This window comes from Streptomyces sp. NPDC093221 (genome assembly GCF_044753885.1).
Taxonomy (GTDB): Bacteria; Actinomycetota; Actinomycetes; order Streptomycetales; family Streptomycetaceae; genus Actinacidiphila.
This window is the reverse complement of the sequence record NZ_JBIVOA010000002.1, coordinates 803,939-861,609: the sequence shown is the minus strand read 5'-3', so window position 1 is coordinate 861,609 and position 57,671 is coordinate 803,939. Positions and strand designations below refer to the sequence as shown.

Below are 57,671 nucleotides of genomic sequence, written 5' to 3'. Positions count from 1 at the left end.
GCGTGGTGCTGCCGAGGAAGGCCGCGCCCGCCAGGACGGCGAGTCCGCCGACGATCACCGGCCGCGGGCCGAACCGCTTGACCAGCGGGGAGCCCGCGCGGGCGGCGAACATCAGCCCGCCCATCATCGGCAGCAGCCGCAGACCGGTGCCGAACGCGTCGTAGCCCAGGGAGGTCTGGAGGTAGGACGGCAGGACGAAGAGCAGCCCGGTGAGGATGAAGGTGACCAGGGTGGCGGCGACCGCGTTCCACACGAAACCGCGCTGCCGCAGCAGGGTCAGGTCGAGCATCGGCCTGCTCACCCCGCGCTCGCGCAGCACCAGCCCGGCGATCAGCGCGACCCCGCCGAACAGCACCAGCAGCACCAGCGGGTCGCCCCAGCCCCGGTCGGGCGCCTCGATGATTCCGAAGACCAGGGCGCCGAGGCCCCCGGCGGCGAACACCGTGCTGGGGACGTCCACCCGGGGCGCGGCGGGGTCGCGGGTCTCGGGCAGCAGCGTCATGCAGGCGACGACGCTCAGGCCGACCAGCGGGATGTTGATCAGGAAGACCGAGCCCCACCAGAAGTGTTCGAGCAGCGTGCCGCCGATGATCGGGCCGAGCGGCATGCCGAGCGCCATCGCGGTGGACACGATCGCGACCGCCCGCGAGCGCTCCTGCCCGCTGAACATCGACGGCAGCACCGACAGCGCCAGCGGCATGATGAAGGCCCCGCCGACGCCCATCACCGTACGGGCGGCGATCACCGGTCCCGGGCTGTGCGCCAGCACGCCGAGCATCGATCCGGCCAGGAACACGACGAGGCCCGTGACCAGCATCCGGCGCCGTCCGAACCGGTCGCCCAGCAGGCCCGCCGGGAGCATCGCGGCGGCGAAGACGACGGTGTACGAGTCCACGATCCACTGCATGTCGCCGGTGTCGGCACCGATCTGCGCGGACATCGTCGGCAGCGCCACGTTGAGGATCGTCGTGTCGAAGCTGAGGACGAGGACGCTGGCGATGATCGCGAGCAGCGCCAGCCAGCGCCGCGGGTCCGCCTGCGGCGGGGCTTGCGCGTCCGCCGGGGACGGGGCCGGGGAGGAAGAGGTTGCCATGACGGCTCCTGAAGGTCTGTGTCAAATGAGAGTGACTCCTAAAAAAGAGTAGCTGTCAGATCGCCGCATGGGAACCCGTGCGGGCGGGCGCGTCCGCGGATGGGTGTCGACGTACGCGTACGCACCGGCGTACGCGCCCTCACTCACCCGCGGGCGCGCGCCGACGTGCGGGCGTACGAAAAAACCCGCCCCCGTGGGGACGGGCGCGGGTGGGTGAAGGGGCGGGCGGCTGCGGCCCGGCGGATTACGCGTGCTGGTAGGCGACCAGCGAGATGCCGACGTAGTGGACGATGAAGGCGACCAGCGTGAAGGAGTGGAAGACCTCGTGGAAGCCGAACCAACGCGGTGACGGATTCGGCCGCTTGAAGCCGTAGACGACGGCACCGCCGCTGTAGAGCAGGCCGCCGACGATGACGCAGACCATGACGGCCACGCCGCCGGTGCGCAGGAAGTCCGGCAGGAAGAAGACCGCGACCCAGCCGAGCGCGATGTAGCACGGGGTGTAGAGCCAGCGCGGGGCGCCGACCCAGAAGACGCGGAAGGCGATTCCGGCGAGCGCGCCCGCCCAGACGACCCACAGCAGCGCCTTCGAGGTGTCGCCCGGCAGCAGCAGGATCGCCAGCGGCGTGTACGTGCCCGCGATGATCAGGAAGATGTTCGCATGGTCAAGTCGTCGCAAAATCGCTTCGCCCCGAGGGCCCCAGTTGCCCCGGTGGTAGAGCGCGCTCACGCCGAACAGCGCGCACGCGGTCACGGTGAAGACGCCGCAGGCGATCCGTCCCCTGGTGCTCTGGGCGAAGGCGGTGAGCACGACTCCCGAGACGAGCACGGCGGGGAACATCCCCGCGTGCAACCACCCTCTGAGCTTGGGTTTCACGGGGATCGGCAAGTCGACGCCGTCGACGGTGGGGAGCACCTCTGAAGTGTCGTTGCCAAGGGCCATGCCGTCAATCCTACCTACGGTCGCGTAAGTTACCTGTTAGTAGATTCAAAGGTGGCGCGGGACACTCCCGGAGTGGTGATGCTCACTCGCGGCGCCCTGGACAGAATCATTTGACGGGGCCCACACTCATATGAGTGCGGTCGGTACCGGATGAGCACTCCACGAACGCGTCCGGGCCGCAGCCCCCAAGGGGCCGAGAACCAAACCCTCAATTTGTGACGCCGGTTCTGTGCGGACCCGGCGGGACGGAGCGATCGTGGCGCGCGGTATTGCGGCTCCCACCAACCATCAGGAACTGACCCGCTGGGTCGGCGAGATCGCCGAACTCACCCAGCCCGACGAGATCGTGTGGTGCGACGGCTCGGAGGCGGAGTACCACCGCCTGGCCGGAGAACTCGTCGCCAAGGGCACCTTCACCAAGCTCGACCCGACCCTGCGCCCCAACTCGTACTACGCGGCCTCCGACCCCTCGGACGTGGCGCGGGTCGAGGACCGGACCTTCATCTGCTCGGAGAACGAGGCGGACGCGGGCCCGACCAACCACTGGAAGGCCCCCGCCGAGATGCGGGAGATCTTCACCGGCGACAAGGGCGTCTTCCGCGGCTCGATGAAGGGCCGCACGATGTACGTCGTGCCCTTCTGCATGGGCCCGGTCGGCTCACCGCTGTCCGCCATCGGCGTGGAGATCACCGACTCCGCGTACGTCGCCGTCTCCATGCGCACGATGACCCGGATGGGTCAGGCCGTGCTGGACGAACTGGGCACCGACGGCTTCTTCGTCAAGGCCGTGCACACCCTGGGCGCCCCGCTCGAAGAGGGCCAGGCCGACGTGCCGTGGCCGTGCAACACCACCAAGTACATCTCGCACTTCCCGGAGAGCCGCGAGATCTGGTCCTACGGCTCCGGCTACGGCGGCAACGCCCTGCTCGGCAAGAAGTGCTACGCGCTGCGCATCGCCTCCGTCATGGCCCGCGACGAGGGCTGGCTCGCCGAGCACATGCTGATCCTCAAGCTCACCCCGCCCAAGGGGGGACCCGAGGCCGTCAAGTACGTCGCCGCCGCGTTCCCCTCGGCCTGCGGCAAGACCAACCTCGCGATGCTGGAGCCCACCGTCCCCGGCTGGACCGTCGAGACCATCGGCGACGACATCGCCTGGATGCGCTTCGGCGAGGACGGCCGCCTGTACGCCATCAACCCCGAGGCCGGTTTCTTCGGCGTGGCGCCCGGCACCGGAGAGCACACCAACTCCAACGCGATGAAGACGATGTACGGCAACTCCGTCTTCACCAATGTCGCCCTCACCGACGACGGCGACGTGTGGTGGGAGGGCATGACCGAGGAGCCGCCCGCGCACCTCACGGACTGGAAGGGCCAGGACTGGACGCCGCAGTCCGGCACGCCCGCCGCCCACCCCAACGCCCGCTTCACCGTCCCCGCCGCGCAGTGCCCGATCATCGCGCCCGAGTGGGAGGACCCGCGCGGCGTCCCGATCTCCGCGATCCTCTTCGGCGGACGCCGCGCCTCGGCCGTACCGCTGGTCACCGAGTCCTTCGACTGGCAGCACGGCGTCTTCCTCGGCGCCAACGTCGCCAGCGAGAAGACCGCCGCCGCCGAGGGCAAGGTCGGCGAACTGCGCCGCGACCCCTTCGCGATGCTGCCGTTCTGCGGCTACAACATGGGCGACTACTTCGGCCACTGGGTCTCGCTCGGCAAGACGCACGACGCCGCCAAGCTGCCGAAGATCTACTACGTCAACTGGTTCCGCAAGGACGCCGCCGGGCGCTTCGTCTGGCCGGGCTTCGGCGAGAACAGCCGGGTCCTGAAGTGGATCGTCGAACGCCTCAACGGCGAGGCCAAGGGCGTCGAGACCCCGATCGGCATCCTGCCGGCCCCCGGCGACCTCGACACCGAGGGGCTCGACATCTCCCAGGACGACCTCGACCTGCTGCTGTCCGTCGACCGCGAGGTCTGGAAAGAGGAAGCCGCCCTCATCCCCGCCCACCTCGAAACCTTCGGCACCCACACCCCGCGCGAGCTGTGGGACGAGTACGAGTCCCTGGTGGCGCGCCTGGGCTGACGTGGGGGGCGCGGATCGCCCGCGCCCCTTCGCGGTGACCTCCCGCGCTCCTTCGCCGTACCCCTCCCGGACGCCGTACCTCTTACGGCACCTGGCTGTAGCCGCCCAGGAAGTCGCCGATGCGGGTGACCGCGTCCGTCAGGTCCTCCTTGGCGGGGAGGGTGACGAGGCGGAAGTGGTCGGGGTCGGGCCAGTTGAAGCCGGTGCCCTGGACGACGAGGATGCGCTCGGCCCGCAGGAGGTCGAGGACCATCTGCTGGTCGTCCTTGATCTTGTGCACCTTGGGGTCGAGGCGCGGGAAGGCGTAGAGGGCGCCCTTGGGCTTCACGCAGGTGACGCCGGGGATGGCGGTCAGGGCCGCGTACGCCGCGTCGCGCTGCTCGGTCAGCCGGCCGCCGGGCAGGACGAGGTCCTTGATGGACTGGCGCCCGCCGAGGGCGGTGGCGATGGCGTGCTGCGCGGGCACATTCGCGCACAGCCGCATGTTCGCCAGGATCGTCAGACCCTCGATGTAGCTGGTCGCGTGGTCCTTGGGGCCGCAGACCGCGAGCCAGCCGCTGCGGAAGCCCGCCACCCGGTACGCCTTCGACAGACCGTTGAAGGTCAGGGTCATCAGGTCGGGGGCGATGGCGGCGAAGGGGGTGTGCGTCGCGTCGTCGTACAGGATCTTGTCGTAGATCTCGTCGGCGCAGACGATCAGCCGGTGCCTGCGGGCGATCTCGGCGATGCCGCGCAGCATCTCGTCGTCGTACACGGCGCCGGTCGGGTTGTTCGGGTTGATGATCACGATCGCCTTGGTGCGGTCGGTGATCTTCCGCTCGATGTCGGCGAGGTCCGGCTGCCATTCCGCCTGCTCGTCGCAGCGGTAGTGCACGGCCGTGCCGCCGGACAGCGAGACCGACGCCGTCCACAGCGGGTAGTCCGGCGCGGGCACCAGCACCTCGTCACCGTCGTCGAGCAGCGCCTGCATCGACATCTGGATCAGCTCCGACACCCCGTTGCCGAGGTAGACGTCCTCGACGTCCAGGTCGATGCCCTTGGTCTGGTAGTGCTGCATCACCGCGCGGCGCGCCGGGAGGATGCCCTTGGAGTTCACATACCCGTGCGCCGTCCCCAGCGACCTGAGCATGTCCTCCAGGATCTCCGGCGGGCACTCGAACCCGAACGGCGCCGGATTCCCGGTGTTCAGCTCCAGGATGCGGTGACCCGCCGCCTGAAGCCGCATGGCCTCTTCGAGGACCGGGCCCCGGATGTCGTAGCAGACGTTGGCGAGCTTCGTGGACTGGATCACCTGCATGCCGGTCACCTTACGGCCACGTCACGCGGACCGCTCGGTGTTTTCCGCCACGCACCGGCGGACCCGGGGGCGCGGCTGCCAGACTTGGACGGTGTCCTCCCCAGCGGCCGGACCGCCGCCCATGTCGCCGTACGCGACGCCGTACGCATTCCCGTACGGGTCCTCGTACCCGCCGGTGACCCCGCCCGCGTTCGCTCTGCTCAACGACGAACCCGTGGCCGACGAGACGCGCGACCTGCTCGGCGCCAACCGGGCCGCGGCGCAGCTCACCGGACTGCTGGTGGCCTCGCGCGACGCCACGCCCTTCACCCTCGCGGTGGACGCCGGATGGGGGATGGGCAAGAGCAGCCTGATGCGGCTGGTCGACGTACGGCTCCAGCGGTTCCCCGACGTGCACACCGTCTGGTACAACGCCTGGACCTCGACCGGCGGCGACGCCCTCGAAGGGCTCATCAAATCGGTGCTCAACCAGGTCGACCCCAGCATCCTGCGGCGCGCCCTGCGCCGGATCAGGGCGGGCGGCGCCCTGATGGGCCTGTTACGGGCGCTGACCGTCGTCGCCGCCGGGCCGCTCGGCGTGGCGGGCATGGTCGACGAGCTGTGGAAGCGCCTGTCGATCGACGCGGGCGCCCGCAACGGCATGCGGGACGCGCTGCGCGACATGGTCGGCGAGTGGACCGCGACGCGCGGCTCCGCGCCCGGCGGCAAACTCCTCGTCATCTTCATCGACGACCTCGACCGCTGCTCGGAGCAGACCTTCCTCGCCGTCTGCGAGGCCGTGAAGGTCTACCTCGACGTGCCGGGCCTCGCCTTCGTCATCGGCTGCGACCGCGCCGCGATCGGCCCCGGCGGACTGCTGCCCGATCTCTCGCCCGCCGGGGCCGCCTTCGTGGAGAAGATCTTCCAGACCAGCTACCGCATCCCCGCGCCCAGCGGCCGGGAGATCCAGGCGTACGTCCGCTCCTGCGCCGAACTGGCAGGTATCGACCACCTGTTGGACCCGCACCTGGTCGAACTCCTCGCCTACCGCGCCGCCCGCAACCCGCGCCGGGTCAAACGCCTGCTCAACGGCCTGCTGTTGGAGGCGAGCCTCAACCCGGTCTGGGCGGGCATCCGCCCCGAGGCCGTCATCCGCACCCTGCTGCTCCAGTACCTCTATCCCGACTTCCACCGCATGATGACGGCGCCCGCCGGGCCCGGGGACGACGCCGACGTGGTGCGCGAATTCCGCACCTACCGCCGGGTCCGCACCCGCCTGTGGTCCCCGGCGCCGCTCGCCGACCCCGACCGTCCGATGGTCGCCGACTTCCTGCGCGCCCACTCCCTGCCGCCGCTGCACGGGCACGAGGACCACGGCACGGTCCTCGCCGACCTCGAAGCCCAGCTCCCGGTCGGCTTCCCCGACCTGGCGGGCGACCCCGCCTTCGTCTCCCTGGTCGAGGACCTGGTGGCGCTGCCCGAGTCCGAACTGGTGCTGCGACGGCTGCGGCAGGGCACCGAGGACGGCGAGGCGGCGCCGTATCCGCCGCTGGCCGGTCCGTGGGAGAGCGCGCCGCAGCCCGCGGCCGGGCCGGAACCGGCCGGGGACCCGGTGGCGTCACCGGGGCCGAGCGGATCGTCGGTCGACTACGGCGATACGGGGGTCGGCACGCCGCCGTACCCGGGGCCCGTGCAGGGGTACGGGCAGGGGCCCGTGCAGGGGTACGTGCCGGGGTACGGCTACCCGCGCGGTGACGGGTCGCCGTACGAGCCGGATCCGCTGGAGCGGCCGCAGTCGGTGAGCCCCGCGCTCGACGACCCGGAACTGGCCGGATACGGCGCCGACGCACCGGCCTGGCACGCGCCGCAACAGGGTTCCGGCTACCCGGCCGGGACGCCGGAGCGTACGTTCGCGCTCGCGGTGGCGGCGGGCTTCGCGCGGGGCAGAGGCCGTGCCATCGCCCAGTTGCTGACGGTGAGCTCCGCCGTGCTCCCCGCCGACACGGAAGCCGAACTCGTCCAGATCTTCGCCGAACACCGCCCCGCCCTGCTGCTCTGCCACGCGGGCTTCGCGGACGAGCCCGCCAAGGGCTTCGCGCTGGTACGCGGTGTGAGGTCACGCGGCTACGCGGGTCCGGTGATCTTCTACTCCGGGCGGATCACGCCCAACGACCGGGCCGCCGCCGGGGCGTTGGAGGCGGTCATCACCGACGACCTGACCGCCGTACCGGCGATCGCCGAGACCCTCACCTCAGGGACTCTCGCCCCAGGGGGCCTCATCCCCGGGCCGTTCGCCGACCAGCCGTTCGCCGCGCCTCGGTCCGCCGCACCGAGCGTCCCGCCAGCACGTCCGTCCGACGGGCGTCCTCGATGACGAACCGGCCGTCGATCAGGACGTACGGGACACCGGTGGGCAGGGTGCGGGGGCGGTCGTACGTGGAACCGGCCGCGACGGTGGCCGGGTCGAACAGGACCAGGTCGGCGCGGTAGCCCTCGCGGACCAGGCCGCGATCGGGCAGCCGCAGCCGGGCGGCGGGCCTGCCGGTCAGATGGGCCACGCACTCCTCAAGGGGCAGCACCCCCAACTCCCTGACGTAGCGGCCCAGATACTCGGGGAAGGTGCCGTACGCGCGCGGGTGCGGCTTGTCGCCGCGCAGGATGCCGTCGGAGCCGCCGGTGTGCACGCGGTGCCGCATGATGGCCCGGACGTTCTCCTCGTGGCCGACGTGCTGGAGGATCGTGGTGGCGAGCCGGTCCTCCAGCAGGAGCCGCCGGGCGGTCGCGAAGTCCGCGATCCTGCGCCCGACATGGGCGGCCAGCGAGCGCTCGCGCACCCCGGCGACCTCGATCACCGACCAGTCGACGGGGACGCCGTGGCTGCCGTCGGCGCCGTCCACCTCCATCACCCGGCGGATGCGCGCCGCCGTCGCGTCGTCGCGCAGCCGGGCCAGCGTCGCCTCGGGGCCGCCCTCGGTGGCCCAACTGGGCAGCATCGCCACGAGGGTTGTGGAGCCGGGGAGGTAGGGGTAGCTGTCCAGCGAGATGTCCGCGCCTGCGGCCAGGGCCGCGTCCAGCAGCGCCAGCAGTTCGGGGGCGCGGCCCTCGTTCTCCGGGAAGTTCATCGTGGCGTGCGCCAAGTGCAGGGCGCAGCCCGCCTGTTCGGTGAGCGCCACCATCTCCTCGTACGCCCGCAGTGCGCCCGCCCCGTACGACCTGTGGTGCGGGCAGTAGTAGCCGTCGTACGCCGCCACCACCCGGCACAGCTCGGTCAGTTCGGCGTCCGACGCGTACATCCCCGGTGTGTACGTCAGCCCCGACGACAGGCCCACCGCGCCCTGGGCCAGGCCGTCGGCGACCAACTCCTTCATCCGTGCCAGCTCCGCCGCCGTGGCCGGGCGGTCCTCCCAGCCCAGCGCCAGCATCCGGACCGTGCCCTGCGGCACCAGATACGCGGCGTTGACCGCGATGCCCCGGTCCAGCCGGTCCAGGTACTCGCCGACGCTCCGCCAGTCGAACTCCACGTCCGAGCCGTCGCCGTTCCACCCCGCGATCTGGGCCCGCACCTGCGCCAACGTCCGGTCGTCGACCGGCGCGTACGACAGGCCGTCCTGGCCGAGGACTTCCAGCGTCACGCCCTGTGCCGCCTTCGCCTCGTGCGACGGGTCCCGCAGCAGCGCCAGGTCGCTGTGCGCGTGCATGTCGATGAACCCCGGCGCCAGCGCCAGACCCTCCGCGTCCACCACCCGTCTCGCCGTGAGCCGCCGCCCCCCGTCCTTCCGCCGGATCTCCCCGACCCGGCCCCCCGCCAGCCCCACGTCCGCCACATACGACGCCGCCCCCGTTCCGTCGATGACGCGAGCGTCGCGGAACACGAGATCCATGGCGGGGCCTTTCATGTCGTCACGGTTGCCACTCATCACCGCCGGGCCTGGTCCTCAATCGCCGGACGGGCTGGTCGGCTGGCGGGGGTTGCGTCGTCGGTCGCGGGTCGGGCTGTGTGTTGCTTCGCGCTGGTCGGCTGGCGGTGGGCTTCGTCCTCGGTCGCCGGACGGGCTGGTCCGGCGCTTCTGGCGCGCCCGCCCAACCGGCCGCCCGTGCCCAGGGTTCGGACCCGGCGGTCGTCCCGTCCGGACCCGAGCCGCCTTCCCGCCCATCCCGGCGGCCTCCGCCGAGCCCGTCCGGTGGGGGGCGAAGCCTGCGTCCGCGCCGCGCCGTCCGCGCCAGACGGTCCGGGCCGTCCGGGCCCAGCTTCCGGCGCGGGACGCGCCAACCCCCCCCTTTCAGCCCGTCCGGCGATTGAGGACATGGGGGGCGGGTGGGTTAGAAGAAGGTGCGGATGTAGGCGGGGACGGTGGCGTCGGGGGCGGTGACCGGGATGAGGGGCCACTTGTCGAAGGTGGTGCAGGGGTGGGAGAGGCCGAGGGCGACCCAGTCGCCGACGGCAAGGGGGTCGGAGGCGGGCACGGCCAGCCAGGTGTGCTGGTCGGACAGGGCGGTGACGGTGAGCCCGTCCGGCGCCGGACGCGGACCGGCGTCGGCGCCGCGAACCGTCCGGACGGACGGCAGCCCGAGATCGTACGGCGCGTCGCGCTTCCCGGCGTTGAGGAACGCCTGGGTGGGCGAGGGCCGGGAGACGACCTGGGCCCAGAGCCGGAAGGCCGGTTCGAGGGCGCCCTCGTCCGGGACCCGGTTGAACGGGGTGCGCCGCCGGTAGTGGTCGTCGTCGTGCGTGACGTACGCCCCGGAGCGCAGCAGCTTCAGGACCGGCCGGGACATCGCGGGCACGTCCGCGAAGACCTCCGCGACGAGGTCGAACCAGGCGGAGCCCCCGGCGCTGACCACGATCTGCTCGGCGTCCCCGAAGAGCCCGTCGGCGTCGAGGGCACCGGCGAGCGCGACCAGCCGCCGCAGCCAGGCACGTACCCGCCCGGGGTCGGCGTCCGGCACCTCGCCCTCGTACCCGGCGACGCCGGTCAGCCGCAGCGTGCCGGTCGCGGCGACGGCCGCCGCGACGGCCGCGCACTCGTCCTCGGTCCTGACACCGGTCCTGGCGCCCTCGCCGCCCGCGAGCTCGACCACGACGTCCAGCCGCCGCCGCGTCCCGGCGTCCCGCAGCGCCGCGTCCATCAGCTCGACACCGCGCACGGAGTCGACGTACGTGACGACGGTGAGGCCGGGGTCGGCGTCGAGCTGACCGCCGATCCAGCGCAGCGCCACCGGGTCGACGACCTCGTTGGCGATGAAGATCCGCGGCACCCCGAACGCCCGGCACACGCGCGCCTGGTGGGGTACGGCGACGGTGATCCCCCAGGCGCCGCGCGCGAGTTGGTCGGCGAAGAGCTGCGGGGCCATGGACGTCTTGCCGTGCGGGGCGAAGGACAGGCCGTGTTGGGCGGTGTACCGCTCCAGGAGGTCGAGGTTGTGCGCGAGGGCGGCCTGGGACAGGACGAGGACGGGCGTGGTGAAGCCGCCGTCGAAGAGGCCGCGGCGCTGGTCGGCCAGCTCGCCGACGGTCAGCCCCTCGGCGTCCGGCGGCAGCCCCTTGAAACGGTGGTCGACCCGCTCCTCGCGCAGCCCGGCCGCCAGCGCCGCCACCCGCTCGGCACCGGCACCGGCTCCGGCACCGGCTCCCGTGCCGACCCCGGCCCCGGCCCCGCCCGCGTGTCCGCCCACGTCCTCCGTCATCGAACCTCCCGAGTTGCAACATATGCAACGGCCGTTGCATACAGTGATGCAAGCTGTCTAACATCCCCGCGAGTGCCTGGTCAACGGTGCTCCTGCCCACCAGGCCACCGCCGCTCCCGCCGCGGCCCGCAGAAGTGAGTGACCGCCGTGACCGTACCGACGAGCCCGAGCGCCGCCCCCGGCGCCGCCGACTTCGACGTCGTCTGCCTCGGCGAGTCCATGGTCACCTTCGTCCCCTCCCGCCCCGGCCGCCTCGCCGACGTGCCCGCCTTCCACCGCGCGATCGGCGGCGCCGAGTCCAACGTGGCCTGCACCCTGGCCCGCACCGGCCACCGCGCCCGCTGGATCAGCCGCGTCGGCGCCGACGGCTTCGGCGACCACCTGGTGGAGACGATCGCCGCGGCCGGGGTCGACGTCAGCGCCGTACAGCGCGACCCGCACCGCCCCACCGGCGTGTACTTCCGTACGGCGGGTGAGCGCGCCGTCGGTACGGACGCCCCCGCCGACCGGGCCGAGGTCGTCTACTACCGGGCCGGTTCCGCCGCCTCCGCGCTCGCCCCCGACCTCGTCGCCCGCGCCGACGCGTGGAGCGGCCGGGTGCTGCACCTCACCGGCATCACCGCCGCGATCTCCGCGACCTGCGCGGAGCTGATGCGCGGCCTCACCCGCCGCGCGCCGGGACGCCCGCTGGTCTCCTTCGACGTCAACCACCGCCCGGCGCTGTGGCGCGACGCCGACCCCCGGCGCACGCTCGACCTCGCCCGCGGCTGCGACCTCGTCTTCGTCGGCGAGGACGAGGCGCAGGCCGCCTGGGGGCTGCCGGACGCGGCCGCGGTACGGGCCGCGCTGCCCGAGCCGCGGACGCTGGTGGTCAAGCAGGGCGAGGAGGGCGCGACCGTCTTCGACGGCGACGAACGCCGTCACGTCCCCGCCCTCGCGGTCGACGTCGTCGCGCACGTCGGCGCGGGCGACGCCTTCGCCGCCGGGTACCTGTCGGCGGCCCTGCGCGGCCTGCCCGTACGCGACCGCGTCAGGCACGGCCATGTGCTGGCCGCCGCCGCGCTGACCGAGCCGGGCGACCTCGGCACGCCGCCCGGCCGCGCCCGCGCCGACGCGCTGGTCGCCCTGGACGACGCGGCATGGGGGAGACTGCGGCTGGGCGCCGGGTGGACGGCGTCCGGAGATCGTGCGCCCACGACGACGGAGGAGGGACCGCGGTGAGCCAGACGGTCGACCGCGCGCTGAGTATCCTGCCCCTGCTGGCCGAGGGCCCGGCGGGGCTCGAACAGGTCGCCACCCGGCTCGACGTCCACAAGTCCACCGCGCTGCGGCTGCTGCGGACCCTGCACGAACACGGCCTGGTCTACCGGCAGCAGGACCAGCGCTACCGGCTCGGCGCCCGCCTGTTCGCCCTCGCCCAGCAGGCCATCGAGACCCTCGACATCCGCGGCATCGCCCACCCCCACCTCGCCGCGCTCAACGAACGCACCGGCCACACCGTGCACCTCGCGGTGTACGAGCAGGGCGAGGTCGTCTACATCGACAAGGTCGAGAGCCGCTATCCGGTACGGATGTACTCCCGGATCGGCCGCCCGGTCGCCATCACGGTCGCGGCCGTCGCCAAACTGCTCCTGGCCGACCTGCCCGAGCCCGAACGGCGCTCGGTGGCCGAGCAGTTGGAGTACCCCCGCTACACCGCGAAGTCCACGCCCGACGCCGCCGCGTTCCTCGCCGAACTGGCCCGCGTCCGCGAACAGGGCTGGGCCACCGACCTCGGCGGCCACGAGGAGTCCATCAACTGCGTCGGCGCGCCCCTGCGCGGTCCCGACGGCCGGGTCTGCGCCGCCATGTCGCTCTCGGCCCCCAATGTCGTCGTCCCCGCCGACGAACTGCTGCGCCTGCGACCGCTGTTGCTGCGGACGGCCGAGGCCGTCAGCCGCGACCTGTCGGGAAGCGCGCCCGCGCCCGCATCTGTACCCGTACCCGTATCCGTATCCGCGTCTGTACCCGCACCAGATTCAGTGAAGGACAACTCCGCATGAGCAACGGCCAGAAGACCGCGATCGTCCCGGCCACCCACACGGCGCCGCCCGCCAAGTTCTCGCACGGCGTCCGCAAGGGGAATCTCCTCCAGGTCGCCGGCCAGGTCGGCTTCCTCCCGGCCGTCGAGGGCCAGCCCCCGACGCCCGCGGGCCCCGGCCTGCGCGAGCAGACCCTCCAGACCCTCGCCAACGTCCAGGCCGTCCTCGAAGCGGGCGGTGCCACCTGGGAAGACGTCATCATGATCCGCGTCTACCTCACGGACACGGACCACTTCGCCGAACTCAACGCCATCTACAACGAGTTCTTCGCCTCCCTCGTCGAGCCCCCCGCCGCCCGCACCACCATCTACGTCGGCCTCCCCGCCGGCCTGCTGATCGAAATCGACGCCCTGGCCGTCCTGGGGTGACGGCTCCTCCCGCGCGGGAGGAGAGCTTTCGGGGCGCGGGGAACGCGTCGGGGGCGCCCCCTGTCCCGCGGGTGCGAGACAGGGGGCGCCCCCTTGGAGCGGACTCCGTGTTACGGCATGCCGTGCACGTGGGCCCCGACGCTGTTGGACCAGGCGTTGCCCGCCGAGGCGTCCCAGTTGGTGGACCAGGTCATGGCCCCGCGGATGGTGGGCCAGGTGGTGGACGGGTGGAAGGTCCCGCACCCGGTGCCCTTGGCGAGGCAGTCGAGCGCGTTGTTGACGACGGTCGGGCTGACGTAACCGGAGCCCGCGGCGCTGGTGGACGCCGGGGTGCCGATGCCGACCTGGGACGGGGAGAGCCCGGCCTGGATGGCGGTGCAGGCCAGGGTCGTGATGAAGTCCACCGTGCCCTGGCTGTAGACGCCGCCGTCGCAGCCGTTCATCGAACCGCTGTTGTAGTACTGGGTGTTGACGACGGTCAGGATGTCCTTGATCTTCAGCGCCGTGGCGAGGTAGTCACTGCCCGCCGAGAGCATGTCGATGGTCTGCGGCGCCATCGTGATGATGAGCGACGAGCCCGCCTTGGCGCTCAGCGCGCGCAGTGCCTGCGGCATGTAGGTGGTGTCGATGCCGTTCTCGAGGTCGATGTCGACGCCGTTGAAGCCGTACGTCTGCATCAGCGTGTAGACGCTGTTGGCGAAGTTGGTGGCCGAGGCGGAGTCACGGACCGAGATGGTGCCGTTCTGACCGCCGACGGAGATGATCACCTTCTTGCCCGCGGCCTGCTTGGCGGCGATGTCCGCCTTGAACTGCGCGGTGCTGTAGTTCAGCGCCGGGTCGAGGGTGAACGAGACCGCGCCGGGCGTGGTCGTCGCGTCCGCGAAGGCGACGGCGATGATGTCGTACTGGCTCTGCACCTGCGCGATGGTCTGCACGGTGGCGCCGTTGTTGAAGTTCTGCCAGTAGCCGGTGACCGCGTGCTTGGGGATGCTGCTGGTGGGCGGGCTGGTCGGCGGCGTGGTGGGAGGCGTCGTGGGCGGGGTGGTGGGAGGTGTCGTGGGGGGAGTGGTCGGCGGCGTCGTGGGAGGCGTCGTCGGCGGGGTGGTCGGCGGGGTCGTGCCCGTACCGCCGGGGCCCGACAGCGAGATGTCGTCCGCGAAGTACGCGGGCTGCGCGTACCAGCCGTGGGTGTAGATCGTCACGGACTTGGTGTTCGCGCCGGTGGTGAAGCTGACGCTGAGCTGCTGGTACGAGGAGGCCGACGGCGTCCAGGTGGACGGGTCGGTGCCGCCGGTGCCGGTCGCGCCCAGGTAGACGTACGATCCCTGCACCCAACCGCTGAGCGTGTACTGGGAGTTGGGCTGCACGCTGACGACCTGGGAACACTGGCCGGTGTCGCTGCTGGTCGGGGTGGCCTTGAGGGCGGCGGAGCCGGAGTGCACCGGGCTGGAGACGGTGCTGCCGCTGCCCGCGGTGCAGGTCCAGCCGGAAAGGCCGCTCTCGAAGCCGGGGTTGGCGGCGAGGTTGGTGGTCGCGGCGCTGGCGCTGCCCATGTCGACGAGCGCGACACCGGTGCCGATCACCGCGGCGGCGCTCAGCCCCGCGATACCTCGGCGGAAGAACGTCGAGCGGACGAGCTTTGATCTGTGCTGGGCATGGCTCGCTTGATTCGCGTGCGATGCACGTTCCACGACTGCCTCCTGGGGGCAAGGAGTTGGGGGGTAGTGGGAGTGCGGTGGCGCATGACATGACGTACGGACGTGAACGGGTGACCTGAAGTGCCGACGTGCGGAGCAATGTGAAGCGCATGCAGAAAACAGATGACAGGGAGAAAGTTGGTCCAGACCAATTCGGTTGTCAAGACCTCCGCCGGACACCTGTCGTTCACCACTTCCGATCCGCAACTTTCCGCACCCAAGCCGCTACACATCGATAAGCTGACGACCGCGAATCGCCAGGTACCGGCCACCACCGGGCGCAGGAGGGGAGGTTCCGCATGCCGAGCGTCATCACCGTCACCTCTGACGATCTCTCGCTCTCGCTGGAAGAGCAGTTGACGCGCACCACGACCGCGCTCGACACGTACGGGCACCTCATCGCCCTGGCACCGGCCGAACCGGCCGACCCCGCCAGGCGCCGGATGCACACCGTGCGGTCCGCCCTCGAAGCCGACCGGATAGCGATCGTCCCCAGCCCGCTGCCCCCGCTGGCCATCGCCCTGCTCGCCGAGCAACTGCGCCAGCTCTCCGGCACCGACCTCGGCCCCGGCGTCCTCGCGGGCGCCGCCCGGCTGCTCACGTACTACCTGCACTCCGGCGCGCTGCTCGGCTCCGTCGCCAAGCTCGACCGCGTCCCGGTCGGCGTCGGCGCCCACGTCAAGTCCCTCGTGCCGGGACGGCACTTCGCCGTCGTCGCGCACCCCGAGCCGTACCTGGCCGAGGCCGAACCGGGCACCGTACCGCCGGGACCCGGCTACCAGACACAGCTCGCCGTCGCGGGCAAGGGCGTCGACCCCGCCTGGGTCACCGGCCCGCTCGCCAGCGGCTGGCACGCCCAGCACCTGCGCGAAGTGCCGCTGCCGACCGACTCCCCACGCTGGTGGGGCACGTCCCGACTGGTCGAATTCACCGCCTACATCGCCGATGTGGGCATGCTCTACCAACTCGTCACCTCGGTACGGCGCGACACCTGCACCTGGTGCGGGCTCGAAGTCATCGGTGACCAGTGCTTGTTCTGCGCCACACGGCTGGGGGATCGTACGGCTCCGGCGAAGCACGCCGCCGCCCGGCCGGGGCGCGAGGTCGAGACACCGCGCCGCCCCCAACTCGAACCCCACAAGCGATAGGTCCGCCCGCACATGAACTCACGTCAGCGTCGTGGTGTCGTCCTCCTCGTGATCTCCGTGATCTGCGCGGTGGCCGCCTTCGCGGGAGTGCTCGCCGTCGTCAGCGACGCGCGGTCACAGGTCGGACCGAAGGTCACCGCGTACGAACTCAGCGCCGACGTACCGGCGTACCAGGCGCTGACCGCGTCCCAGGTGCACCGGATCCGGATACCGAAGCGCTGGCTGCCGGACACCGCCGTACGCGATCTCGGCCAGCTCCAGGGCAAGATCGCCGCCGTGCCGCTGCGCAAAGGCTCGCTGCTCCAGTCCGACATGGTCGCCGCCCGGCCCGAACTCCAGGCCGGACAGATGGAGATCGCCATCATGATCGACGCCGAGACCGGCGTGGCGGGCAAGATCACCCCCGGCGCCCGGGTCAACATCTTCGCCACCTTCCAAGGCCGCAAGGACACCGACCCCGACGTCTCGAAGATCATCGTGTCCGGCGCGCAGGTCATCGACGTCGGCGAGATCAAGGCCTTCGACAAGAGCGAGAACGCCCAGCGGCTGTCCACCGAAGGCGTGCCGATCACCTTCGCGCTCAACGCCGGGGACGCCCAACGCGTCGCCTACGCCGAGTCGTTCGCGGAACACGTACGCCTCGCCCTCGTCGCTCCAGGTGACAGCTCCGCACCCTCGCAGACCGACCGCACGTACACCCTTGGCGGCGACGGCGGCACCGGAGGCAAGCCGTGACCGTACGCATCCTCGCCGGAACCGCCGACCCCGACGCCGCGCGCGCCCTGCTCGGCCTGCTCGGCCAACTGCCCGGCGCGGAACCGGCACCCGCGCTCGGCGACTCCACGGCGCTGCTCGAAACCCTCACGCGCGCCGCCGAGGCCGGGATCGACGAACTGCCCGAGGTCGTCATCGTGCAGGAGGGCATCGGACCGATGCCCGCCCTCGACCTCATCCGCGACGTCGCCCTGCGCTTCCCCGCCATCGGCGTCGTCCTGCTCACCGCCGACCCCAGCCCCGCCGTGCTCGCCGCCGCCATGGACTCCGGCGCCCGAGGCGTCGTCGGATTCCCGCTCTCCTACGACGAGTTGGGCGCCCGCGTCGAAGCCGCCGCCACCTGGTCGGCCGGCGTCCGCAGACACCTCGGACCGCAGCGCGCCCTGCCCGCCGTCGCGGGCGGCACCCTCATCGCCGTCGCCGGGGCCAAGGGCGGCGTCGGCACCACCGTCACCGCCGTCCAACTCGCCCTCGCCGCCCACGCGTCGGGCCGCTCCACCGCCCTGGTCGACCTCGACCTCCAGGGCGGCGACATCGCGTCCTACCTCGACGTCCAGTTCCGCCGCTCCATCGCCGACCTCGCCGACATCGCGGACGTCTCCTCCCGGGTCCTGCACGACGCCATGTACGTCCACGAGTCCGGCCCCGCCCTGCTGCTCGCCCCCGCCGACGGCGAACGCGGCGAGGACGTCACCGACCGCTCGGCCCGCCTCGTCCTCGCCGCACTCCGGCAGCGCTACGAAGTCGTCGTCGTGGACTGCGGCACCCAGATGACCAGCGCCAACGCCGTCGCCGTCGAGGTCGCCGACGCCGCCGTCCTCGTGCTCACGCCCGACGTCATCGCCGTGCGCGCCGCCAAGCGCATGGTCCGCATGTGGGACCGGCTCCAGATCCGCAAGCCCCAGGACACCACCGCCGTCGTCAACCGCCACACCCGCGGCACCGAGATCCAGCCGTCGCTGATCGGCCGCATCACCGGCACCCGCATGGCGACCTCCGTCATCCCCGCCGGATTCCGCGAACTCCAGGCCGTCATCGACGCCGGCCGCCTCCAGGACCTCGACGCCCGCTCCACCGTCAAGGCCGGAATCTGGGCACTGGCAGGGGAGTTGGGCCTGGTCAGCGGCGCGACGCTGCCCGCCGCACGCGGGAAGAAGCAGCGCCGCGAGCGGTCCGAACGCGGCGACCGGGGCCAGGTCACCCTCGAAACCCTCGGCATGACGCCGATCATCCTCATCACCCTGCTGCTCATCTGGCAGGCGGTGCTGGCCGGTTACACCTTCACGCTCGCGGGCAACGCCGCCGATCAGGCGGCCCGGGCCGCGGCGGTGGGTTCCGACGCCTCCGCCGCCGCGAGCAGCGACCTTCCCAGCGCGTGGGGGCCAGGCGACACCTCGGTCAGCCGCGCGGACGGCACCGTCTCGGCGACCGTCACCCTCAAAATGCCCCTCCTCATCCCCGGCATCGGCGACTTCGTCCCCATCTCGGGCCACGCGAAGACGCTGGACGAAACGGCCAAGCGATGAAGCGCTCCCGCCGCCGGGCTCCCGCAGCCCGTACCTCCGCCGTGCGCGCGGTTCCCCGCGCCCCTTCGGGGCCCTCCCGGCGCGGGTTCGGGGGCGGCGCCCCCGAGAGGCACCGCGGGTCCGCCCGGGACCGGGGAGTGGCATCGCTCGAATACCTCGGAATGCTCCCGTTCCTGCTCCTGATCGCCCTCGCGGGCATCCAACTCGGCCTCGTCGCGTACTGCGGCGAACAGGCCGGCACAGCGGCCCGTACGGCGGCCAGGACCGCCGCGCAGGCGGGCCCGAACGGGGGAGAGGCGGCCGGCCAGCAGGCCGGCCAGGCGGCGGTGAGCGACTGGCTGACCGCGACGATCCGGTTCACGACGTCCGACACGACGACCGTGACCGCGCAGGCCACGGTGAAGGTCCCGTCCGTCCTGCCTGGCGTCAGCTTCTTCGACCCCGTGAAGCGCTCCGCCACCATGCCGAAGGAGGACACGACACGATGAGCCTCCGTGCCCGCCTCGCCGTCGAAGAGGCGACCCCGCAGACGCAGGAAGGCCACATGGTGGCCGTCTACCGCGCGAAACTGCTCCAGGAGATCGACCTCGCGGAGATGTCGGCGCTCGCGCCGGGCGAGCGCAGGGCCCGGCTGGAACGGGTGCTCGGCCACATCATCAGCCGCGAGGGCCCGGTGCTGTCCACGGCGGAACGCGCCGCGCTGATCCGCCGCGTGGTGGACGAGGCGCTCGGCCTCGGCATCCTGGAACCGCTGCTCGAAGACCCCACCGTCACCGAGATCATGGTCAACGGCCCCGACAAGATCTACGTCGAGCGCGGCGGCCGGGTCGAGGCGGTCGCCGCCCGCTTCTCGTCGGCGGAACAGCTCCTCCAGACCATCGAGCGGATCGTCTCCACGGTCAACCGCCGTGTGGACGAGTCGAATCCGATGGTCGACGCCCGGCTGCCGTCGGGCGAGCGCGTCAACGTCATCATCCCGCCGCTGTCGCTGACCGGACCCACGCTCACCATCCGCCGCTTCCCGCGCGCGTACACGCTCCAGGAGCTGATCGGCCTCGGGACGCTGGACGAGCACATGCTGTTGCTGCTCTCGTCGTTCGTGCGCGCGAAGTGCAACATCATCGTCAGCGGCGGTACGGGCTCGGGCAAGACCACGCTGCTCAACGCGCTGTCCGGGCTGATCCCCGACGGCGAGCGGATCATCACGGTCGAGGACGCGGCCGAACTCCAGCTCCAGCAGGAGCATGTGATCCGGCTGGAGTCGCGCCCGCCCAACGTCGAGGGCGAGGGCCGGATCACGATTCGCGACCTCGTACGCAACTCGCTGCGGATGCGCCCCGACCGGATCATCGTCGGTGAGGTCCGCGGCGGCGAGACCCTCGACATGCTCCAGGCGATGTCCACAGGACACGACGGCTCACTGGCCACCGTGCACGCCAACTCCGCCGAGGACGCGGTGCTCAGGCTCCAGACGCTCGCGTCGATGAGCGAGGTCAAGATCCCCTTCGAGGCGCTGCGCGACCAGATCAACAGCGCCGTGGACATCCTCGTCCAGCTCAACCGCCACATCGACGGCACCCGCAGGATCGGCGAGATCGCCGTCCTGTCCTCCCGCGGCCGTGACGTCTTCCGGCTCACCTCCGCCACCCGCTTCCGCGCGGAACCGCTCGGCGTCGACCGCATCGTCCGCGGCTGGTACGAACACCGGCCCGTCCCGCGCGAGATCGCCGAGCGGCTCTACCTGTCCGGCGAACACGTACCCGCCGCCTTCGGCATCGGCGCGAGCGAACTCGAACTCGACAGCAGGGAGGCGAAGTGAGCGCCGTTCCGGAAGAGTTGACGGCGGTCGCGGCCCCGCCCGGCAGCGGTCTCCCACACCTGGCAGCGAGCCCCGGATTCGCCTCGGGACCGTACCCGCTGCTCGTCCTCGGCGTCAGCGTGCTCGCCCTCGCACTGGCCGTGTGGGGCGGCCACGCCTGGCGCGGCGGCAGGGCCGACCGGGCCGCGCTCGTCGACCGGCTCGCCGGCGACTTCGGCGGCGGCCCCCGCGAATCGGCCTTCGCCGGACTCGACCGCCGCGTACGCCGCTACGCCTGGGGCCAGCGCCTCGCGGCCCGACTGGCGGCCACCGGAACAAACTTGACGCCAGGTCAGTTCACCGCGGCCGCGATCGGCGTCGTCCTCGTCGCGTGGGTGCTCGCCGCGGCGGTCCTCGCCCCCTTCTTCGGGCCGATCGCCGCACTCATCGCGGGCTGGTCCGCGTACAGCTTCCTGGAGTGGCGCCGCCGCGTCCGTACCGAGCGCTTCATCGCCCAACTCCCCGAGCTCGCACGCGTCCTGGCCAACGCCACCCAGGCCGGGCTCGCCCTGCGCACCGCCGTCTCCATGGCGGCGGAGGAGCTGGACGCGCCCGCGGGCGAGGAGCTGAAGCAGGTCGCGGACGCGATGGCGGTGGGCCACTCCATCGAGGACGCGCTGGCCGAGCTGCAACAGCGGCTGCCCAGCCGCGAGTTGGTCGTACTGGTCTCCACGCTGGTGCTCTCCAGCCGCGCGGGCGGCTCCGTCGTCGAGTCGCTGCGCAACCTCACGGTCACCCTGGAGGAGCGCAAGGAGACCCGGCGCGAGATCCGCACCCAGATGTCCCAGGTCACCGTCACCGCCTACGCGGTCCCGGTCATCGGCATCGGCTCCCTGCTGCTCCTCAACCAGATCATGCCGGGCTCGCTCAGCGCCATGACCGGCTCCACCGTCGGCCGGATCTGCGTCCTGGTCGCCCTGGGCCTGTACGTGGTCGGCTTCGCGCTGATCCGCCGGATGTCGAGGATCGACGTATGACCGCGACCGTGCACACCTCACGCGGCAACCGGCCGGTGACCGGAGGGAATTCCCGATGCTCCTGATCGGCCTCGTCCTGGCGGCGGTCGTCGCCGCGGGCGTCGTCGGCGTCGTCCACGCCGTCGCACTCCTGCGCGCCGACGTGAAGCTCCCCGACGACCTGGCCCTCGCGCTGGAAGTCGGCAGGACCCGGACGACCCGTACCGGCAACGCCATCGACCGGATCGGCATCCGCTGGGCGCCGATGGTGATGCGGATGATGGGCCCGGCCCGGATCGCCAAAATGCGCGCCCGGATCGACCACGCGGGCCACCCGCACGGCCTCACCGTCGAGCGCTACGCCGCCCGCCGCGCCGTCTACGGCGGCCTCGGCGGCTTCGCGGCCCTGCTGCTGCTCGTCCAAGGGCACTGGATCCTCGCCCTGTTGCTCGCCGCGTACGCCTGGTGGTGGGCCGACCTCGGCATCTGGCTGGCCGTCCGCCGCCGCCGCGACGACATCGAACGTACCCTCCCCGACTTCCTCGACGTCCTCGCCGTCGTCGTCAGCGCGGGCCTCGGCTTCCGCCAGGCCCTGGAGCGCGTCAACGCCGTGTACCAGGGCCCCTGGTCGGACGAGATCCGGGTCGCCCTGCGTCAGATGGACGTCGGCGTCAGCCGCCGCGACGCCTTCGACCAGCTCCGCAGGCGCAACCGCAGCGACCAGGTCGGCCAGTTCGTCACCGCCCTCCAGCAGGGCGAGGAACTGGGCGCCCCGATCGCCCGCACCCTCCTCCAGATCGCCAACGACATGCGCCGCACCGAGGCCCAGAACGCCCGCCGCCGCGCCGCCCGCATGGTCCCGCGCGCCACCGGCGTCATCACCACCATCCTCGTCCCGGCGACCATGATCCTGCTGATCACCGGCACGATCATGGGCTCCCACATCCAGTTCGGCGACACCTTCGGCAGCGGCGGATGACGGGGCGGGTGACGGTTCGTACGCCGGGTCGGGTGATGGGGCGGCCGCCGGGTCGGGTGATGGGGCGGGTGTCGGCGCGGACGACCGGGCGGATGAAGGTCGTGGCCGCCGGACGCGGCGGGCGCGTGACCGGTGACGATGAGCGGAGATGGCGGCCGATGACCGGAGATGAGCGGTTGATGACCTGGCGATTACCGTGATCCGCTGGCCACACAGTGTGATCAACCGGCATGCTGTAAGCGCCAATTGGCGCAGAACGGGCTGCGGATGTCCGAGGTTCGGGTGTACCTTTGCATTCGCAACCATATTTGCACCTGCAATCAGAACCGATCCGCTGCGGACGGCAACACGACCAGCGAGAGGCGGTGCGCCGTGGACACCTACCCCGACAGGTGGAACGCGGCCGTCGCACGCATCCGTCAGGTGACGAAGAATGGGGCGAACGATGATGAACAGGTGGGTAGTCCGGCGCTACACGGACACCGAGATCTGGCTGCGCGACCGCACGGACAGACTCGCGGCCCGGATCGCCGACCGGTCGGCGGACGGGTCGGCCGACAGGGGTCAGACGTCGTTCGAGTATCTCGGGATCGCGGTGGTGATCGCGGTGATCATCGGAGTGCTGGCGGGGACGACGGACATCGGCACGAAGATCAAGGACAGCATCAACTCGATGATCGACAAGATCACCGCCGGAAACGGCAAGTAGGCCGGTTCGGGGATGACCGCGGTCAGACCCTCGGTATCTACATCGTGTCCATGGCCGCGCTGTTCTTCCTGGCCTTCGCGTACTTCGCGGTCGGCCAGGCCGCGGTCGTCCGCAACTCCGCCCAGACCGCGGCGGATTCGGCGGCGCTGGCCGCCGCTCGCGCGGACCGTGATGCCGCGTCCGCCGACTTCCTCGCCGCACTGACCTCGGGCGACCTCGTCCAACTGGGCAAACTGCTGGCGAATTTGGGGTCGCACGACGCGGAGGCGTGCGCTGCCGCGTCCTCGTACGCCGGGCAGAACGACGCCGCCGTGGACGCTCCGGACGGCTGCGGCCGGGCCTCCGGCGTACCGCTCGGATACACCGTCTCCGTCACGACCCTGGGCACGGTCGGCACCTCGGTGGTCGACGGCACCGAGACCAAGCACGCCAAGGCCACCGCCACCGCGGTGGTCGAACCGCGCTGCGGACTTGGCGACAAGGACGGCAACGCGATCGGATTCATTTGCAACGGCGACCATGTGACGGTCGATCCGACGGCGGGCGGCTTCGTGCTGGACCTGTCGACCTTCTACACCGTCCACTTGAGCAAGTGACGGCGGCCGAGCGATGAGGGAACGGGGAACGATGCGATACGGGCACAGGGCGACGATTGCGGTGGCGTTCGCCGCCGGTGCCGCCATCACGCTGGCGGGTTGCGGTGGCGGAGGCGGCGGCGGTGACAAGGCGGACAACAAGCCGTCCACCTCCGCGAGCGCGTCGAAGAACCCTGGATCGAGCGGCGGTGACACCGCCGCGCCGAGCGCCACCGCGACCCAGATCCTCGCCCAGATCAAGGGCGAGAGGGACATCGAGGTCACCATCAACTCGGCCGTGCGGGACTCCGGCGGATTCGTCACGGTCCAGGGGGTTGTCACCAACAACGGCACGAACATCTTCAACGCGGACAACTGGGTCGGCAACGAGACCGCGTTGTCCTCGTCCGGCGCGTCCGTCGCGGGCGCGGTCCTCGTCGACGAAGCCGGAAAGAAGCGCTACTACGTACTGCGCGACACGGACGGCAAGTGCCTGTGCACGATGAAGCTGCTGAGTGTCCAGCCCAAGGAATCCCGCCCCTTCTTCGCCCAGTTCCCCGCCCCGCCGGAAGCCACCACCCAAGTGTCGTTCGAGCTGCCGACGATGCCGCCCGCGAAGATCACGCTCTCGGAGGGGTGAGGACGATGAAGCGCAACGCGTCGCCGCCCGGGGCGGCATCCCGCGCCGGAGGGCAGCGGGCCGCCCTGTCCGCGGGTGTGGTGATCGTGCTGGTGCTGGCCGCCGGGACGGTGGCCGGGGGGACCGCGGCCGTGGCCGACACGAATCCGCCGCCCACGGCCGGTGACAGCACGCCGACGGCCCCCGTGCGGATCGACCCGACGTCGCCAGGACTCAGGCTGCCGGAGGGCTCGACGCTGGCGCCGGCGAAGGTGCTGGACATCGTGTCCGTGACGGACGAGTCGTCGACGAAGGCGAGCCAGCCGGAGCAGCGGCAGGAGACGTCGAACTCGACGGTCACCTACGCGCTCCAGTCGGAGGTGCTGTTCAAGAAGGACAGCGCCGTGCTGTCGCCCACGGCGACCTCGCGGATCCAGGCCATCGCGGACGACATCACCGCACGCCATGTGACGTCACCCATCCGGGTGTTCGGGTTCACGGACAATCTCGGCAGCTCCGAGCACGGCATGGTGCTCTCGAAGCAACGCGCCGACGCCGTTTACCAAGTCCTGGCAACGGAAATGGGCAGCGCCGGTGACCCGTCCCACACGTTTCAGGTCCGTGGGTACGGCGAGGACTACCCGATTGCCGACAATTCGTCCGAAACCGGACGCAGCCAGAACCGCCGCGTCGAGATCACTTTCACGCCACCTGCCGCGTAACGTGCTGAGCGGTCGCTCTGACGCGGTACGGTGTAACTCCCCCCCTCGGGCCGGTTCGCTCTCCCCCCCCTGCGAACCGGCCCGTTTTTCTTTTCCCGCACCCGCACCCGCGCCCGCACCGCACCTGGCACCGCGCTCGCGCCCGTGCCGCTTTCGCGCCTGTCCCGCGCCCGCGCCCGCACCGCACCCGCGTGCCCCCCATAGGCCGCCCCCGCAGGGCCCCCGCGAACGCCACCCTCAGCCCGTCTCCACCCCCGCCGCCCGCAGCGGCCGGTAGGCAAGCCCCAGGCCGCGGTAGAGCCGCAGCGCCAGGGCGCCGCGGTAGAGCCGCAGCGCCAGGGCGTTGGAGTCGTCGACGATCAGGGCGGCGGTGCCGTGAACGGCCAGCGCCTCCGCGACGACGAGCGCGCAGACCTCGCGGGCCAGCCCCCGGCCGCGCGCCGCCGCGGCGGTCGCGACCCCCGCCACGTACCCGACCGTCGGCGCGCACCAGGTGAGCGCGGCGACCGCGGCCAGGCGCCCGTCCGCGCGGGCCCCGGCCCACCGGTCCCGCGCGCCGGGGCGGCCGGGGTAGGCGTACGAGGCGGGGAAGGCGGTGTCCAGCAGGGCGCCCACCTCCGGGGCGGCGCTGTCCGGAAGCCACCGCGCGGAACCGCCGCCCGAGGGGACGGGCCCGACCGGCGGCCCCGTACGGTCCATCCAGCCGAAACCGGCCACCGGCCGCAGCGAGGGCACCGCGCGTACGACCGTGTCGATCAACTCCCGGTCGCCGAGCGGCCGATAGCTCGGGCCGACCTCGCGCAGCACCTCGCGTACGAGCGGGACGGCGTCGTCCGCGGGGCCGGTGACCGCGAGCCGGTCGAGCAGCGACAGGTTCGGCGCCGCCACCGCGACCGCCGCGCCGCGGACGAAGGCCCGGCCCGCGCTCAGGTCCTGCGCCGCCCAGCGGCACAGCGAGTCGTCGGTGGGCAGGTCGCGGAGGCGGCCGATCTCGTGGGTGGAACGGGCGGAAGAGGTCGCGGGCATTCCGCATGCCTATCAAGGAGATGCGGGCCGCCGCATCGTAGATTGCCCGCATGCGGAACAAAACGGCGAAAAGCCGCCGGTATTCGCTCACCGGCACCGCCCTGACCTGCCTGGTCCTGGCCACCCAATCCGCCTGCTCGGTCGGCGCCGGAGCCCCGGACGGCTGGCGCTATCTGCGGGCCGACCCGCTGGCGGTCGCGGTCCCCAAGACCTGGCAGGACGTGCGCGGCGGGGCGGTGCTGCGCGGCCCTGACGGCCGTACGGACGCCGAGGTCGCCGTCAGCGCCAATCCGGGCGCCGGCGGTCCCCCCGACAAGGCGACGGCCACCGCCCTCGCCACCGCCCGCAAGGAGTCGCTGGACTTCGACGGCCAGCCCGGCCAGGTCCTCAGCTACGTCCAGGCCGCCCCCGACGGCCGCCCCGCCGCCCGCGTCGAGGTCCGCCTGCACGACTACGAGGGCCACCCGGTCACCGTCCGCGCCTGGACGGCCGACGGCGCGGCCGACCCGATGCTGCTGCGCCGGATCATCAACAGCATCGAATTCGCCACCGACCCGAACCGCTAGGGCCTGTCCGGCCCGCCTCCCACGTCCGCCTCCAGCCGCACCCCCTTGCGCACCCCCCACCGCGCCAGCGCGCCCGCCTCCGCCTCCAGGACGTGCCGGGCCAGCAGCCGGGGGCGGCCGACGCGGCCGGGCGGCATCGTACGGACGGCCAGGACGCGCAGCCGGCGGTCCAGATAGGCGACGTCGATCGGAAACCGCATCCGTACGGTGTGCACGCTGGAGGCCGGGGTCAGCAGAAGGGCGCCCTCGATCCCGTCCAGGCCGAGCAGCCCGCGGGTCCGCGCCCGGTACGACGCGGCGACCCGCAGCGGCACCTCGGCGTCGGGCGTCCGCAGCGTGCCGTCACCGTCTCGCCAACGTCGGCGCATGGCCACTCCCCGGGGTGCTCGATCAGGCGGCAGGTGACGCGGTACGGGCCCCGTTACGGGTCCGCGGCGGCCGTGTACGGTCGGCCCGGTGCATGTCTATCCGATCGTGGCCGCCGCCGTGTGGGGAATCGTCAGCGGCCTGTCGCTGCCGCGCGCCGCCTACCGGTTGGCCGTCCCCTCAGGTGAGCCGTGGGCGGCGCACTGCCCCGAGGGTCACCCGCTGCCCGAGGGCATACGCGGCTGGCTCGGACCGGCGCGCTGCCCGCGCTGCGCCGAGCGCGGCTCCTACGGCTCCTACGGGCCCGCCGTCGTCCTCGCCCTCGTGTGCGCGCTCGCCTGCGCCGGACTGGCCGCCAGGGTGGGCGCCCACCCCGAACTCGTCGTCTGGCTCCTGCTGGTGCCGCTCGGCCTCGTCCTCGGCCGCGTCGACCTCAAGGTCTTCCGGCTCCCGGACGTCCTCACCTTCCCCGCCTTCTTCGGCACCGCCGCGCTGCTCGGTCTCGCCGCCCTGCTTCCCGATCACCGGGGCTCCTGGCCGCGCGCCCTGTTCGGCGCCCTCGCCGTCGGCTTCGTCTACCTGCTCCTCTTCCTCGTCAACCCCGCCGGCATGGGCTTCGGCGACGTCAAACTCGCCCCCACCCTCGGCCTCGCCCTCGGCTGGTACGGCTGGCCCACCGTCTTCACCGGCACGTTTCTCGGCTTCGCCCTCGGCGCCGTCATCGGCCTCGCCCTCATCGCCACTCGGCGCGCCACCCGCAAGACCCCACTGCCGTTCGGGCCCTTCATGCTCCTCGGCACCCTCACCGCCCTCCTGCTCACCCCCTGAGCCCCCCTCAGACCCCCGCCCCCCTGTCCGCCCGCCCTCCGCAAGACGATGCCCCCCCAGGGGCGCGGGGAACTGCGCGCTCAGCCCCCAACGGCCCGGTGGTCGGGAGACCACCGAACTGCCCCTCCGGGCCCGGTGGTGAAGCGCAGCCATCGCCGTGGCCGGCCGCGCAGTTCCCCGCGCCCCTGAAAAACGCGGCGTACCGCCCGGCGCAGCCGCGGGCCCGGGGCCCGAGCCCCGACAGAAAGGGGGGTGCCCCCCTCCGCCCGGTGAGGGGCGAAAGGGGGCACCCCCTTTAAACGGAAGCGAGCCGCAGGCTAGGCCTCGCTGCTGACCGACCAGAGGTTGACCCCCTCCGGCTCCACCGCGTGCGCGTCGATGGAGGAGAGCTCCTCGGCGGTGAGGGGGGTGGCGCCGACGGCGGCGACGTTGGCCTCGAGCTGGGCGACTGAGGAGGCGCCGATGAGGGCGGAGGTGACGCGGGGGTCGCGCAGCACCCAGGACAGGGCGAGCTGGGCGAGCGACTGGCCGCGCGCGGCGGCGATGTCGTTGAGGGCGCGCAGCCGGCCGATGGTCTCGTCGTTGACGAGGCCGGGGTTGAGGGACTTGCCCTGGGCGGCCCGCGACCCCTCGGGAATGCCGCCGAGGTAACGGTCGGTCAGCAGCCCCTGGGCGAGCGGCACGAAGCCGATGCAGCCCATGCCCTCCTCCTCCAGGACGTCCAGCAGACCCTCGTCCTCGATCCACCGGTTGATCATGGAGTACGAGGGCTGGTGGATCAGCGCGGGCACCCCCAGCTCGCGCAGGATGCGCGCGGCCTCGCGCGTACGGTCGGGACCGTACGAGGAGATGCCGACGTAGAGCGCCTTGCCCTGCTGGACGGCGGTCGCCAGCGCGCCCATCGTCTCTTCGAGGGGCGTGTCGGGGTCGAAGCGGTGGGAGTAGAAGATGTCGACGTAGTCGAGGCCCATGCGGGACAGGGACTGGTCGAGGGAGGACAGCAGGTACTTGCGCGAGCCCCATTCCCCGTACGGTCCCGGCCACATGTCGTAGCCCGCCTTGGTGGAGATGACCAGTTCGTCGCGGTAGGGCCGGAAGTCCTGGGCGAAGAGGGTGCCGAAGTTGGCCTCGGCGGCGCCGTACGGCGGGCCGTAGTTGTTGGCGAGGTCGAAGTGCGTGACGCCGAGGTCGAACGCGCGGCGCAGGATGGCGCGCTGGGAGTCCAGGGTGCGGTCGTCGCCGAAGTTGTGCCACAGACCCAGGGAGACGGCGGGGAGCTTGAGGCCGCTGCGGCCGGTCCTGCGGTACTCCATCGAGTCGTAGCGCTCGTCGGAGGCGCGGTAAAGGGAACGAATATTCACGGTCTCTGCTTATCACGCGGGGGTGTCGGCCCCGCCTCCCCGGTTCGTCCGCGAGCCCTTGTGCGCAGTAGTGTGGCCGCCGGGCGACAGGCCCAGGAGGGGCTGGTGTGCGATGAATCTGCGCGACCTGGTGTACGGGCTGTACTCCCGCAGGGTGGAACGCCGGCTGGACGTGGCGCAGGGCCCCAAGCACATCGGCGTGATCCTGGACGGCAACCGGCGCTGGGCCAAGGCGTCCGGCGGCAGCCCCGAACAGGGGCACAGGGCCGGGGCCGACAAGATCTCCGAAATGCTCGGCTGGTGCGAGGAGACCGGTGTCGAGGTGGTCACGCTGTGGCTGCTGTCCACCGACAATCTGGACCGCCCCGCCGACCAGTTGGTGCCGCTGCTGGGCATCATCGAGGACGCGGTGCGCGAACTGGCCGCGACCGGCCGCTGGCGCGTGCACCACGTGGGCACCATGGACCTGCTGCCCGCGCACACCCAGTCGGTGCTCAAGGAGGCCGAGCAGGAGACGCACGCGCTCGGCGGCCTGCTGGTGAACGTGGCGGTGGGCTACGGCGGCCGGCAGGAGATCGCCGACGCCGTACGGTCGCTGCTGCACGAGCACGCGGGGCGCGGCACCACCATCGAGGACCTGGCCGAGATCCTGGACGTCGAGCACATCTCGGAGCACCTCTACACGCGCGGCCAGCCCGACCCGGATCTGGTGATCCGCACCTCGGGGGAGCAGCGGCTGTCCGGCTTCATGCTCTGGCAGAGCGCCCACTCGGAGTACTACTTCTGCGAGGTCTTCTGGCCCGCCTTCCGCAAGGTGGACTTCCTGCGGGCGCTGCGCGACTACGCGGCCAGGCACCGGCGCTACGGCACCTGACGACTCCGTACCGGCGCGCCGGTACGGAAGACCCCGTGGAGCCCCTGCCGCGCGGGGCGCGGTGTGGGCCGTACGGGGGGCGTGGGGGCGGCCTGAATCCGGTGCCGCGAGGGCTCCACGACGGCGTGCGGAGGCCGGTTTCTCCCGCGTAATGGCCGGTGAGCGGTCGGTGACCGGGCGATGACCGTCGGATGACTGTCATATGCATTCGCATGGGCAACGGTTTTCCAGGGCATATCACTGGGAGACCGGCATCCGGCCCATGGTTGCCGGTACCGCAGTTCGACCTCTCCCGAGGGGGTTCGTCCACACGTGGTGACCAGCAAGAATCGCCGTGACAACGACCGGCGCACGTACGTACTCGACACCAGCGTGCTGCTCGCAGACCCCAATGCCATCGCCCGCTTCGACGAGCACGAGGTTGTGCTGCCGGTCGTCGTGGTGACGGAGTTGGAAGCCAAGCGCCACCACCCGGAACTCGGCTACTTCGCCCGCCAGGCGTTGCGGCTGCTGGATGAGTTCCGGATCCGCTACGGCCGTCTGGACGCACCGATTCCGATCGGTGACGTCGGTGGCACGCTGCGTGTCGAGCTCAACCACTCGGATCCCGGGGTGCTCCCCGCCGGATTCCGGCTCGGTGACAACGACTCGCGCATTCTGGCGGTCGCCCGCAATCTGCAGGCCGAGGGGTACGACGTCACCGTCGTCTCCAAGGATCTGCCGCTGCGGGTGAAGGCGTCCTCCGTCGGCCTGCTGGCCGAGGAGTACCGGGCCGAGCTGGCGATCACCTCGGGCTGGACGGGAATGGAGGAACTGCTGGTCGGGGCGGACGAGGTGGACACCCTCTTCGCGGAGGAGTCCATCGCGCTGCCCGAAGCGGCCGAGCTGCCGGTGCACACCGGCCTGGTGCTCCAGTCCGAGCGCGGCAAGGCGCTGGGCCGGGTCACCGAGGACGGCCGGGTGCGGCTGGTGCGCGGCGACCGCGAGGCGTTCGGCATCCACGGCCGCAGCGCGGAACAGCGGATCGCGCTCGATCTGCTGCTCGACCCCGACGTCGGCATCGTGTCGATGGGCGGGCGCGCGGGTACCGGCAAGTCCGCGCTGGCCCTGTGCGCGGGCCTCGAAGCCGTCCTGGAGCGCCGTCAGCACCGCAAGGTGATGGTCTTCCGGCCGCTGTACGCGGTCGGCGGCCAGGAGCTGGGCTACCTGCCCGGCAGCGAGGCGGAGAAGATGAGCCCCTGGGCTCAGGCCGTCTTCGACACGCTGTCGGCCGTGACGTCCAAGGAGGTCATCGAGGAGGTCGTGGCGCGCGGCATGCTGGAAGTGCTGCCGCTGACCCACATCAGGGGCCGTTCGCTGCACGACGCCTTCGTGATCGTCGACGAGGCCCAGTCGCTGGAGCGGAACGTCCTGCTGACCGTCCTGTCGCGGATCGGCGCCGGATCGCGGGTGGTCCTCACCCACGACGTGGCGCAGCGCGACAACCTCCGGGTGGGCCGTTACGACGGTGTCGTGGCGGTGGTGGAGAAGCTGAAGGGCCATCCGCTGTTCGCCCACATCACCCTCAACCGCTCCGAGCGGTCGCCGATCGCCGCTCTCGTCACCGAGATGCTGGAGGACGGCGGGGCCTGACCGGGGCCCGGCCCCCGAATGGCGGGGGGCCTGAAGTGTCCGGATTTACTGAGTGATAGCGTGAGTTGAGGCTGCTGCGCCCGGCGTGAAGGGCGCAGCAGCCTAGCGTTTTACGGGGTCCGCCGCTCGGATTTACCCTCCTCCGCAGCGTGTGAGCTTTGCCACTCAACCGGAAATTGCCGCGCGGCGTCCGCGTACGGCAGGGTGTGAGGCTGTCAGGCCCCGCTTATGGCACTCCTACACCTTCAGGGGCGTGGGAAGAGCAGCTCCACACAAATCCACATCGACCGCCATGAGCCGCCCGAGCACCACGCGGGACTCCTCCGGGAGTTCGCACCGGGCCAGTGCCCCCGTGACCGACCGGCCCGTATTGGCGGACCGGCAGGAAGGGGACCGTGCCAGGGGCACGATTTCGTCCGTGAGGTCACCCATCGGGCGATGCTGGAAGGAAACCGTGTGAGCCGGATCTCGGTCCGGGGACTCGCGGTGGCTTCGGCCACTGCGGTCACCACTGTGGGCGCCGTCGTAGGCGTCGCGTCGGGCGCCGACCAGGGCTCTTCCGAGCCTGTCGAAGCAGCCGGCACGACGACCCTCCTTGCGGACATTCCCGCTGGGCAGCAGATTCAGCAGGCTTCGCTGACCGAGCAGGTGCAGGCGCAGTCGGACGCCGCCGATGCCACGGCCCGGCAGTCCGCTGAGCAGACCGCCCGCGTCCAGGCGGCCAAGGACGCCGCCGCCAAGAAGAAGGCGGCGGACGAGGCGGCTGCCAAGGAGAAGCAGCGCAAGCTCGAAGAGGCCGCCAGCCGGGGCGGTGGCGACTCACGTGCCACGTTCCCCGTCACGGCCTCGTACACGGTGGCGCAGGTCAAGGCGATGGCGCAGACCATCGTCGGCGGCGACCAGTTCGCGTGCTTCTCCAACATCGTCTCCCGCGAGAGCGGCTGGAACTACACGGCGACCAACCCCTCCTCCGGGGCGTACGGCCTGGTTCAGTCCAACCCCGGTTCGAAGATGGCCTCGGTCGCCTCGGACTGGCGGACCAATCCGGCCACGCAGATAAAGTGGGGCCTCAACTACATGAACAGCCGGTACGGCAGCCCCTGCGGCGCCTGGTCGTTCTGGCAGAGTCACAACTACTACTGAGCCGACGGCGCCCAGCCGTCAGGCGGCAGTGCGCGGTATCTCTCCGCAAGCCCCCGAGCCCTCAGGGCCGGGGGCTTGTGCGTGTCCCGGAACGGGGTAGGCGCGGGGAGGATGTGGGAGGCAACCCTCCTCGCGAATAACATCGTCATTCTCAGCAGTTCCACAGATGGTCGACGGGGTCAGGGGAGAGCAATGCCGGACAAGCGCCACTGGAGCGCCGTACTGGCCTCCGGGCTGGCCAATATCGCCGGACGGATCGACGAACGCCAGGCGGCGGTGAACGCGAGCCGCGGCGTCGGCGCCGCGATCGAGGACCCGCGCCGCGACTCCTCGGACGCCGCTCCCGCCACCGACCCCTCCGCCGGTACGGACCGGGAGGCCGACACGCCCGACGCGGCCTCCGAACCGGGCGGCGGGAAGCGTACGGCGAAGGCCGCCGGTGCGGGAGGCGGGGCCGTCGCGCCCCCGCCCGTCGTCGTCGTGCCCGCGCCGCGCGCGCCGCAGCCCGATCCGGTGTCGGCCGTGCCGTGGAGCATGCGCGTCGGCGCCGAGGTCGGCTGGCGGCTGCTGGTGCTCGCGGGCACCGTCTGGGTGCTGATGCGGGTGATCGGCGCCGTACAGCTCGTGGTGCTGGCCTTCACCGCCGGCCTGCTGATCACCGCGCTGCTCCAGCCGTTCGTCGCCCGCCTCAAGCGGCGCGGTGTGCCGCGCGGGGTGGCGACGGCCATGGTCTTCGTCGGCGGCTTCGTCATCATGGGCCTGGTCGGCTGGTTCGTGGTCTGGCAGGTGATGGACAACATCAGCAATCTGTCGACCAGCCTCCAGGACGGCGTCAACGAGGTGAAGAAGTGGCTGCTCAACAGCCCCTTCCACGTCACCGACGACCAGATCAACCAGGTCGCCAAGAACCTCCAGGAAGCGATCGGCTCCAACACCAAGGCGCTGACCGACGCCGGGCTCCAGGGCGTCACCGTCATCGTCGAACTGCTCACCGGCATACTGCTGGCGATGTTCAGCACGCTGTTCCTGCTCTACGACGGGCCGAACATCTGGAACTGGTTCCTCAAGCTGTTCCCCGACGCGGCCAGGGACGGGCTGGCCGGCGCCGGTCCGCGCGCCTGGCGCACCCTCACCCTGTACGTGCGCGGCACGGTGATAGTCGCCCTCATCGACGCCATCTTCATCGGCGTCGGCATCTTCTTCCTCGGCGTGCCGATGGCCGTGCCGCTGGCCGTGGTCATCTTCCTGTCGTCCTTCGTGCCGCTGGTCGGCGCCGTCGCCTCCGGCTTCATCGCGGTCGTCGTGGCCCTGGTCACCCAGGGGCCGTTCACCGCGCTGATGGTGCTGGTCGTCGTGCTCGCCGTCCAGCAGATCGAGGGGCACATCCTCCAGCCCTTCATCCTCGGCCGCGCCGTCCGCGTCCACCCGCTGGCCGTCGTCCTGTCCGTCGCCGCCGGTTCGATGATCGCGGGCATCGGCGGCGCCGTCGTCGCCGTGCCGCTGGTCGCGGTCGGCAACACGGTGGTCGGCTACCTCAGGGCCCACACCAAGGAGCGGGCGGCGGCCGCAGCCGGTCCGCACGGCGCGACGGCCTACGAGATCGCCCCGGTCACCACCCGTCAGCCCCCGGCGGACCCGGAGGCCCCGGCCTCGGGCGGCCCGACACCGGACGGCCCCGGCCCCGAGGGCTCCGGTCCTGGGGGTTCCGGTCCTGAGGGCCCCGGCCCTGAGGGTTCCGGTCCCGAGGGTTCCGGTCCTGAGGGCCCCGGCCCGAGCGGCCCCGGCCCGAGCGGCCCCGGCCCGAGCGGCCCCGGCCCGAGCGGTCCCGGCCCGGACGACCGGGACCCCTCCCACGAGGACGACCACACTCACGAGGGCGCGTCCGCCTAACAGCGCCCCCGCGACCGCCCCCCGCCTCCGACCGCCCCCGCGTCCCCCCTCCGGACGCGGGGGCGGTCGCGTCGTTCGCCCTTCGGCCTTCGGCCTATTCGGTCCGCAGACCGTCCGGCCGCATCAGCCGCCACAGCGGCGGCAGGCTGAGGAGGGTGACGGCCAGGACGACGGACGCGCCGATCGCCGACATCTGGGCGACGATCGCCCAGTCGACGTGGAACGCACGGCCGACCATCGCCAGGAGCGCGGCACCGAGCCCGAGCCCGCCGACACAGGCGAGGACCAGGCCGAGCGCCATCGGAATGGCCGTCTGCCACAGCACCGACCAGGCCAGGGCGGTGCGCCGGGTGCCGAAGGCGACCAGGACGGCGAGCAGCTTCTTGCGGTCGCGGAGCTGCTCCAGCATCGTGACCAGCAGGCTGGCGCCGATCAGCGCCATGGTGATGGCCGCGCCCACGAACAGGCCGCGCCGCAACTGGCCGTACTGCGTCTGCGTGGTGCTGTCGCTCACGGCCGAGACGGTGACCGTCGGGCCGAGCGCGGCCCCGGTGTTGCGCAGGTACTCCACCGCGTCCCGCTTGCCCGCGTCGAGGTTGACCATGACGACGGCCGTGGGATCGGCCAGCTTCGACTGGTCGACGGCCTCGGGGGTCAGCAGGACGCCCCAGTTGGTCTGACCGCGCGGGTCGGTCCGCGCCGTGACCGAACGGGCGTCGGACGGGACCGTCCACAGCCGCGGAGCGCCGGTGTACGGCAGGGCGCCGGTGTTGAGGTCGAGGCGCTTGCCGGGCTTGGCGTACTTGGCCAGGTCCGCGTTGGACGACGCGCCCCACTGCTCGTTGTTGGGCACGATGTAGACGCTGCCCGCCCCGCAGGAGCCGACGTCGGCCATCTGCCGCAGCGTGTCGCAGTCGGCGACCAGCAGCGGGATGTAGGCGGTCTCGGCGTCGGGGCCGAGCTTGCTGGCGTCCGGCTGCGTGGCCCGCGTGTCGATGAAGCCGTACGCCCGCGCCACGCCGGGCGTCGCCCGGACCTTCGCGGTGTAGTCGACCGCCTGCCGCGCGTCGGCGGTCGGCGCGCTGACGGTGGCCTGGATACGGGACGTGTCGGCGCCCGTGGAGTGCACGAAGGTGTCGTTGACGCCCGCGAAGAGCATCTGGAGCGCGATGGCCCCGGCGACCGCGACCGTGACGCCGCTGACCATCCGCGCCGATCCGTTGCTGTTCAACTGGAGCCTGCGGGTGGCCAGTTGCCAGGCGACCGGCCCGCCGCGCAGCCGTCCGACGACGGCCTCCACGACCCAGGGCAGCACCGTGGTGACACCGAACAGCAGCAGCACCGCGCCCGCCGCGGTCTGGTACTCGTTGACATGCGCGTCGCTGCCGTTGACCGAACCGAACAGCGGGACCAGCAGGCCGATGCCGACCAGCGGCACCAGCAGCCGCCACCACAGGGTGCGGCGCCGGCCGAGCCCCTGGCGGACCACGCCGAGCGGTTCGATCGCCGTGCCGCGCAGGCTGACCAGGGTCACGGCGACGGCCGCCACCGGGACCGCCAGCACGATCAGCGTGGTGAGCGCCGCGTTCGGCGTCATGTCGGCGGGAAAGGCGCTGATGTCGTGGATCGTGAAGTGCGAGGCCAGCTGCCGACCGGTGAAGAAGAACACCGCGCCCAGCACCAGCCCGAACAGCGACCCCAACAGGGCTTCCCCCGCGGCGATTCTGCGGGTCATCCGGATGTCCGCGCCGACCAGCCGCATCGCCGCCAGCCGCCTGTCCCGCCGCTCGCCGCCCAGCCGTACCGCCGCGCCGACGAAGACCGCGACCGGCAGCAGCAGCACCACCAGCATGACGACCAGCAGCAGCGTCAGCACCGGGCTCATCGCCTCGGACGGGGCGTGGTAGCCGTACGAGGTGACCCGAGTGGCGTTGCCGTGCCCGTAGTTCTCGTCACGGGCGGTGAGCTGATCGCTGCCCGCGTAGTACAGCAGCTCGCTCGGGCCCATCAGCCCGGCTTCCCCGACGGTGCCGGTGATCTTGTACGGGATGCGCTCGCGCAGCAGCGGCGTGGAGTTCAGCAGCTTGCGCAGCGCGGGGGAGACCACCATCTCCCCGGCGCCCGGCAGATGGGCGACGCCGGGCGGCGAGGGCGCCTTGGCCCCCTCGGCCTGGAGCAGCGAGCCGCCGATCTGCGAGTCCCGGTAGACGGTCCTGACGTCGGCCACCAGGAGCGAGCGGTCGGACGGCTTGGCGATGAACGTGGCGGAGGAGGTGTCGCGGGCCACCCGCTTCTGTTCCCGCGTGTCCAGCATGGCCGGTACGGCGGCGGCGAGCAGCAGCAGCGCCACGCCGAGCCCGACGCCGACGGCGGTCAGCACCGTACGGGTCCAGCCCTCGCGTCCGCCGCCCGCCGCGAAACGCGCGCCGAGCGCGAGGTCGCGCGCCCAGGTCCGCACGCCGGCCGGCTGGTCCGGTGCCCCGGTGCCGTGAGGTTCGCGGCTGTTCATGACACCCGCTCCATGTCGCGCGACTTCCCGTCCCGCACGACGATCTCCCGGTCGGAGTAGGCGGCCACCCGCGCTTCGTGGGTGACCAGGACGACGGCGGCGCGGGTGTCGTGCGCGGCGTCGGTCAGCAGCCGCATCACCCGCTCGCCGTTGAGCGAGTCCAGCGCGCCGGTCGGCTCGTCGGCGAAGACGACCCGCGGGCCGCCGACCAGCGCGCGCGCCACCGCGACGCGCTGGCCCTGGCCGCCGGAGACCTCGCCGGGCCGCTTGTCGGCGATGTCGGCGACCTCCAGGCGCTCCAGCCACTGCGCCGCCTGCTGCTCGGCCGGCCTGCGCTTGGCGCCGCCGAGCCGCATCGGCATCGCCACGTTCTCCAGGCAGGTCAGCTCGGGTACGAGCTGGCCGAACTGGAAGACGAAGCCGAAGTCGGCGCGGCGCAGCGCGCTGCGCTCGCCGTCCGACATGGCCGACAGGTCGCGTCCCCGGTAGCGCACCTGGCCGGAGTCGGCCTTCACGATGCCGGCCAGGCAGTGCAGCAGGGTCGACTTGCCCGACCCCGAGGGGCCCATGACCGCGACGACCTCGCCGGGCCTGATGCTGAAGTCGGCGCCGTCCAGCGCCGGGGTCGGGCCGTACGCCTTGCGCAGTCCCGCGGCCACCAGCAGCGGCTCGGGTCGGGGCTCGGTCGACGCGTTCATTTGGCCACCTCCGCGGCGAGCTGGTCGAGACGGGCGGCGGTCAGCTCCAGCCACCGCAGATCCGCCTCCAGATGGAACAGGGCGTGGTCGCAGATGAGCTGGTCCGCCAGGTCGCCCGCCGACTTGCGCCGGGTGAGGTCGCGCATCAGCCGCAGGTGCTCGGCGCGCTGGGTGTCGAGCAGGTCGGCGGCCGGGCGGCCGGTCAGCAGCGCCAGCACGACCTTCGTGTACAGCGTGGTCTGGAGGTACGGCTCCGGCTTCTCCGGCTGCGTCAGCCACGTCTCGACGTCCGTGATCCCCGCTTCGGTGATCGCGTACCGCTTGCGCTCGGGGCCGCCGCCCGGCTCTATGCCGTCCACCTCGACCAGGCCGTTCTTCAGCAGCCTGGCCATCGTCGAGTAGACCTGCCCATAGGCCAGCGGGCGGTCGTGTCCGAACCGTTCGTCGAATGCGCGCTTGAGGTCGTAGCCGTGGCGCGGGCCGGACTCCAGGAGTCCGAGCAGGGTGTGCCCAATTGACATGCGGAGCACTGTACACCACGGGTATACACACCATGTATACGCACCGGAGCGCTGCCTTCCGCCGCCGTGCGGTGGTGTCGGGAGGGGGCCGGTGGCGGGCGGGGCCTACGTACCGGCCGACGGCTTCGGGGGCCGGCCGCGGCGGGGGAGGGGGCGGGTCGCGCTGGGCAGGCGGCCCGCCTCGGCGAGGGCGCGGCGCAGCAGGAACTCGATCTGCGCGTTGGTGCTGCGCAGCTCCGCCGCCGCCCAGGACGCGAGGGCGTCGTGAACGGCGGGGTCGAGCCGCAGCAGCACCTGCTTGCGTACGGGGCGGGCGGCGGTCTCCCCGCCGCCCGCCCCGTCGGGCCCGTCGTCGGGCGCGGAGGAGGTCACTGGTAGAGGGTGCCCGTGTTCAGGACCGGCTGCGCGGCGCGGTCACCGCAGAGCACGACCAGCAGATTGCTGACCATGGACGCCTTGCGCTCCTCGTCCAGTTCGACGATCCCCTGCTCGGCGATCCGGGACAGCGCCGACTCGACCATGCCGACCGCGCCGTCCACGATCGTCTGCCGGGCGGCCACGATGGCCCCGGCCTGCTGCCGCTGAAGCATCGCGGAGGCGATCTCGGGCGCGTAGGCGAGGTGTGTGAAGCGGGATTCGATGATCTTCACACCGGCCGACTCGACGCGGGCGGCGATCTCGGCGGACAGCCGCTCGGTGATGTCCTCGGAGTTGCCGCGCAGCGAGATCGACTGGCCGTCGTGGGCGTCGTACGGGTAGTTGGTCGCGATGTGCCGGACGGCGGTGTCGGTCTGGATGCTCACGAACTGGACGTAGTTGTCGACCTCGAACGTCGCCTGCGCGGTGTCCCTGACCTGCCAGACCACGACCGCGGCCAGTTCGATCGGGTTGCCGTACGCGTCGTTGACCTTCAGCGTCGAGGTCTCGTGGTTGCGCAGCCGGGTGGAGATCTTGCGGCGGCTGGTGAAGGGGTTCACCCAGCGCAGGCCGTCCTGCCGGATGGTGCCCTGGTAGCGCCCGAAGAGCTGGCACACCCGCGCCGAGCCCGGCGCGACCTGGGTGAGGCCGAACAGGGTGATGAACGCGCAGAGGACGACCACCGCGCCCGCGACGATCAGCGTGGTCGCGAGGGCGCCGGGGTGGTCCTTGGCGTGTACCGCGCCCGCGACGATCAGCGCCACACCACCGGCCACCACCACCAGCGCGAGCAGCAGAAAGGGCAGACCGGGCATGCCCACCGCCCGTCGCTCCTGCACCCGCGGCGCGGGCATGTCCGGTGCGTCGACGGCGAGCTGTGGTTTCTGGTCCGACATGGCGGGTCCCCGTTCCTCCGAAAGTGTCTATCAAAGAGATATCACATTTTCGGGAAACCCAAACCTTGGCAAAGCCTCGAACCCGCACCGGACCCGCACCGGACCCGCCCCCGGACACGATGCAGCCCCGGGGCACGGGACATGATCACGTGCCTCGGGGCTGCGCTTCGGTGGGCGTCAGCCGGTCTTGACCTCACCGGCGATCCGGTCGCCCAGCGACTGGTCGACATTGCGCCAGTACGTCACCGCCCGCTCCAGCACCGGCGCGCTCACCCCGTCGCTGAGGTGGCCCGCCACGTTCGACACCAGCCGGGCGCGCGCCGCGTCGTCCAGCACCTCGCGCACCATCGTGCCCGCCTGCCCGAAGTCGTCGTCCTCCGCGTGCAGCGCGTACGCCTCGCGCACCATCTCGCCCGCCGCCCGCCAGCCGGTGACCTCCCCGTACGCCTGCGGCGAAGCGGCCGGTCCGCCGTACGAGTTGGGCGCGTACGGCGCCCCCGCGTTCGACGGCTCGTACCGCATCGGGCCGTCCTTGGCATAGGAGTTGACCGGCGAGTGCGGGCGGTTCGGCGGGAGCTGGGCGTAGTTGGGGCCGATCCGGTACCGGTGGGTGTCCGGGTACGAGAACAGGCGGCCGAGCAGCATCTTGTCCGGGGACGGGCCGATGCCCGGCACCATGTTCGAGGGCTCAAACGCCGCCTGCTCGATGTGGACGAAGTAGTCCTCGGGGTTGTGGTCCAGCGTCATCCGGCCGACCTCGATCAGCGGGTAGTCGCCGTGCGGCCACACCTTCGTCAGGTCGAACGGGTTGAAGCGGTAGTCCGCCGCGTCCTCGAACGGCATGACCTGCACATACAGCGTCCACGACGGGTGGTCGCCGCGGTCGATGGACTCCCACAGGTCCTGCCGGTGGTAGTCGGCGTTCTGGCCCGCGAGGGTGTCGGCGTCCGCCTGGGTGAGGAAGTCGATGCCCTGGTCGGTCTTGAAGTGGTACTTCACCCAGAACTTCGTGCCGCCGCCGTTGACCCACATGTACGTGTGCGAGCCGTAGCCGTTCATGTGCCGGTACGACTTGGGGATGCCGCGGTCGCCCATCAGCCACGTCACCTGGTGCGCGGACTCCGGCGAGAGCGTCCAGAAGTCCCACTGCATGTCGTTGTCGCGCAGCCCGTTGTCCGGGCGGCGCTTCTGCGACCTGATGAAGTCCTGGAACTTGATCGTGTCGCGCACGAAGAACACCGGGGTGTTGTTGCCGACCAGGTCGTAATTGCCGTGCTCGGTGTAGAACTTCAGCGCGAAGCCGCGCGGGTCCCGCCACGTGTCCGGGCTGCCCTGCTCACCCGCGACCGTCGAGAACCGCGCCAGCATCTGCGTGCGCTTGCCCGGCTGGAACAGGTCGGCGCGGGTGAACTGGCTGACGTCGTTGGTCACTTCGAACCGGCCGTACGCCCCGCTGCCCTTGGCGTGCACCACCCGCTCGGGGACCCGCTCCCGGTTGAACTGGGCCATCTTCTCGATCAGGTAGTGATCCTGCAGCAGGATCGGCCCGTCGGCCCCCACGGTCAGCGAGTGCTCGTCGCTCTCGACCGGGATACCGGCGTTGTTGGTGGTGTACGGGGTGCTCATCGAGAGTGTCCTCACGCTCGGGAGTCGTATGACCTCGCTGCTCCCCACCTTCCCACCGAATATGCCTGTCGGCACGCTGAGCCACAAGACGGTGACCCTCGGTCACGCTGGTGGCCGAGTCACCGGGGTGCGTTCGCGCGAGGGGCTGCGCCCCTGCGGCACCGCTGCGCGGTGGGGTTCGCCGGTAGCCAGCGAGCCGAAGGCGGCGCCGGTGTCGAAAGCGACGATGAGCAGGGAGCGAGGAACGAGCGACCGTCGAAGAGGAGCGTCGACACCGGATCTAAGCCGCCGGAGGCGAGAGGGCGGCAAAAAAAGGGGATCGCGGTGAGCATGGGAAAGACGGCTCCCACGCACGGTTCGCCGTGACGCTGAGCTGACGCAAGACGGTTCCCACGCACGGTCCGCCGTGACGCTGAGCCGACGCAAGACGGCTCCCACGCACGGTCCGCCGCCACGCTGAGCTGACGCAAGAGGGTGCCGCGGGCGTTCACCCCCCACGGCAACCCCACCCAAGACGGCACCCCCACCCCCGTACCCCCGTACGGCCCTAGATCGGGAGCTCGAACCACACCACCTTGCCCGCGCCCAAGCGGGTGGCGCCCCAGCGTTGGGCCATGCGGTTGACGAGGTAGAGGCCGCGGCCACCTTCCTCCTCCGGGGCGGCGTGGCGCATGCGCGGCAGAAGAGGCGCGTCGTCGCCGACTTCGCAGCGCAGGACGTCGGTGCGCAGGAGGCGCAGGGTGATGGGGCGCTCGGCGTAGCGCACGGCGTTGGTGACGATCTCGCTGACCAGGAGTTCGGCGGCGTCGGACTGGTCCTCGAGGTCCCAGCGGCGCAGGGCCTGGCGGATCAGGCGGCGGGCGCGGCCGGGCGTCTGGGGGTGCGGCTCCAGGAACCAGTAGGCGACGTCGCTGGGCGAGATGCCGTCGAAGCGCGCGGCGAGCAGGGCGATGTCGTCGTCGCGGTCGCCGGGGCCGAGGATCTCCAGCACCTCGTCGCACAGCGGCTCCAGAGGCGGCGGCGAGACCACGCTGGCGGCGTCGTGCAGCCGTTCGCGCAGCAGCTCGATGCCGCCCCACACGTCACGGCTGCGGGACTCGACCAGGCCGTCGGTGTAGAGCAGCAGGGTCGCCCCGGCGGGGGCGGGCAGCTCCACGGCCTCGAAGGGCACCCCGCCGACGCCGATCGGCGCGCCGGGCGGCACGCGCAGCACCTCGGCGAGACCGTCGGCGTGCAGCAGCACCGGCGGCGGGTGGCCCGCGTTGGCGACCACCAGCCGGTGGGCGATCGGGTCGTAGACGGCGTAGACGCAGGTCGCCATGCGGTCCTGGCCGAGCCGCTGGGCCTGTTCGTCCAGGTGGTAGAGGACTTCCTGGGGCGCCAGGTCGAGCCCGGCCAGGGTCTGGACGGTGGTACGGAGCTGGCCCATGATCGCCGCTGAGGTCATGGAGTGGCCCATGACGTCGCCGACGACGAGCGCCACCCGGCTGCCGGGCAGCGGGATCGCGTCGTACCAGTCGCCGCCGACGCGCGCGGACTCGGCCGCCGGAAGGTATCTGCTGGCGAGCTGGACGCCGGTCGGCTGCGGCAGCGAGTCCGGCAGCATCTCGCGCTGGAGGGCGTCCGCGATGTACGCCTCGCGGCCGTACAGCACGGCCTTGTCGACGCCGAGCGCGGTGTGCGTGGCGAGCTGGGCGGCCACCAGCAGGTCGTCCGCCTCGAAGGGCGTACGGTCCGCGCGCCGCAGCAGCACCGCGGCGCCGATCACCCGGCGACGGCCGCGCAGCGGTGCCAGCAGGGCGCGGCGCCCGGTCGGCATGCCCGGCAGCGGCCCGTCGCTGTGGTCGGGGCGGCCGAGGAGTTCGGCGAGCGCGTCGGCGGCGCGCGGGGAGTCGGCGAAGACCGGCCGTACGCCGCGCAGCACTTCCGCCAGCGGTCCGTCGAGCAGCACCGCGATGGACTCGGCGGCGCCGCCGTACGACGACTCCAGGGCGGGCAGCAGCGGCGCCGCGCCGACCGGGGCGGTCGCGGTCGCCAGCGGGTCCGCGGGCTCCTCCAGGCCGCCGTCGGCGCGCCGCAGCCGCAGCCGCAGCGGCCCGGACGGCCGCTCGTCGCCGACCGGCAGTGGGTCGCGCAGATAGACCAGGATCGCGTCGGCGAAGGCGGGCACCGCCGAGCGGCACAGGCCGAGCAGGATCTCGTCGAGGTCGAGCCCGCGGGCGATCCGCCGGGTCGCGGCGCCCACGTATCGCAGCCGGTCGGCCTCGGGACCGGTCTGCACGGGCATCGGGATGCGCATCCCCACAGAATCCTCGTCGCCGGGGTGTCCCGCCGCTTCCAGCGGTGTGCCGCGCGGCGGAGTGCTGACGAACGACGCCAGCGACTCGCCCTCCGGCGGCGCCGTCCAGCCGGAGCCGTGCGTCGGGATGGGCGGCAGCGGCGGCAGGTGCGGCTCCACGGCGCGCGAGGGTCCGCGCGGGGTCTCGGGGGCGGATCCGCCGGGTATGGCCGAGGGCCGGTCCGCGCCGGGGCGGTCGGTGGCGGGGCGCTCGGCCGCCGGGTGGTCGGCGCCGGGGCGCTCGGCCGGCCTGCCCTCCGGCTCGTTCTCGTCGTGCGGGCGGGCCCCACCGGGGCGCGGGGGTGTGGCGGAGGCCGCCGAGGCCAGGCCGCGCGCCGACTCGAAGTCGCGGGCGGCGCGGGGCAGCTCGTGGTGGCCCGTTGCCGAGCCGAGGCCCGCAGCGGTACTCGGCCCCGAAGGCGTCTCGGGTACGGCGAAGCCGCCACGCGGGTCCGGTGGGGTCGCGGCGTGGTTCCTGGGCGTACGGGGCGGGTCCGTGGTCACGCGAGTCGTTCCATCCGTCTGTGCGCCACGCGCTGGCCGCGGCGGGTCGGGCCTGGTCAGGCGCGTCGGCAGGAGAGGAAGATCTGCTCCTCCGGCGGCACGTCGGTGCTCGCCGGTGCGTAGGCGTACGAATCCTCCTTGATCACCTCGAAGCCCGCGTCCACCACGACATGGCGCAGTTCATCCCTTAGATAACCGGATACCCGGATGGTGTGACCGAGGAACGGAATCGGCACATTGTCCAGATCGGCTTCCACCATCGACACGGCGAGCAGGCCGCCGGGCTCCAACAGGCCGTGGAGCGCCCGCAAGGTGCCGGGGATCTCGTCCTTGGGCAGCATGAGCAGCGAGAAGAACGCGGCGACCGCCGCGAAACTTCCCGGCGCCAGCGGCCCGCCCTCGGTGAGGTCGGCGAAGTCGGCCTGGACGAAGTCGGCCGCGGGCACGTTCACCCGTGCCTGCGCGAGCATTCCGGCCGACAGGTCCACGCCCGTCACCCGCAGCCCCGCGTCGGTGAACTGGCGCGCGGTCGGCAGTCCCGTACCGCAGCCGAGGTCCAGCACACGGGCACCGGCGGGCAGGGTCTCGACGAGCCATTCACCGGCCCTGACCTGCCCGTCCTTGTGCGGGAACGCTTCGTCGTACCGGTCGCCGATCGCGTCGAACGCCTCGGCCTGGCCGGTACGGTCCCTGCCCTGATCCTCGTGATCGTCGGCAGGGGGGATCCCCATGTGCTCGTAGCCGCCGGTTCCCACCGTTCCGGGCCTCCCTGACTGCTGCTGGATGGCTGCTGCTGAATGGCTGTACGAATGGCTGTGTTCGCGTCGCTGTGACGTAGCGTCAAACTCTAGGCCGCGATCGGCAATTGCGCAGTGTTCCGGAGCACGATCCTACGGTTGGGGGTCAGGGACGCAACAAGGGGCTCGGAGGTTCACTCCCGCCCCCCACGGCTTACGCCCGCTTACGCCCCCCTACCGTACGCACCGCGGCCGTACCCCCGGCCCGGCCCGCCGCTTCTACGACGGCGGCCGGTCCCAGTCCGGCGGCAGCGCGGGCACCGGCCACGCCGGGTCGGGCCGCCAGTCCTCCCAGCCGTCACGGAACGGCGGACCCCAGGCCCTGACCACCCCCGCGGCGCGCTCACCGGCCCGCCGCACACGCGCCGCCAGCTCCGCCGGCATCAGCCCGTCCGCCTGCGCCTGCGCGAACTCGTCCTCGTCCAGCCAGCGCCAGGAGCGGTCCGGGTGGACCGAGATGTCGAGGAAGTGATCCTCCGAGTCCACCCCTCCCGACCAGCGCCGACGAGGTTCCTCAAGGTTCACATACCAGCATTTGAACCGCCACCCGGGCTCCCAGAACAGCCACACCGACCACGGCTCGCCCGGCCGCGCCAGCTTCAGCACCCCGGCGCCCCACCACGGCTCGACCCGCGCCACCCGCGGCTTCACGTACCGGCTCGCCAGCGGCTCCCGGTGCACCGGCGTCCCGTCCGCCAGCACCGGCTTCACGCACGCCGTACCGGGCGCCATCCACACCGCGAGCAGCTCCGCGTCGTCGCGCACCACGGTCACCGGACGGCAGATGTGCACCGCGTCCGTGCCGTTCCCCCGGTAACGCCACAGCACCTGCGCGCCGGGCGTCCAGAAGTGGCGCTCCCCGGCGCGGGTCGAGAGATCGGCTTCGGCTGTCATGAACAGAGTTTACGGAAGCACTGTTACGGATGCGTCATACGCAGAACGTCCAGCGCCTCGTCGAGCTGCGTTTCGGACAGCAGACCGCGTTCGACGTAACCGGACTCGATCACCACCTCGCGGATCGTCTTCCGCTGCGCCAGCGCCTTCTTCGCGACCTTCGCGGCCTCCTCGTACCCGATGTAACGGTTCAGCGGAGTGACGACCGAAGGCGAGGACTCGGCGTACTCGCGGGCCCGCTCGACATTCGCCGTGATCCCGTCCACCGTGCGGTCCGCCAGCAGCCGCGTGACGTTGGCGAGCAGCCGGACCGACTCCAGGACGTTGCGGGCGATCACCGGCAGCATCACGTTCAGCTCGAAGTTGCCCGCCGCGCCCGCCACCGAGATGGCCGTGTCATTGCCCGTCACCTGCGCCGCCACCATCAGCACCGCCTCCGGGATGACCGGATTGACCTTGCCCGGCATGATCGACGAGCCGGGCTGAAGGTCGGGCAGCGCGATCTCGGACAGCCCGGTACGCGGCCCCGAGGACATCCACCGCAGGTCGTTGGCGATCTTGGTGAGGCCGACCGCGATCGTCCGCAGCTGCCCCGAGGTCTCCACGATGCCGTCCCTGGCGCCCTGCGCCTCGAAGTGGTCGCGGGCCTCGGTCAGCGGCAGCCCGGTCGCGCGCGCCACCTCCGCGATCACCGCGGCCGGGAAGCCCGCCGGGGTGTTGATGCCGGTGCCCACCGCCGTGCCGCCCAGCGGCAGCTCCGCCAGCCTCGGCAGCGAGGACCGCAGCCGCTCGATCCCGTACCGCACCTGCGCCGCGTAGCCGCCGAACTCCTGGCCCAGCGTGACCGGCGTGGCGTCCATCAGGTGCGTGCGGCCCGCCTTCACGACGGTCGCGAACTCCGCCGCCTTCGCCTCCAGGGACTCCGCCAGACGGGTGAGCGCCGGAATCAGGTCGCCGGTCACCGCCGCCGTCGCCGCGATGTGGATGGAGGACGGGAAGACGTCGTTGGACGACTGCGAGGCGTTGACGTGGTCGTTGGGGTGGACGTCGCGGCCCAGGCGCTCGGTGGCCAGGGTGGCGATCACCTCGTTGGCGTTCATGTTGGACGAGGTGCCGGAACCGGTCTGGAAGACGTCCACCGGGAAGTGCTCGTCCCAGCGGCCCTCGGCGACCTCGGCCGCGGCCTCCTGGATCGCCTCGGCGGTGTCCTTGTCCAGGACGCCCAGCTCCGCGTTGACCTTCGCGGCGGCGGCCTTGATCCGGGCCAGCGCCGCGATGTGCGCCCGCTCGATCCGCTGCCCCGAGATCGGGAAGTTCTCCACCGCGCGCTGCGTCTGCGCCCGCCACTTCGCCTCGGCGGGCACCCGTACCTCGCCCATCGAGTCGTGCTCGATCCGGTATTCGCTCATGCCTATAACAGTGCCCGGGAACACCTGGGTGTTCCCGGGCACTGTCTCCCCGTGGTGAGATCGGCCGAATCCGCGCGCAGCCGGGCGGGCCCGCGCGCAGCCGCGCGAGCCCGCGTGGAGCCGGGCGAGGCCGCGTGAGATCCGCGCGGAGCCTCAGGCGGGCATGGCCAGCCGGCCGTTCCCCCCGTCCTGCGCCTCCTGCGCGTCGAGCGCCGCCCGCGCGGCCGACCTGCGGTCCGCGAGCAGCCGGTCCAGCGCCAGGGCGCCCGGCCCCGAGAAGACGATCAGCAGCAGCGTCCAGCAGAAGAAGACCGCCGCCTCACCGCCGTTCTCGATCGGCAGCAGCCCCCGGTGCTGATGGACGTCGAAGTACGCGAACGCCATCGACCCCGAGCCGATCAGCGCGGCCGGCCTGGTCGCCAGCCCGAACAGCACCAGCACACCGCCGACGAGCTGGATCAGCGCCGCGTACCACCCCGGCCACCGGCCCGCCGACAGCTCGGCCGTGCCGAGCACGCCGAAGAGCGACGCCACACCGTGGCAGGTGAACAGGAGCCCGACGACGATACGGAACAGGCTGAGCGCGTACGGCTGGGCCCGGTCGATGCGGGAGTCCGAACCCGTACCGGTAACGGTGTCCGACATGAGCGCACCTCCTCTCCGCTTAGTTGTAGACGCCGAATTCGTAGAGCGAGTACCCGTAGGCCGTGCCGCGCTGGGTGCCCGTCAGGCGCACATAGCGACCGGTGCCGGAGACGTCGAGGTCGTCGATGTCACCGTTGCCGTCGGTCACGGACTTCACCGTCGTCCAGTTCTGCCCGTCGTCGGAGGTCTGGATGTCGTACGCCTTGGCGTACGCCGACTCCCAGGAGAGCTGGACGTGGTGGAAGGCGGTGGTGGCGCCCAGGTCGACCTGGATCCACTGCGGGTCGCTCCAGTCGCTCGCCCAGCGGCTCCCGGCGTTGCCGTCCACCGCGTTCGACGGGGTGCACGGGCAGCCGCCGGTCGGGTCGGTCTGATACGTCGATGCCGTCGCGGGCTTGTTGAGCGCGACATTCGTACCGTTCGGCTTCGGCGGCACGATCCGCACCGACTTGGAGCCGTAGCTGACGTTGCCGTGGTTGTCGGTGGCGCGGACGTACGCCTCGTACACGCCGACCTTCTCCGGCGCCTTCGCCGTCAGCGTGCCGCCGTTCTGCGTGGTCGCGGCCGGGGTGAGCGAGCCGTTGTTGTCGATGTAGATGCTGCTGAACAGCACCTGGTACGTGATCGGGTCGTTCTCCGGGTCGGAGGTCGAGGTGGTGATCGTCACCGTGCCGCCCGCGGGCACACCCGAAGTGGCGTTGTCCACCGTCATGTCGGTCACCAGCGGCGGCTGGTTGTCACCCGAGGTGTTCCCGCCGTACGCGCGCTTGACCGCGTAGTACGAGGGCCGCTTCAGGCCGTCGGGCACCAGGTTGAACCAGATGCCGCCGAAGTCGTCCTCGTTGCCGTAGTGGAAGAGCGTGGCGCCCAGCGCCACACCGGGGTGGCCGGCCACGCAGTTCCACGCGTTGGTGTAACCGTCCGCCTTCTGCTGGTCGGTGGGCTCGTCCGCCACACCGTTCGCGTCGTTCGGCACCTCCCACGAACCGGCCGGGCCGCCCTCGGTGATGATGTACGGCTTGTCGTAACCGCCGCTCTCCCACGCCGACTTGACGTTGCAGACGTCCTTGTAGGAGTTGACCGCCAGCAGGTCCAGGTCCGGGGTGTTGCGCTTGTAGTACGGCCACGCGCCCGTCCACGCGTCGGTCGACGTCACCGGGTGGTTCGGGTCGGCCGCGTGCACCGCTTTCGAGAGGTCGTTGACGAAGGAGGTGTACGCGTTGCGCTCCTGCTCCAACTGGTCACCGCTGTAGCAGTTCTGGAGCCCCAGCACCGACTCGTTGCCGACGTCCCACATCAGCACGCCCGGGTTGTCCTTGTAGGTGTTCACCCACTTCGGGAACTCCGCGAGCATGTTGTTCTTGTACGTGGTGTCCGTCAGGTAGTCGACACAGCCGCCCGAGCCGGGACCGCCGCCCGGCTGGAGCCAGAAACCGGCGATCACCTTGATGCCGTTGGCCGCCGCCGCGTCGAACAGCGGCGCGCTGCTCGCGTCCGTACCCCACGTACGGATCGTGTTGACGCCCATCCGCGCCACGTCCGGCAGGTCGGCCGCCGCCTGCGAGGGCTGCGGACCCCACGTCAGACCCTTCACGGTGTACGGGGCGCCGTCCACGGTGAGCTGCCAATTGCCCTGCGAGCCGGTCACCTTGACCACGCTGCCCGCCGCCTGCGCGGCCGGGGCCTGCACGACGGCGAGACCCGCCGCGACCAGTGCCGCCACCGCGAGGGGCGCCAGGCCGCGCCTGGCCGTCCTCCTGATCACATGTGCGCGCATCTCGTCCTCCGAGGGGGTCACGGGTAGCTCACCAGGTAGGAGATACCGGAGTTGGTGTTGTTCACCGGGTCTCCGGTCTCGTTGACGACATGGCTGATCGTCCCGTCGTTGCCGAGCGAGACGGTGACCATGTCATGCAGCCGCACCCCGGACGTGTTCGGCACCAGCAGGGCGCTGTCGGCGACGACGCTCGGGTCCGCGAGGAACAGGCAGTAGCTGCCCAGCCCCCACGCCTCGTGCGAGGAGACCGAGTCCGCCACCTGGTAGGCGGCGTAGCCGTGCCGCGAACCGTCCATCCAGGCCGCCTGGTTGGGCGGGTCGTACGGCATCTCGTTCTGGAAGAAGTACGTCCGTCCGGCGTCGCCGTTCCAGAGCACCTCGGTCTTCTGGTGGTGCTCCACGAACAGGCCGTACATCGTGACGCGCGCGCCGTTGACGACCAGGCCGGTGTCGCTGGTGTTGACGTCCCAGCCGACACCGCTGCCGTGGTCGGCCCGCCACAGCCACAGGTTGTCGCCGATCACGTCGGAGCTGTTGATCTCGACGCTGACGGTGGCCTTGCCGGCCTGCGCGCCGCCGATCCGCACGAACACGTCCTGGAGGAGCGTCGGGTCGCCCGCGTGGCCGCCGTCGGCGCCCCGCGGTCCGACGCGGACCAGCACCGCGGAATTCGTGGCGCCCGCGTCGATCAGCAGCCCGGAGATCTTCACACCGTCGACGTCGGCGACGGACAGCGCGGTGATGCCGTTGTCCGGCAGCAGCGTGGCGATGCCCAGGCCCAGCACGACCGTGCCCGCCCGCGTCACCTCCACGGTCTGGTCGAGGGCGTACACGCCCGGTGTGACCAGCAGGTGCTTGCCCTGCGCCAACGCGGAGTTGATCGTGGCCGCCGAGTCGCCCGGCTTCGTGACGTAGAAGTCGGTCAGCGGGATCGACTCGCCCTGCGCGCCGCCGTTCCAGGTCACCCCGCGGGCGTTGCTGTGCAGCGCGGGCACGAACACCTGGTACGCGCCGGACCCGTCCACGTACAAGAAGGGCTTCTCCCGGATCACCGGGGCGCTGTCGACCACCGTGTGGGAGGGGTCGGGGAAGTTCTGCGGCGGCGCGCCGTCCACGCCGACGAAGACCATGTTCCATACGGAACCGGCCCATTCGCCGAGCGCGCTGTTCCGGGTCAGCCACTGCTGCTGGGAGCCGGACACGACCCGGCCGTCCACCTTGCAGTCGGCCATGAAGCCGCCGCTGGACCAGCCGTCGTAGCCGTTCCACAGCGGGACCTCGCCGCGGATGTGCACGCGACGCAGCGGGGCGGCCTGCGAGACCGCCCAGCGGTTGGAGCCGCCGGTCGGGGTGACCGAGAGATTCTCGGCGCTGCGCCAGAAGTTCTGGGTGGCGTTGCCCTGCATCCAGTCGGCCTCGACGTGCACCAGGCCGTGGATGTCGACGTCGTCGGGGGACAGGCCGAGACCGGCGACGTGGGTGTAGAAGCCGACGTTGACGTCGAGTCCTTCGTACGTGCCCGGCTTGAAGAAGAGCGCGAAGCGGTCGGTGCCGAACTGGTTGGACTCCTGGCGGCGGAAGACGTCCGAGACCTTCGCCTGGATGTCGGCGATCGGCATCGAGGGGTCGAAGACCAGGACGTTGGGGCCGAAGTCGGGGTCCGCGGCGGCGGCGCGCGGACCGGCCGTCGTACCGTTCGCGCCGGACGCGGTGGCCGCGGCGGCCGCCGAGGCGCGGCCCGCCAGTACCGGGGTGGCCGCGAGGGCCGCCAGCGCGCCGAGGGCCGCGCGCCGGGAGAAGACGGATGTCACCGGTGAGCCGGGTGTGCCGGTCGTGCTGCTTGTGCTGCTTGTGGGGGGTTGAGAGGGGGGAAGTGCGGGGCTGTTCATAGATCACCTGTGTGTTGGGGGGACAGGTTTCCGGAGAGCGCTCTCCCACGGGGTCGGGTAAAGCCCGGCCCGCGCGGGAGAGCGCGGTGTCCGGGCTTACGGCAGTTGGTAGTTCTGGTTCAGAGCCGCGCCCTTCTGAGGCTGCGACTGGTCGTAACCGCGGGCGTCGCACTGGAGTCCACCGTTGATGCAGTGGGTGACCAGGGCGTTGAGGGTCGGGGCGTCCCAGTCGTTGAAGAAGTCGTAGTGGAAGGAGAAGCCCTGGCCACTGGAGAGGTGGACCTGCGACATGTCGCCGTTCACCGGCCAGGCCATCTTGAACTCGATCATCGGCAGGGCGACCGGGTGGTCGGCCGGGCAGACGTTCTGGTTGGCGCCGCCGGCGACCGGGTAGGCCATGTGGCTCTTGTGGTCCGGCACGTCCAGGTGGATGCCGTCCCAGCAACTCGGCGCCTGGAGACGGATGTTGAGCTGCGTGTCAGGCGTGTTGGGGCAGCTCACCGGGATGTTCCAGTTGTGGTAACTGGTCCCGCACTCCCAGCCCTCGACGGTGCCCTTGAGGTGCTGGAACTCGTCCTGCGTCTGGCTCGGGCTGCCGACCACGAAGCGCAGGCCCTTGGGGAAGGGGCGGACGCTGGTGTAGTCGTTCACGGACGACTTGTAGTAGATCGTCTGCGTGCCGACTGGCAGGATCTTCTGGGTGCCCTTGAACAGACTCGGCATCCAGTACGCCGACTTGTCGCCGGGCGCCAGACACACCGTGTTACCGGTCTCCAGCGAGGCCGTCGTGGAGTTGCCGTTCGTGCTGGTGTTGCCCATGAAGGTGTGGTCGTGCGACGCCCCCGGCTGGCCGGGGAAGACGATCGGGTCGTCCGGCGCCGTGTGCGTGGGGGCACACTGGGCCTGGAACTCGTGGAAATACGCGTGCGGCGGCTCGTACGTCGACGGTGTCACGCCGGTGACCGGCGGGTTCGCCATGATGTAGCCGTCGCCGTCCGGGTCGTCGCCGGACGCCAGTCCGTTGCCGGTCAGCGGCATCGCCATGCCGGGCATCCCGGCGTGGTCGGCCGCGTGGTCCGCGGCGGCCGGTGTGCTGGCGGAAGCGTTTCCGGTCGTCATCGCGACCCCGCCGATACCGAGGCCGGTAGCGGCGAGTGACAGGGCTATGAGCAGCCCCGGGATCCTTCTGGTCCTCCGTGCCATGGAGACCTCCTGCTTGATGGTGCGCATGGGGGGCTGACGGCACGACGTGGCGGCAGGCGTCATGACGGGCCGTCAGTTGGGAGAGCGCTCTCCCAGGTACGGAATGTTCCGCTCCCGCTAAGGACATGTCAACGGTTGATGAATCGGCCCCGCTGCGCGAGCCGGGCATTCCGCCACCCCCCGACCACCCTGGCCTGCAAGCCCTCCACTTCTTGCGGATTTCGTGAAGGTCCACCCCCTGCCCTTGGCCTATACCAACCCCCGGCGCCACGCGCTGGCGTTCACCACCGACCCCCAGCGCCACGCGCTGTCGTAATCAGCGGCCCCCCACCCCACGCGGTTCTCGGTCGGCTCCGCCGCCCCAGCGCCGTGCGCTGGCATACGCGGCGGTCGCCCCGCCGGGCCTGCGGCGCGGGCGCTGGGGTGGCACCCCCGGCCGGTGGGTGACCGGCAGGGCTCCGGCGCGGTGCCGCGCCCCCTCCGGCGGGGCCTTCGCCCGGTTCAGCGCCGCGTCGCGACGCATGCCGGGTGACGGGCGTCGGCGATCAGCCGCCGGGCCAGCCCCGTAACGCGGGCGCTGCCACGCCCCGCCGCACCAGGTGCACCGGCTTATGGCCCGTTGCCGCCGGGCCCTGCTTCGACTCGCCTTGCGCGCTGCCCGCGCTACCTGCTGCCGCGTCCGCGTCTGCCGCTGCTCCTGCGGGTACCATCGCCCAGCCCGCGTGCAGTGCGCGCTCGCGCCCGCGTATGTCGCCGTCGCCGCTCCCGAGTCTGCGGAGTTGCGGCCCCACCCCGCAGGGCAAGTGCGTGCCCATTACCGTGCGCGAGCATGCGGTCGTTGCCGCCCCGCGGGTCTGCACGCACCCGTGCCGCGCTGGCGCCGTCGCGGCTCCCGTGCCGCCACCGCCCCGCAGGGCGGTACCCGCCCGTTCCCGCGCCGTGCGCGCCCGCGGCTACCGCCCCCCCCGCGGCGCGGCCCCCCGGCGGGGCGGCAGAGCCGTAGGCGGCGAGCTTCCCGCAGGGGTCAGGCGCCTTGGCGGCGGGGGATGGTGGTGAAGGTGGGGGAGGGGGAAGGGTCTTGGAAGAAGTCGTTGCCCTTGTCGTCGACGACGACGAAGGCGGGGAAGTCCTCGACCTCGATCTTCCAGACGGCTTCCATGCCGAGTTCGGCGTATTCGAGGACGTCGACCCGCTTGATGCAGTCCTGGGCGAGGCGGGCGGCGGGGCCGCCGATGGAGCCGAGGTAGAAGCCGCCGTGGGCGGCGCACGCGTCGGTGACCTGCTTGCTGCGGTTGCCCTTGGCGAGCATCACGAAGGAGCCGCCCGCGGCCTGGAACTGCTCGACGTAGGCGTCCATCCGGCCCGCGGTGGTCGGCCCGAAGGAGCCCGAGGCGTACCCCTCGGGCGTCTTGGCCGGGCCCGCGTAATAGACGGCGTGGTCGCGCAGGTACTGCGGCATCTCCTCGCCCGCGTCCAGCCGCTCCTTGATCTTGGCGTGCGCGATGTCGCGGGCCACGACCAGCGGCCCGGACAGCGAAAGCCGGGTCTTCACGGGGTACTTGGTCAGCTCGGCGCGGATCTCGTCCATCGGCCGGTTGAGGTCGACGCGTACGACGTCGTCGTCCAGGTGCTCGTCGGTGGTCTCCGGCAGGAAACGCGCCGGGTCCGTCTCCAACTGCTCCAGGAAGACGCCCTCTGCGGTGATCTTCGCCAGCGCCTGCCGGTCCGCCGAGCAGGAGACCGCGATGGCGACCGGGCACGACGCGCCGTGCCGCGGCAGCCGCACCACCCGCACGTCGTGGCAGAAGTACTTCCCGCCGAACTGCGCCCCGATCCCGATCCTCTGCGTCAGCTCGAAGACCTTCTGCTCCAACTCCTTGTCCCGGAAGCCGTGTCCGGCCGCCGAGCCCTCGGCAGGCAGCTCGTCCAGGTAGTGCGCGGAGGCGTACTTGGCCGTCTTCAGGGCGAATTCGGCGCTGGTCCCGCCCACCACGATCGCCAGGTGGTACGGCGGACAGGCCGCCGTACCCAGCGAACGGATCTTCTCCTCAAGGAACTTCATCATCGACGCCTCGTTCAGCACCGCCTTCGTCTCCTGGTAGAGGAAGGACTTGTTGGCGCTGCCACCGCCCTTGGCCATGAAGAGGAACTTGTACGCGCCGCCGTCCGTCGCGTACAGCTCGATCTGCGCGGGCAGGTTGGAGCCGGTGTTCTTCTCGTCCCACATCGTCAGCGGGGCCATCTGCGAGTAGCGCAGATTGAGCTTGGTGTACGCGTCGTAGATCCCGCGCGACAGCGCCTCCTCGTCGCCGCCCGCGGTGAGGACCTGCTGGCCGCGCTTGCCCATGACGATCGCCGTACCGGTGTCCTGGCACATCGGGAGCACGCCGGCCGCCGCGATGTTCGCGTTCTTCAGCAGGTCGAGCGCGACGAATTTGTCGTTGGGGCTCGCCTGCGGGTCGTCCAGGATGCGGCGGAGCTGCGCGAGGTGGGTCGGGCGCAGGTAGTGGGAGATGTCGTGCATCGCCTCGGCCGCGAGCAGCCGCAGCGCCTCCGGATCGACCGTGAGGAACGTACGGCCGTCCGCCTCGAAGGTGCTGACACCCTCGGCGGTGAGCAGGCGGTACGTGGTGGGGTCCTCGCCGAGGGGAAGCAGATCCGTGTAGGCGAACTCAGGCATGGGGCATTCCTCACTCGGCGGCGGCGCTGCGGCCTCCCGATTCTAGAACGCCCCCGAACGGCCGGGCGGGCCGGACCCCTAGGGGGTACTTCGGGGTAGTCGCGATCTATCGCGTCTGTGTACCGTAGGGACGTGGACGAATCGCAGCTCCAGAAACGCGCGCAAGAGCAGCCCCAGCCGGTGCGTACGGGCAAGCCCACCGCGGAAGCGGACCTGCGGGCGTCGGACGCGGACCGGGACCGGATCGCCGACATCCTGCGCGAGGCCCTGGCCGAGGGCCGTCTGGACTCGTCGGAGCACTCCGAGCGGCTCGACCAGGTCTACGCGGCCAAGACGATGGGCGAACTGGAGCCGCTGGTACGGGATCTGCCGGTGGGCAGGACCAGCGCACCGGCGCCCGCCCCCGCGGCGCGCGGCGGTTACCACTACGCCCCCGACCCCAGCGGCGAGAACCCGAACCTGGTCGGCATCCTCGGCGGGGCCGAGCGCAAGGGCCGCTGGCGCGTCGGCCACCGGATCACCGCGGTCGCGATCATGGGCGGTGTCGAGATCGACCTCACCGAGGCCACCTTCACCTCGCCCGAACTGGTCATCCACTGCACCGCGATCATGGGCGGCATCAGCGTCAAGCTGCCGGAGAACGTGACGCTGCGCGGCGGCGGGGTCGTCGGCATCATGGGCGGCTCCGACGTCAAGGCGTTCGAGGCGCCGGACGCCGACGCGCCGGTGGTCCGCATCGACGGCTTCGCCTTCTGGGGCGGCGTCGAGGCGAAGGCCAAGCGCGGCAAGAAGGTCAAGGACTGGACGAAGAAGAACCTCGAGAGCTGAGGCGCGGGACCGGTCGGGGGAGGCTCCGGCGCCGGGGTGAGGCGGCCTCGGGCACGGGTGAGCGGGCAGCGGCGGTTTCACGCCCCCCGACTCCGTAACGGCTGTGATTGATGGTGCGTAAGTGCGCCAAGCATCGTGCGTGTTTCCGCCATCCGCAGGTCACAGGCTTGCGGGGCTCTCGCGCCGGGCGAACACGGTGCGCATGAAGTCGCGTACAGCGGGTAGGGGTTCGAGCACGCCGCCGCACTGCCGCCGTTGAGATCCGCGCCCGCCGGGGGAGTGGTCGGTGACGCGCCAGGGTGGCAATCGCCGAGCCGTCGTCAGGAGTATCCCGTGCTTCAACCGATCGAGCCCGTCACGGACACCGCCTACCCGCCCGGTCATCCGCGGGATCTGGGCGGGCCCTGGCACTCGGAGGCCGCCTGCCGCAGTGACGAGGCGGGGCTGTTCTTCGCCCCGTCGAAGGAGCCCACTGCCGCTCGTCTGTCCCGGGAAGAGGCGGCCAAACGCGTGTGCGCGCGCTGCCCGGTGATGCTCGAATGCCGCGAACACGCCCTGCTCCAGCCGGAACCGTACGGGGTGTGGGGCGGCATGACCGCCGCCGAGCGCCGCGTGGTGCTGGCCCGCCGCCGCCGTCGCGAGGTCGAACTCCAGCGCCCCGACCCGCAGATCGCCGCCGCGGGCTGACCGTACGGCTCAGCGGCTCAGGAGTTTCGTCGGCCGGGCGCCGCCCGCCGCGCCGCATCCGGGAATACGGGGCCCGAGTGCGCCGCGGCAGGCGGCAGCCGACGTACAGAAGACGGGGAGCGGGCCTCAGCGCGCCCGGTCGAAGTCGATCGCGCTGTACGCCCGCAGCTTGGACAGCCGGTGCGTGGAGTCGATCTGCCGGATCGTGCCGGACTTGGAGCGCATCACCAGCGACGAGGTGGTGGCGGTCTCCGCGCGGTACCGCACCCCGCGCAGCAGTTCGCCGTCGGTGATCCCGGTGGCGACGAAGAAGACGTTCTCGCCGCTGACCAGGTCCTTGGTGTGCAGAATCCGGTCCAGGTCGTGCCCGGCGTCCAGCGCACGGCGCCGCTCGGCGTCGTCCTTCGGCCACAGCCTGCCCTGGATCGTGCCGCCGAGGCAGGTGATCGCGCAGGCCGCGATGATGCCCTCGGGTGTGCCCCCGATGCCCAGCAGCATGTCCACGCCGGTGCCCTCGCGCACCGCCATGATCGCGCCCGCCACGTCGCCGTCGGCGATGAACTTGATCCGGGCGCCGGTCT

48 protein-coding genes and 1 pseudogene (2 of these 49 running past the window's edge) are annotated in these 57,671 nt (G+C 71.6%); 24 read left to right on the top strand and 25 right to left on the bottom strand.

What is annotated here, in order from left to right:
- On the bottom strand, positions 1-1,093 hold the 5' portion of the coding sequence (locus ACIQCJ_RS09730) for an MFS transporter (RefSeq protein WP_402711109.1). It extends 626 nt beyond the left edge of the window; the window shows 1,093 of its 1,719 coding nt (coding positions 1-1,093); its start codon is at positions 1,091-1,093; the stop codon falls past the left edge of the window.
- Positions 1,094-1,337: 244 nt separating this feature from the next.
- Positions 1,338-2,036: a hemolysin III family protein gene (locus tag ACIQCJ_RS09725; protein ID WP_391049140.1), complete on the bottom strand. Its 699-nt coding sequence runs from the start codon at positions 2,034-2,036 to the stop codon at positions 1,338-1,340.
- Between the two features lie 256 nt (positions 2,037-2,292).
- On the opposite strand from ACIQCJ_RS09725, the gene ACIQCJ_RS09720 reads away from it, so the two are divergent.
- A complete protein-coding gene (locus ACIQCJ_RS09720) occupies positions 2,293-4,113 on the top strand; it encodes a phosphoenolpyruvate carboxykinase (GTP) (protein ID WP_355347836.1) in 1,821 nt (606 codons plus the stop codon).
- 82 nt (positions 4,114-4,195) lie between these two features.
- On the opposite strand, the gene ACIQCJ_RS09715 is transcribed toward ACIQCJ_RS09720, so the two are convergent.
- Entirely contained in the window at positions 4,196-5,410 is a 1,215-nt protein-coding gene (locus tag ACIQCJ_RS09715) for an aminotransferase class I/II-fold pyridoxal phosphate-dependent enzyme (RefSeq protein WP_391127123.1), read from the bottom strand.
- A gap of 91 nt (positions 5,411-5,501) precedes the next feature.
- Between ACIQCJ_RS09715 and ACIQCJ_RS09710 the strand changes: the two genes are divergently transcribed.
- Positions 5,502-7,763 (top strand): P-loop NTPase fold protein, encoded by a 2,262-nt coding sequence (locus ACIQCJ_RS09710; RefSeq protein WP_402711108.1) that lies wholly within the window; start codon positions 5,502-5,504, stop codon positions 7,761-7,763.
- Here ACIQCJ_RS09710 and ACIQCJ_RS09705 read toward each other — a convergent pair.
- The gene (locus ACIQCJ_RS09705) at positions 7,666-9,270 is read right to left on the bottom strand and encodes an amidohydrolase family protein (protein WP_402711107.1); all 1,605 of its coding nucleotides are present in this window, start codon (positions 9,268-9,270) and stop codon (positions 7,666-7,668) included. The two genes, ACIQCJ_RS09710 and ACIQCJ_RS09705, sit on opposite strands and share 98 nt — an antisense overlap.
- Positions 9,271-9,709: 439 nt before the next feature.
- Positions 9,710-11,074, bottom strand: a complete 1,365-nt coding sequence (locus ACIQCJ_RS09700) for an alanine racemase (protein WP_402711106.1) — start codon at positions 11,072-11,074, stop codon at positions 9,710-9,712.
- A gap of 147 nt (positions 11,075-11,221) precedes the next feature.
- Here ACIQCJ_RS09700 and ACIQCJ_RS09695 point away from each other — a divergent pair, with 147 nt between their 5' ends.
- The 3 genes from ACIQCJ_RS09695 to ACIQCJ_RS09685 are packed head-to-tail and all read left to right on the top strand — an operon-like array spanning position 11,222 to position 13,523.
- Positions 11,222-12,295, top strand: a complete 1,074-nt coding sequence (locus tag ACIQCJ_RS09695) for a sugar kinase (RefSeq protein WP_402711105.1) — start codon at positions 11,222-11,224, stop codon at positions 12,293-12,295.
- A complete protein-coding gene (locus ACIQCJ_RS09690; protein ID WP_402711104.1) occupies positions 12,292-13,116 on the top strand; it encodes an IclR family transcriptional regulator in 825 nt (274 codons plus the stop codon). The genes ACIQCJ_RS09695 and ACIQCJ_RS09690 overlap by 4 nt, the downstream gene beginning before the upstream one ends.
- On the top strand, positions 13,113-13,523 hold the full coding sequence (locus ACIQCJ_RS09685; protein ID WP_355347857.1) for a RidA family protein: 411 nt from the start codon (positions 13,113-13,115) through the stop codon (positions 13,521-13,523). Before ACIQCJ_RS09690 ends, ACIQCJ_RS09685 begins: the two co-directional genes overlap by 4 nt.
- 110 nt (positions 13,524-13,633) lie before the next feature.
- Here the strand turns inward: ACIQCJ_RS09685 and ACIQCJ_RS09680 are convergent, their stop codons facing one another.
- A complete protein-coding gene (locus ACIQCJ_RS09680; protein WP_391049374.1) occupies positions 13,634-15,130 on the bottom strand; it encodes a glycosyl hydrolase family 18 protein in 1,497 nt (498 codons plus the stop codon).
- 389 nt (positions 15,131-15,519) lie between these two features.
- Between ACIQCJ_RS09680 and ACIQCJ_RS09675 the strand changes: the two genes are divergently transcribed.
- From ACIQCJ_RS09675 to ACIQCJ_RS09625, 11 genes and pseudogenes are all read left to right on the top strand, one after another.
- Positions 15,520-16,368 carry a hypothetical protein gene (locus ACIQCJ_RS09675; protein WP_402711103.1) on the top strand — a complete coding sequence of 283 codons (849 nt, stop codon included), beginning with the start codon at positions 15,520-15,522 and terminating at the stop codon, positions 16,366-16,368.
- Between the two features lie 12 nt (positions 16,369-16,380).
- On the top strand, positions 16,381-17,103 hold the full coding sequence (cpaB, locus tag ACIQCJ_RS09670) for a Flp pilus assembly protein CpaB (RefSeq protein WP_402711102.1): 723 nt from the start codon (positions 16,381-16,383) through the stop codon (positions 17,101-17,103).
- Positions 17,100-18,668, top strand: coding sequence for an AAA family ATPase (locus ACIQCJ_RS09665; protein WP_355347866.1), 1,569 nt, complete (start codon positions 17,100-17,102; stop codon positions 18,666-18,668). Before cpaB ends, ACIQCJ_RS09665 begins: the two co-directional genes overlap by 4 nt.
- Positions 18,669-18,805: 137 nt before the next feature.
- The gene (locus ACIQCJ_RS09660) at positions 18,806-19,156 is read left to right on the top strand and encodes a TadE/TadG family type IV pilus assembly protein (RefSeq protein WP_355347869.1); all 351 of its coding nucleotides are present in this window, start codon (positions 18,806-18,808) and stop codon (positions 19,154-19,156) included.
- Positions 19,153-20,487, top strand: a complete 1,335-nt coding sequence (locus ACIQCJ_RS09655; protein ID WP_402711101.1) for a CpaF family protein — start codon at positions 19,153-19,155, stop codon at positions 20,485-20,487. The genes ACIQCJ_RS09660 and ACIQCJ_RS09655 overlap by 4 nt, the downstream gene beginning before the upstream one ends.
- Before the next feature lie 59 nt (positions 20,488-20,546).
- Positions 20,547-21,503, top strand: a complete 957-nt coding sequence (locus tag ACIQCJ_RS09650) for a type II secretion system F family protein (RefSeq protein WP_391161748.1) — start codon at positions 20,547-20,549, stop codon at positions 21,501-21,503.
- 55 nt (positions 21,504-21,558) lie between these two features.
- Complete coding sequence (locus tag ACIQCJ_RS09645; protein ID WP_355347874.1) at positions 21,559-22,461, top strand: DUF5936 domain-containing protein; 903 nt, start codon at positions 21,559-21,561, stop codon at positions 22,459-22,461.
- 448 nt (positions 22,462-22,909) lie between these two features.
- Positions 22,910-23,170, top strand: a complete 261-nt coding sequence (locus ACIQCJ_RS09640) for a hypothetical protein (RefSeq protein WP_355347877.1) — start codon at positions 22,910-22,912, stop codon at positions 23,168-23,170.
- Positions 23,171-23,202: 32 nt separating this feature from the next.
- Positions 23,203-23,766: pseudogene (locus ACIQCJ_RS09635) on the top strand (pilus assembly protein TadG-related protein); the annotation flags it as partial.
- A gap of 31 nt (positions 23,767-23,797) precedes the next feature.
- Positions 23,798-24,385, top strand: a complete 588-nt coding sequence (locus ACIQCJ_RS09630) for a hypothetical protein (protein WP_402711100.1) — start codon at positions 23,798-23,800, stop codon at positions 24,383-24,385.
- Between the two features lie 77 nt (positions 24,386-24,462).
- Positions 24,463-25,086, top strand: coding sequence for an OmpA family protein (locus tag ACIQCJ_RS09625; protein ID WP_401312923.1), 624 nt, complete (start codon positions 24,463-24,465; stop codon positions 25,084-25,086).
- A 237-nt stretch (positions 25,087-25,323) separates the two neighbouring features.
- Here the strand turns inward: ACIQCJ_RS09625 and ACIQCJ_RS09620 are convergent, their stop codons facing one another.
- A complete protein-coding gene (locus ACIQCJ_RS09620) occupies positions 25,324-26,112 on the bottom strand; it encodes a GNAT family N-acetyltransferase (RefSeq protein ID WP_402711099.1) in 789 nt (262 codons plus the stop codon).
- Positions 26,113-26,162: 50 nt separating this feature from the next.
- Here ACIQCJ_RS09620 and ACIQCJ_RS09615 point away from each other — a divergent pair, with 50 nt between their 5' ends.
- A complete protein-coding gene (locus ACIQCJ_RS09615; RefSeq protein WP_402711098.1) occupies positions 26,163-26,678 on the top strand; it encodes a hypothetical protein in 516 nt (171 codons plus the stop codon).
- On the opposite strand, the gene ACIQCJ_RS09610 is transcribed toward ACIQCJ_RS09615, so the two are convergent.
- Positions 26,675-27,046, bottom strand: a complete 372-nt coding sequence (locus ACIQCJ_RS09610) for a DUF192 domain-containing protein (RefSeq protein ID WP_401312928.1) — start codon at positions 27,044-27,046, stop codon at positions 26,675-26,677. The two genes, ACIQCJ_RS09615 and ACIQCJ_RS09610, sit on opposite strands and share 4 nt — an antisense overlap.
- 88 nt (positions 27,047-27,134) lie before the next feature.
- On the opposite strand from ACIQCJ_RS09610, the gene ACIQCJ_RS09605 reads away from it, so the two are divergent.
- A complete protein-coding gene (locus ACIQCJ_RS09605) occupies positions 27,135-27,872 on the top strand; it encodes a prepilin peptidase (RefSeq protein WP_402711097.1) in 738 nt (245 codons plus the stop codon).
- A 317-nt stretch (positions 27,873-28,189) separates the two neighbouring features.
- Here ACIQCJ_RS09605 and mgrA read toward each other — a convergent pair whose 3' ends face one another.
- Positions 28,190-29,233: an L-glyceraldehyde 3-phosphate reductase gene (mgrA, locus tag ACIQCJ_RS09600; protein ID WP_402711096.1), complete on the bottom strand. Its 1,044-nt coding sequence runs from the start codon at positions 29,231-29,233 to the stop codon at positions 28,190-28,192.
- Between the two features lie 112 nt (positions 29,234-29,345).
- Here mgrA and ACIQCJ_RS09595 point away from each other — a divergent pair, with 112 nt between their 5' ends.
- From ACIQCJ_RS09595 to ACIQCJ_RS09580, 4 genes are all read left to right on the top strand, one after another.
- Positions 29,346-30,107, top strand: coding sequence for an isoprenyl transferase (locus ACIQCJ_RS09595; protein ID WP_355347900.1), 762 nt, complete (start codon positions 29,346-29,348; stop codon positions 30,105-30,107).
- Between the two features lie 312 nt (positions 30,108-30,419).
- Positions 30,420-31,739 (top strand): PhoH family protein, encoded by a 1,320-nt coding sequence (locus ACIQCJ_RS09590; protein ID WP_355347904.1) that lies wholly within the window; start codon positions 30,420-30,422, stop codon positions 31,737-31,739.
- Positions 31,740-32,177: 438 nt separating this feature from the next.
- Positions 32,178-32,882, top strand: coding sequence for a transglycosylase SLT domain-containing protein (locus ACIQCJ_RS09585; protein WP_355347907.1), 705 nt, complete (start codon positions 32,178-32,180; stop codon positions 32,880-32,882).
- Positions 32,883-33,074: 192 nt separating this feature from the next.
- Positions 33,075-34,772, top strand: coding sequence for an AI-2E family transporter (locus ACIQCJ_RS09580; protein WP_402711095.1), 1,698 nt, complete (start codon positions 33,075-33,077; stop codon positions 34,770-34,772).
- Positions 34,773-34,866: 94 nt separating this feature from the next.
- On the opposite strand, the gene ACIQCJ_RS09575 is transcribed toward ACIQCJ_RS09580, so the two are convergent.
- From ACIQCJ_RS09575 to ACIQCJ_RS09505, 15 genes are all read right to left on the bottom strand, one after another.
- Positions 34,867-37,281 carry an FtsX-like permease family protein gene (locus ACIQCJ_RS09575; protein WP_402711094.1) on the bottom strand — a complete coding sequence of 805 codons (2,415 nt, stop codon included), beginning with the start codon at positions 37,279-37,281 and terminating at the stop codon, positions 34,867-34,869.
- Positions 37,278-37,979 (bottom strand): ATP-binding cassette domain-containing protein, encoded by a 702-nt coding sequence (locus ACIQCJ_RS09570; RefSeq protein ID WP_391049189.1) that lies wholly within the window; start codon positions 37,977-37,979, stop codon positions 37,278-37,280. Before ACIQCJ_RS09570 ends, ACIQCJ_RS09575 begins: the two co-directional genes overlap by 4 nt.
- Positions 37,976-38,500: a PadR family transcriptional regulator gene (locus tag ACIQCJ_RS09565; protein WP_355347919.1), complete on the bottom strand. Its 525-nt coding sequence runs from the start codon at positions 38,498-38,500 to the stop codon at positions 37,976-37,978. The genes ACIQCJ_RS09570 and ACIQCJ_RS09565 overlap by 4 nt, the downstream gene beginning before the upstream one ends.
- 105 nt (positions 38,501-38,605) lie before the next feature.
- On the bottom strand, positions 38,606-38,872 hold the full coding sequence (locus ACIQCJ_RS09560; RefSeq protein WP_355347922.1) for a hypothetical protein: 267 nt from the start codon (positions 38,870-38,872) through the stop codon (positions 38,606-38,608).
- A complete protein-coding gene (locus ACIQCJ_RS09555; protein WP_355347925.1) occupies positions 38,869-39,813 on the bottom strand; it encodes an SPFH domain-containing protein in 945 nt (314 codons plus the stop codon). Before ACIQCJ_RS09555 ends, ACIQCJ_RS09560 begins: the two co-directional genes overlap by 4 nt.
- Before the next feature lie 177 nt (positions 39,814-39,990).
- On the bottom strand, positions 39,991-41,439 hold the full coding sequence (locus ACIQCJ_RS09550; RefSeq protein ID WP_402711093.1) for a catalase: 1,449 nt from the start codon (positions 41,437-41,439) through the stop codon (positions 39,991-39,993).
- Between the two features lie 547 nt (positions 41,440-41,986).
- Positions 41,987-44,281 (bottom strand): SpoIIE family protein phosphatase, encoded by a 2,295-nt coding sequence (locus tag ACIQCJ_RS09545; protein ID WP_402711092.1) that lies wholly within the window; start codon positions 44,279-44,281, stop codon positions 41,987-41,989.
- A 56-nt stretch (positions 44,282-44,337) separates the two neighbouring features.
- The gene (locus ACIQCJ_RS09540; RefSeq protein ID WP_355348005.1) at positions 44,338-45,012 is read right to left on the bottom strand and encodes a class I SAM-dependent methyltransferase; all 675 of its coding nucleotides are present in this window, start codon (positions 45,010-45,012) and stop codon (positions 44,338-44,340) included.
- 285 nt (positions 45,013-45,297) lie between these two features.
- Positions 45,298-45,972 carry a DUF402 domain-containing protein gene (locus ACIQCJ_RS09535; RefSeq protein ID WP_355347933.1) on the bottom strand — a complete coding sequence of 225 codons (675 nt, stop codon included), beginning with the start codon at positions 45,970-45,972 and terminating at the stop codon, positions 45,298-45,300.
- Positions 45,973-45,995: 23 nt separating this feature from the next.
- Positions 45,996-47,381 (bottom strand): class II fumarate hydratase, encoded by a 1,386-nt coding sequence (locus tag ACIQCJ_RS09530; RefSeq protein WP_401312949.1) that lies wholly within the window; start codon positions 47,379-47,381, stop codon positions 45,996-45,998.
- A gap of 153 nt (positions 47,382-47,534) precedes the next feature.
- On the bottom strand, positions 47,535-48,026 hold the full coding sequence (locus tag ACIQCJ_RS09525; protein ID WP_355347938.1) for a DoxX family protein: 492 nt from the start codon (positions 48,024-48,026) through the stop codon (positions 47,535-47,537).
- A 19-nt stretch (positions 48,027-48,045) separates the two neighbouring features.
- The gene (locus ACIQCJ_RS09520) at positions 48,046-49,803 is read right to left on the bottom strand and encodes a discoidin domain-containing protein (protein WP_402711091.1); all 1,758 of its coding nucleotides are present in this window, start codon (positions 49,801-49,803) and stop codon (positions 48,046-48,048) included.
- Positions 49,804-49,820: 17 nt separating this feature from the next.
- Positions 49,821-51,692: an adenylyl cyclase gene (locus tag ACIQCJ_RS09515; RefSeq protein WP_402711090.1), complete on the bottom strand. Its 1,872-nt coding sequence runs from the start codon at positions 51,690-51,692 to the stop codon at positions 49,821-49,823.
- Between the two features lie 96 nt (positions 51,693-51,788).
- Positions 51,789-52,895 carry a DUF1996 domain-containing protein gene (locus ACIQCJ_RS09510; protein WP_355347946.1) on the bottom strand — a complete coding sequence of 369 codons (1,107 nt, stop codon included), beginning with the start codon at positions 52,893-52,895 and terminating at the stop codon, positions 51,789-51,791.
- Positions 52,896-53,919: 1,024 nt separating this feature from the next.
- Complete coding sequence (locus tag ACIQCJ_RS09505; protein ID WP_391049208.1) at positions 53,920-55,575, bottom strand: FumA C-terminus/TtdB family hydratase beta subunit; 1,656 nt, start codon at positions 55,573-55,575, stop codon at positions 53,920-53,922.
- Between the two features lie 132 nt (positions 55,576-55,707).
- Here ACIQCJ_RS09505 and ACIQCJ_RS09500 point away from each other — a divergent pair, with 132 nt between their 5' ends.
- Both ACIQCJ_RS09500 and ACIQCJ_RS09495 read left to right on the top strand, forming a co-directional pair.
- Positions 55,708-56,403: a DUF1707 domain-containing protein gene (locus ACIQCJ_RS09500; RefSeq protein WP_355347952.1), complete on the top strand. Its 696-nt coding sequence runs from the start codon at positions 55,708-55,710 to the stop codon at positions 56,401-56,403.
- A 333-nt stretch (positions 56,404-56,736) separates the two neighbouring features.
- Positions 56,737-57,090, top strand: coding sequence for a WhiB family transcriptional regulator (locus ACIQCJ_RS09495; RefSeq protein ID WP_188281299.1), 354 nt, complete (start codon positions 56,737-56,739; stop codon positions 57,088-57,090).
- 126 nt (positions 57,091-57,216) lie between these two features.
- On the opposite strand, the gene glpX is transcribed toward ACIQCJ_RS09495, so the two are convergent.
- A protein-coding gene (gene glpX, locus ACIQCJ_RS09490; protein ID WP_355347954.1) for a class II fructose-bisphosphatase crosses the window boundary here: on the bottom strand, positions 57,217-57,671 show its end. The gene runs 577 nt beyond the window's last position; only the last 455 of its 1,032 coding nucleotides appear in the window; its start codon lies off the right edge, out of view; its stop codon occupies positions 57,217-57,219.

What these genes read in the sequence shown, in the direction of transcription:
- ACIQCJ_RS09510 (WP_355347946.1), bottom strand. Translation starts at nt 52,895, where the DNA reads ATGGCACGGAGGACCAGAAGGATCCCGGGGCTGCTCATAGCCCTGTCA.
- ACIQCJ_RS09655 (WP_402711101.1), top strand. Translation starts at nt 19,153, where the DNA reads ATGAGCCTCCGTGCCCGCCTCGCCGTCGAAGAGGCGACCCCGCAGACG.
- ACIQCJ_RS09530 (WP_401312949.1), bottom strand. Translation starts at nt 47,381, where the DNA reads ATGAGCGAATACCGGATCGAGCACGACTCGATGGGCGAGGTACGGGTG.
- ACIQCJ_RS09620 (WP_402711099.1), bottom strand. Translation starts at nt 26,112, where the DNA reads ATGCCCGCGACCTCTTCCGCCCGTTCCACCCACGAGATCGGCCGCCTC.
- ACIQCJ_RS09700 (WP_402711106.1), bottom strand. Translation starts at nt 11,074, where the DNA reads ATGACGGAGGACGTGGGCGGACACGCGGGCGGGGCCGGGGCCGGGGTC.
- ACIQCJ_RS09675 (WP_402711103.1), top strand. Translation starts at nt 15,520, where the DNA reads ATGCCGAGCGTCATCACCGTCACCTCTGACGATCTCTCGCTCTCGCTG.
- cpaB (WP_402711102.1), top strand. Translation starts at nt 16,381, where the DNA reads ATGAACTCACGTCAGCGTCGTGGTGTCGTCCTCCTCGTGATCTCCGTG.
- ACIQCJ_RS09610 (WP_401312928.1), bottom strand. Translation starts at nt 27,046, where the DNA reads ATGCGCCGACGTTGGCGAGACGGTGACGGCACGCTGCGGACGCCCGAC.
- ACIQCJ_RS09715 (WP_391127123.1), bottom strand. Translation starts at nt 5,410, where the DNA reads ATGCAGGTGATCCAGTCCACGAAGCTCGCCAACGTCTGCTACGACATC.
- ACIQCJ_RS09585 (WP_355347907.1), top strand. Translation starts at nt 32,178, where the DNA reads ATGCTGGAAGGAAACCGTGTGAGCCGGATCTCGGTCCGGGGACTCGCG.
- ACIQCJ_RS09595 (WP_355347900.1), top strand. Translation starts at nt 29,346, where the DNA reads ATGAATCTGCGCGACCTGGTGTACGGGCTGTACTCCCGCAGGGTGGAA.
- ACIQCJ_RS09525 (WP_355347938.1), bottom strand. Translation starts at nt 48,026, where the DNA reads ATGTCGGACACCGTTACCGGTACGGGTTCGGACTCCCGCATCGACCGG.
- ACIQCJ_RS09520 (WP_402711091.1), bottom strand. Translation starts at nt 49,803, where the DNA reads ATGCGCGCACATGTGATCAGGAGGACGGCCAGGCGCGGCCTGGCGCCC.
- ACIQCJ_RS09575 (WP_402711094.1), bottom strand. Translation starts at nt 37,281, where the DNA reads ATGAACAGCCGCGAACCTCACGGCACCGGGGCACCGGACCAGCCGGCC.
- ACIQCJ_RS09685 (WP_355347857.1), top strand. Translation starts at nt 13,113, where the DNA reads ATGAGCAACGGCCAGAAGACCGCGATCGTCCCGGCCACCCACACGGCG.
- ACIQCJ_RS09555 (WP_355347925.1), bottom strand. Translation starts at nt 39,813, where the DNA reads ATGTCGGACCAGAAACCACAGCTCGCCGTCGACGCACCGGACATGCCC.
- ACIQCJ_RS09535 (WP_355347933.1), bottom strand. Translation starts at nt 45,972, where the DNA reads ATGACAGCCGAAGCCGATCTCTCGACCCGCGCCGGGGAGCGCCACTTC.
- ACIQCJ_RS09515 (WP_402711090.1), bottom strand. Translation starts at nt 51,692, where the DNA reads ATGAACAGCCCCGCACTTCCCCCCTCTCAACCCCCCACAAGCAGCACA.
- ACIQCJ_RS09630 (WP_402711100.1), top strand. Translation starts at nt 23,798, where the DNA reads ATGCGATACGGGCACAGGGCGACGATTGCGGTGGCGTTCGCCGCCGGT.
- ACIQCJ_RS09640 (WP_355347877.1), top strand. Translation starts at nt 22,910, where the DNA reads ATGAACAGGTGGGTAGTCCGGCGCTACACGGACACCGAGATCTGGCTG.
- ACIQCJ_RS09615 (WP_402711098.1), top strand. Translation starts at nt 26,163, where the DNA reads ATGCGGAACAAAACGGCGAAAAGCCGCCGGTATTCGCTCACCGGCACC.
- ACIQCJ_RS09505 (WP_391049208.1), bottom strand. Translation starts at nt 55,575, where the DNA reads ATGCCTGAGTTCGCCTACACGGATCTGCTTCCCCTCGGCGAGGACCCC.
- ACIQCJ_RS09705 (WP_402711107.1), bottom strand. Translation starts at nt 9,270, where the DNA reads ATGGATCTCGTGTTCCGCGACGCTCGCGTCATCGACGGAACGGGGGCG.
- ACIQCJ_RS09645 (WP_355347874.1), top strand. Translation starts at nt 21,559, where the DNA reads ATGCTCCTGATCGGCCTCGTCCTGGCGGCGGTCGTCGCCGCGGGCGTC.
- ACIQCJ_RS09540 (WP_355348005.1), bottom strand. Translation starts at nt 45,012, where the DNA reads ATGGGGATCCCCCCTGCCGACGATCACGAGGATCAGGGCAGGGACCGT.
- ACIQCJ_RS09570 (WP_391049189.1), bottom strand. Translation starts at nt 37,979, where the DNA reads ATGAACGCGTCGACCGAGCCCCGACCCGAGCCGCTGCTGGTGGCCGCG.
- ACIQCJ_RS09565 (WP_355347919.1), bottom strand. Translation starts at nt 38,500, where the DNA reads ATGTCAATTGGGCACACCCTGCTCGGACTCCTGGAGTCCGGCCCGCGC.
- ACIQCJ_RS09580 (WP_402711095.1), top strand. Translation starts at nt 33,075, where the DNA reads ATGCCGGACAAGCGCCACTGGAGCGCCGTACTGGCCTCCGGGCTGGCC.
- ACIQCJ_RS09725 (WP_391049140.1), bottom strand. Translation starts at nt 2,036, where the DNA reads ATGGCCCTTGGCAACGACACTTCAGAGGTGCTCCCCACCGTCGACGGC.
- ACIQCJ_RS09550 (WP_402711093.1), bottom strand. Translation starts at nt 41,439, where the DNA reads ATGAGCACCCCGTACACCACCAACAACGCCGGTATCCCGGTCGAGAGC.